Origin of the sequence: Bartonella sp. OT172YNZD (assembly GCF_042193725.1) — a bacterium.
GTDB lineage: Bacteria > Pseudomonadota > Alphaproteobacteria > Rhizobiales > Rhizobiaceae > Bartonella > Bartonella grahamii_A.
Genome location: NZ_JBHILZ010000014.1, coordinates 1 through 41963, shown reverse-complemented (window position 1 = coordinate 41963; position 41963 = coordinate 1). Strand labels below are relative to the sequence as shown.

At 37.7% G+C, this 41963-nt stretch carries 32 protein-coding genes and 2 pseudogenes; 9 read left to right on the top strand and 25 right to left on the bottom strand.

Going from position 1 to position 41963, the window contains the following annotated elements:
* Positions 1–379 precede the first annotated feature (379 nt).
* From pyrF to ACFIJS_RS07145, 4 genes are all read left to right on the top strand, one after another.
* Positions 380–1225 (top strand): orotidine-5'-phosphate decarboxylase, encoded by an 846-nt coding sequence (gene pyrF / locus ACFIJS_RS07160; protein ID WP_375650895.1) that lies wholly within the window; start codon positions 380–382, stop codon positions 1223–1225.
* A 496-nt stretch (positions 1226–1721) separates the two neighbouring features.
* Entirely contained in the window at positions 1722–3209 is a 1488-nt protein-coding gene (gene hisS, locus ACFIJS_RS07155) for a histidine--tRNA ligase (RefSeq protein WP_375650888.1), read from the top strand.
* 858 nt (positions 3210–4067) lie between these two features.
* Positions 4068–4331, top strand: coding sequence for a hypothetical protein (locus tag ACFIJS_RS07150; protein ID WP_375650887.1), 264 nt, complete (start codon positions 4068–4070; stop codon positions 4329–4331).
* A 435-nt stretch (positions 4332–4766) separates the two neighbouring features.
* Positions 4767–5117 (top strand): hypothetical protein, encoded by a 351-nt coding sequence (locus tag ACFIJS_RS07145; protein WP_375650886.1) that lies wholly within the window; start codon positions 4767–4769, stop codon positions 5115–5117.
* A 93-nt stretch (positions 5118–5210) separates the two neighbouring features.
* Here the strand turns inward: ACFIJS_RS07145 and ACFIJS_RS07140 are convergent, their stop codons facing one another.
* Positions 5211–5732 (bottom strand): peroxiredoxin, encoded by a 522-nt coding sequence (locus ACFIJS_RS07140; RefSeq protein WP_375650885.1) that lies wholly within the window; start codon positions 5730–5732, stop codon positions 5211–5213.
* A gap of 216 nt (positions 5733–5948) precedes the next feature.
* Between ACFIJS_RS07140 and ACFIJS_RS07135 the strand changes: the two genes are divergently transcribed.
* On the top strand, positions 5949–7577 hold the full coding sequence (locus tag ACFIJS_RS07135) for an alpha-D-glucose phosphate-specific phosphoglucomutase (RefSeq protein WP_375650883.1): 1629 nt from the start codon (positions 5949–5951) through the stop codon (positions 7575–7577).
* 632 nt (positions 7578–8209) lie between these two features.
* On the opposite strand, the gene ACFIJS_RS07130 is transcribed toward ACFIJS_RS07135, so the two are convergent.
* Positions 8210–8359, bottom strand: coding sequence for a hypothetical protein (locus ACFIJS_RS07130; protein WP_375650882.1), 150 nt, complete (start codon positions 8357–8359; stop codon positions 8210–8212).
* Positions 8360–8638: 279 nt separating this feature from the next.
* Here ACFIJS_RS07130 and ACFIJS_RS07125 point away from each other — a divergent pair, with 279 nt between their 5' ends.
* Positions 8639–8974, top strand: a complete 336-nt coding sequence (locus ACFIJS_RS07125) for a zinc ribbon domain-containing protein YjdM (protein WP_375650881.1) — start codon at positions 8639–8641, stop codon at positions 8972–8974.
* A 1156-nt stretch (positions 8975–10130) separates the two neighbouring features.
* Here the strand turns inward: ACFIJS_RS07125 and ACFIJS_RS07120 are convergent.
* The 4 genes from ACFIJS_RS07120 to murJ all read right to left on the bottom strand — a co-directional run bounded on the left by ACFIJS_RS07120 (position 10131) and on the right by murJ (position 14026).
* Positions 10131–10709 carry a NifU family protein gene (locus tag ACFIJS_RS07120; RefSeq protein WP_375650879.1) on the bottom strand — a complete coding sequence of 193 codons (579 nt, stop codon included), beginning with the start codon at positions 10707–10709 and terminating at the stop codon, positions 10131–10133.
* Positions 10710–10768: 59 nt separating this feature from the next.
* A complete protein-coding gene (locus tag ACFIJS_RS07115; protein ID WP_375650878.1) occupies positions 10769–11260 on the bottom strand; it encodes a universal stress protein in 492 nt (163 codons plus the stop codon).
* Between the two features lie 63 nt (positions 11261–11323).
* Entirely contained in the window at positions 11324–12394 is a 1071-nt protein-coding gene (gene trpS, locus ACFIJS_RS07110) for a tryptophan--tRNA ligase (RefSeq protein WP_375650877.1), read from the bottom strand.
* A 60-nt stretch (positions 12395–12454) separates the two neighbouring features.
* Positions 12455–14026 (bottom strand): murein biosynthesis integral membrane protein MurJ, encoded by a 1572-nt coding sequence (murJ, locus tag ACFIJS_RS07105; RefSeq protein ID WP_375650876.1) that lies wholly within the window; start codon positions 14024–14026, stop codon positions 12455–12457.
* Positions 14027–14304: 278 nt separating this feature from the next.
* Between murJ and ACFIJS_RS07100 the strand changes: the two are divergent.
* Positions 14305–14578, top strand: a pseudogene (locus ACFIJS_RS07100) (hypothetical protein); the annotation flags it as partial.
* A gap of 292 nt (positions 14579–14870) precedes the next feature.
* On the opposite strand, the gene ACFIJS_RS07095 reads toward ACFIJS_RS07100, so the two are convergent.
* The 18 genes from ACFIJS_RS07095 to ACFIJS_RS07010 all read right to left on the bottom strand — a co-directional run bounded on the left by ACFIJS_RS07095 (position 14871) and on the right by ACFIJS_RS07010 (position 39350).
* Positions 14871–18101, bottom strand: coding sequence for a BID domain-containing T4SS effector (locus ACFIJS_RS07095; RefSeq protein ID WP_375650874.1), 3231 nt, complete (start codon positions 18099–18101; stop codon positions 14871–14873).
* A gap of 334 nt (positions 18102–18435) precedes the next feature.
* Entirely contained in the window at positions 18436–20400 is a 1965-nt protein-coding gene (locus ACFIJS_RS07090; RefSeq protein WP_375650873.1) for a BID domain-containing T4SS effector, read from the bottom strand.
* Between the two features lie 209 nt (positions 20401–20609).
* Entirely contained in the window at positions 20610–21896 is a 1287-nt protein-coding gene (locus tag ACFIJS_RS07085) for a BID domain-containing T4SS effector (RefSeq protein WP_375650872.1), read from the bottom strand.
* Positions 21897–22232: 336 nt separating this feature from the next.
* Positions 22233–23408, bottom strand: coding sequence for a BID domain-containing T4SS effector (locus tag ACFIJS_RS07080; protein WP_375650870.1), 1176 nt, complete (start codon positions 23406–23408; stop codon positions 22233–22235).
* A 334-nt stretch (positions 23409–23742) separates the two neighbouring features.
* Positions 23743–25341 carry a BID domain-containing T4SS effector gene (locus ACFIJS_RS07075; RefSeq protein ID WP_375650894.1) on the bottom strand — a complete coding sequence of 533 codons (1599 nt, stop codon included), beginning with the start codon at positions 25339–25341 and terminating at the stop codon, positions 23743–23745.
* A gap of 1289 nt (positions 25342–26630) precedes the next feature.
* Positions 26631–28547 carry a Ti-type conjugative transfer system protein TraG gene (gene traG, locus ACFIJS_RS07070; RefSeq protein WP_375650869.1) on the bottom strand — a complete coding sequence of 639 codons (1917 nt, stop codon included), beginning with the start codon at positions 28545–28547 and terminating at the stop codon, positions 26631–26633.
* A 155-nt stretch (positions 28548–28702) separates the two neighbouring features.
* Complete coding sequence (locus tag ACFIJS_RS07065) at positions 28703–30337, bottom strand: BID domain-containing T4SS effector (protein ID WP_375650868.1); 1635 nt, start codon at positions 30335–30337, stop codon at positions 28703–28705.
* Positions 30338–30347: 10 nt separating this feature from the next.
* The gene (locus ACFIJS_RS07060) at positions 30348–30521 is read right to left on the bottom strand and encodes an antitoxin VbhA family protein (RefSeq protein WP_375650892.1); all 174 of its coding nucleotides are present in this window, start codon (positions 30519–30521) and stop codon (positions 30348–30350) included.
* A gap of 107 nt (positions 30522–30628) precedes the next feature.
* Positions 30629–31699 carry a P-type DNA transfer ATPase VirB11 gene (virB11, locus tag ACFIJS_RS07055; protein WP_375650866.1) on the bottom strand — a complete coding sequence of 357 codons (1071 nt, stop codon included), beginning with the start codon at positions 31697–31699 and terminating at the stop codon, positions 30629–30631.
* Entirely contained in the window at positions 31696–32856 is a 1161-nt protein-coding gene (virB10, locus tag ACFIJS_RS07050; protein WP_375650865.1) for a type IV secretion system protein VirB10, read from the bottom strand. The genes virB11 and virB10 overlap by 4 nt, the downstream gene beginning before the upstream one ends.
* On the bottom strand, positions 32849–33715 hold the full coding sequence (virB9, locus tag ACFIJS_RS07045; protein WP_375623883.1) for a P-type conjugative transfer protein VirB9: 867 nt from the start codon (positions 33713–33715) through the stop codon (positions 32849–32851). The genes virB10 and virB9 overlap by 8 nt, the downstream gene beginning before the upstream one ends.
* Entirely contained in the window at positions 33712–34416 is a 705-nt protein-coding gene (locus tag ACFIJS_RS07040) for a virB8 family protein (RefSeq protein WP_375650864.1), read from the bottom strand. The genes virB9 and ACFIJS_RS07040 overlap by 4 nt, the downstream gene beginning before the upstream one ends.
* Complete coding sequence (locus ACFIJS_RS07035; RefSeq protein ID WP_375650862.1) at positions 34370–34672, bottom strand: type IV secretion system protein VirB7; 303 nt, start codon at positions 34670–34672, stop codon at positions 34370–34372. The genes ACFIJS_RS07040 and ACFIJS_RS07035 overlap by 47 nt, the downstream gene beginning before the upstream one ends.
* A 210-nt stretch (positions 34673–34882) precedes the next feature.
* Positions 34883–35869: a type IV secretion system protein gene (locus tag ACFIJS_RS07030; RefSeq protein WP_375650891.1), complete on the bottom strand. Its 987-nt coding sequence runs from the start codon at positions 35867–35869 to the stop codon at positions 34883–34885.
* The gene (locus ACFIJS_RS07025; protein ID WP_375650861.1) at positions 35856–36341 is read right to left on the bottom strand and encodes a type IV secretion system protein VirB5; all 486 of its coding nucleotides are present in this window, start codon (positions 36339–36341) and stop codon (positions 35856–35858) included. The genes ACFIJS_RS07030 and ACFIJS_RS07025 overlap by 14 nt, the downstream gene beginning before the upstream one ends.
* Positions 36338–38692, bottom strand: coding sequence for a VirB4 family type IV secretion/conjugal transfer ATPase (locus tag ACFIJS_RS07020; protein ID WP_375650890.1), 2355 nt, complete (start codon positions 38690–38692; stop codon positions 36338–36340). Before ACFIJS_RS07020 ends, ACFIJS_RS07025 begins: the two co-directional genes overlap by 4 nt.
* 22 nt (positions 38693–38714) lie before the next feature.
* Entirely contained in the window at positions 38715–39023 is a 309-nt protein-coding gene (locus tag ACFIJS_RS07015) for a type IV secretion system protein VirB3 (RefSeq protein WP_375623875.1), read from the bottom strand.
* Entirely contained in the window at positions 39024–39350 is a 327-nt protein-coding gene (locus tag ACFIJS_RS07010; RefSeq protein WP_375650860.1) for a TrbC/VirB2 family protein, read from the bottom strand. It abuts the gene before it with no gap.
* 396 nt (positions 39351–39746) lie between these two features.
* Between ACFIJS_RS07010 and ACFIJS_RS07005 the strand changes: the two genes are divergently transcribed.
* Both ACFIJS_RS07005 and ACFIJS_RS07000 read left to right on the top strand, forming a co-directional pair.
* Entirely contained in the window at positions 39747–40472 is a 726-nt protein-coding gene (locus tag ACFIJS_RS07005; RefSeq protein ID WP_375650858.1) for a hypothetical protein, read from the top strand.
* Between the two features lie 1038 nt (positions 40473–41510).
* Positions 41511–41705 carry an EexN family lipoprotein gene (locus ACFIJS_RS07000; RefSeq protein ID WP_375650857.1) on the top strand — a complete coding sequence of 65 codons (195 nt, stop codon included), beginning with the start codon at positions 41511–41513 and terminating at the stop codon, positions 41703–41705.
* Positions 41706–41890: 185 nt separating this feature from the next.
* On the opposite strand, the pseudogene ACFIJS_RS06995 reads toward ACFIJS_RS07000, so the two are convergent.
* Positions 41891–41963 (bottom strand): annotated as a pseudogene (locus tag ACFIJS_RS06995) (DUF4102 domain-containing protein); the annotation flags it as partial.

Below are 41963 nucleotides of genomic sequence, written 5' to 3'. Positions count from 1 at the left end.
TGCTGGAGATAAAATGTCTTTTTACCAATTATGTTCCAAAAGGGGTAAAGAAACGCTAAAAAGAGATAGAAAATACTAAAGTTAAGATCGAGATCATCATGGTGGGGTATTTTCTTTTGAAATTTTTGTTTAAAGCACGTTCATAGAGAGTTTTTGTTTATATTCTTTCATAAATTTGATTTTTTATCTCATGACAATGTCTTGGTCGATAAACATGTGATAAGCGTTACGAATGGGAATATATTTATGTTTTATAAATAAAAGTATACTTTGTATAGAGAGCTCTTTCTTTGTGTTTTGAGTATTGTATTCTTTTGACAAATGTTGTTCTTTTTGATTGTATCGAAAAGTTTAAAGAGAGAACGTGTTAGGATATAAAATGTTTTGTTCAGCTTTTTTTAAAAATAGTGAAAAATATGGACCGCTTTGTATTGGTTTTGATCCTAGCCATAAAGTTTTGCAATTATGGAACTTAAGCTTTGATTATAAAGGCTTAAAAGAGTTTTGTGATATCCTCTTAACAGTGGTTCTCGGCAAAGTGGGTATTATAAAGCCGCAAGTTGCATTTTTTGAATTATATGGTGTGGAAGGTCTTCAAGCTCTTAAAGAACTCATTGAAAATGCACACGAACAAGGCTTATTGGTTCTAGCGGATGCAAAAAGGGGGGATATTGGCTCTACTGCTGAAGCTTATGGTAAAGCTTGGCTCGGTCCAAACAGTGTGTTTAAAGCTGATGCCATGACAGTCAATTCTTTTTTGGGTTTTGATGCTCTTATTCCTCTGATCAATATTGCAGAAGAAACAGGAGCAGGGGTTTTTGTGGTGGTTCAGTCCTCTAATCCAGAGGGAAAACAGATACGAAATGCGCGCATTGGTGATCAAACACTTTCTGTTCATTTGGCGCAACGTATTTGTGATTATAATTCTCAGTCCCCGGTTCTCCATCATAATATTGGCCCCATAGGTGCGGTTATAGGAGCGACATTGGGATCTGAATCAAAAGACACAATCGAGCAGTTAAAAAACAGCCTGTTTCTCGTTCCAGGTATTGGTGCTCAAGGGGGAACGATAACACAATTGACAAACCAGTTTCCTCAAAATTTGTGGCAGAATATCATTCCTTCAATTTCAAGGTCAATTACAGATGCTGGTCGCAATAGTATTGATTTAAAAACGCGTATCAATGATTTTGCACAGGAAGCTAAAAGCACTCTGATGTCTTGAGGATTTTTGCATATGTAATAAGGAAGTCCTTATAAAAGAGGGTGTTTCTTTTCAAGAAGATGATTTCAGCTTATCCAAAATCAACAGTTGCTTTAATGCCTCTCAAGAAGCATGTATGTGTTTTTTGATGTTGGGATAGCACATGAGAAGATGTTTGGAGGTAAGGGGAATGGAGAGGAGAGAGTGTAGGAAATGTGTTTCGGAGAGAATTGTTTAAGGTAGATCCTTAAGGGGCATTTATGGGGATAAGGTATTAGAAGTGTTGCGGGGAGCATTATTTTTAATCGAAAATTGGAAAAATATTAAGAGAGAGCTGACATTTTGAGATTGAAAGTGCAAGCGTTTTGATACTCTTAAAGGTGAGGAGCATCATCTTTGTAAAGCGAAAGATGGTGCTTGTTGCTAGTGGGCCTAAATTGATAAAGTTATTGCAGCGTTTGTTTCTATAAGATAGACACGAGTTATCTGTGAATAGATATTGTTGTTAGAGAAAAACATGTCATCAAAACAAGAAAAAACCAAAGCTCGGTTACCCCGTGGTTTTATTGATCGTACAAGTGCACAGTTGTATGCAATCGAGACCATGATTGCGCAGATTCGTGAAGTTTATGAACTTTACGGCTTTGAAGCACTGGAAACACCAATTTTTGAATATACCGATGTGCTGGGTAAGTTTTTACCTGATGAAGATCGTCCAAATGCAGGCGTTTTTTCGCTACAAGATGATGATGAGCAATGGATGTCTTTGCGCTATGACCTTACCGCGCCTCTTGCCCGTTATTTTTCTGAAAATTTTGAAACGTTACCAAAACCGTATCGCAGTTATCGGTTGGGGTTTGTTTTTCGCAATGAAAAGCCTGGGCCAGGGCGATTTCGGCAATTTATGCAATTTGATGCTGATATTGTTGGAACACCAACCGTTGCCGCTGATGCTGAAATTTGTATGATGGCAGCGGATAGTTTGGAAAAATTAGGCATTCACCAGCATGATTATGCCATTCGCTTGAATAACCGAAAAATTCTGGAAAGTGTTTTAGAGTTGATTGGTTTAGGTGAAAGGGAGCAGATTGAAAGGCGCTTAACTGTTCTTCGAGCAATGGATAAACTGGATAAATTTGGTCCTGAGGGCGTGCGTTTGCTTCTAGGCAAGGGGCGTTTGGATGAAAGTGGTGATTTTACAAAAGGGGCCGAGCTTAAGGATAAAGAGATTGAGTGTATTCTTTCCTTACTGACTGTAAACGCGAAAACCGCAGAAGAAATCCTTGATGCTCTCAGACAAGTCGTTGGTCAGAGTACTCAGGGGCTTGAAGGCGTTCACGAGCTTGAGGAAATGCAAGCAATCTTTGTCGCTAACGGTTATCACAATCGTATTAAAATTGACCCTTCGGTGGTTCGTGGATTGGAATATTATACGGGACCTGTTTTTGAGGCGGCATTGCTTTTTGATGTTCTCAATGATGATGGGCAAAAAGTTGTTTTTGGTTCTGTTGGTGGTGGGGGACGCTATGACGGATTGGTTGCGCGTTTTCGTGGGGAAAATATTCCGGCAACAGGTTTTTCAATGGGGATTTCACGTTTGATTGTTGCCTTGCAAAATCTGAGAAAATTGCCAGTAAAAAATACTCTTGGACCTGTTGTGGTGTTGATGATGGATAAAGAACCAGAAGTTGTTGCACGCTATCAAAAAATGGTGATGCAATTGCGAAATGCAGGAATTTGTGCGGAACTCTATTTAGGGTCATCGGGAATTAAAGCGCAGATGAAATATGCAGATCGGCGGAAAGCTCCTTGTGTGGTTATCCAAGGTTCACAAGAACGTGAGAGTGGAAAAATACAGATTAAAGATTTGATTGAAGGAGCGCGTTTGTCTCATGAAATTAAGGACAATCAAACATGGCGTGAAAGCCGTCCTGCGCAAGTGATGATTGATGAAGAGCAATTGGTTCAAACAGTACAAGATATTTTAGCTGCCCAAAAATGGTAATGGTAAAAGTTTTGTGAAAGCGATTGTTGGGAAAAGCTTGAATATTTCCTCTTCAATTTTCAGAATTTGTATTTTACTTGTTTAGATATTCTTAAAATCGCGTTATTTTTTTAAAGTTCTTGCGGCATAAAAGCAATTTTTAAAGATGAAAATGCTTCGTCTTTATTTATGAAATGAATGCTTTTGAGGGTAGGAGGTAAGCACCTTCGTGAAGCAAAATACTGGACACTGAAGCATTTGAGGTTCTTGACGCAACCCTGTTTAGAAAAATTGATGATCAATAACAGAAACACAATAGTTTATAGAAATATTAATCATTCGTATGGATTTAATTTTTGAATTCTCATTTTCTGGTATCATATTTTCTATTGTTTTATTGTCGACAGTCTACAATCTCACATCCATGAGAGATGAAAGAGATCTCAAGGTTTTTATTTTAGAAGATTTTTTTATTTTCAAAAACAACGAATAACTTAAATCAGACAATCTTTAAAAGGAAAATATGGGGGGTATTATAAGAGGTTATAATGACAACTATTTGAAATTATTAATTTATTATAATAAATCAATTTTTACGGAGAAATGAAAATGGTCTAATATGATTTTACAGTGTTATATGAAAGAAATCCCTTTATTTTGAAAAAACCTGAAGATATTGAAAAATCATTTAAACTTCCTCCTTCAAACTTCGGATGTGAAGATCTTTCGCAAATTACCTTTTCAGGCGCCTCGCCGTGTCGGCGTGTGATTTTTGGGCTATCATTTAGTGGTATGAAAGCATTTTTTGTGATGTTGTGGTAAGTAGGGAAAATGTTAGATGAGGGGGATGATGTGGATTTATAGTTTGATCAGATAACATTGGATCATGACATTTTTGAGGAATTTTTGACTTGCGATCTTTCAATTCAAGAACCAGAATATCTTAATTTTGAAAGTTTTAAAGAAGGTATCAAAGAATTAGAAAAGAATAAAATTGTAGCGAAGGGGACAAAAAAGATTGTTATTTCATTAATTCAGATATTTTTGGTCTTCCTAAATGTGATGAAGATTTTGAGCTTCGATGAAGAGGAAGAAATGAAAACACACTTTATAGAAGAATATCCCAATAAACGCCTTCTTTAACCGTTTCTCTCTTAGAGAAAAATAAAAGCTTAGAATAAATGGCTATGAGAACAGCAATGAGTTTGTTTATGGTATGTGAATTGGAATGTTTATGGGATCTGTGTTGATTTAATATTTTTCATGAACGATTATTTATGCAGAGGCCATATTTGCTTCTTTTTATGAGACATAAGTTAATTTGAACTGTCCGCTTTTTCAAACAAATGTTTGATCTGTATTTTCTTTCTCGATGCTTTTGTGAACCTTGTAGTAATGATGTTCATAGCTCTTGTATTTTAGAGCGTTTACGAGACGCCTTTTTACTCTTTTTAATCGGTTTTCATATTTCAATCTCACTTGCTAATGAGCAAGAAAATAGTTTTAAGGGATTCAATATAAGAAGGGATAAAATAAAACAATCTTATGATATTCAGCTCTTCTCATTTGAGATAAAAAATGATAAATTATCTTTATAAATCAAATTATTGTTCGATACAAAGTTTTTTTCAATATGAGAAATTTAGCATTGATCTTGCATATTTCATCGATAGGTTAGTCCTTGATGTTTCTGAGAGAGTTTTGCGTGAATTTGTGTATTTCGTAATTGTATCCCCATTTTTTGATAGCGTGCAACAGTTTTTAGCTTTTTATTCTTTTAGCACTATAATTGGTTTAGATTTTTTACTGGAAATTTTTCAAGTTTTTTCAAAGCAGCTAAAACGTGAAATACCTATTAAAAAATTATTGCTGGAATATTTTCTCACCAAAAACGCACAACCAACTTATAGTGTCTGCTTTGACAAATAAATGTTTCAAAAAATACAAATGACACAAATTTTCTTTACTAAGGAAATTTGTGTCGTAAAATTTTGTTTAAATCGACGATTTGGGGGGGTGGAATTAGTTTTTCAAAGCTTTTAAAACATTTTGTGGTGAAGAAACTTCATAAGGATCTGTTGCACAATTATCTGAAAAACCTGCTTCTTCAAACCATTGCTCAACTACACCATCATTAATAACGGCAGCATAGCGCCATGATCGCATGCCGAAACCAACATTGTCTTTTGCAACCAGCATACCCATTTTGCGTGTGAATTCACCAGAGCCATCAGGAATTAATTTCACGTTTTTGATATTTTGTGCTTTTCCCCAAGCATTCATGACAAAAGCATCATTGACGGAAAGGCAATAAATTTCATCAATACCCACTTGTTTAAATTCATCATAGAGTTTTTCAAAGTCAGGCAGCTGAAAAGTTGAGCAGGTAGGGGTAAAAGCTCCAGGAAGAGAAAAAAGAACAACACGCTTTCCTTTAAAGTAAGCATCGCTGTTAACTTCTTGCCACCGATAAGGATTATTTTCATCCATTTCATCGCGGACACGTGTATGGAATGTTACATTGGGAACAGTTTTTTTCATCATAATGATGCTCCTATATTTTTTACAAAAATTTCGTTTTAAAACAGCCTTCGTCTTTAAAAGCATATCGGAAAGAACGGTTTAAATAAAAGGGATTCTTTAAGAATTCTTATTTCTAACGAGTGTGCAAATATTTCACACTTCCGTCAAGTAGAATTAATGGTCGACTTTGGATACTCTTCACCTTAAAATTAAAGGAAATAATATGAAGGTATTTACATGACCATCAAGACAGTTTTGACAGCGGCGTTTGAGGGGCAAAAACCGGGAACGTCTGGTTTGCGCAAAAAAGTATCTGTTTTTCAACAACCCCATTATGTAGAAAACTTTATACAGTCTCTTTTTGATAACATTGGGCCTCTTGAAGGAAAAATGTTGATTCTTGGGGGAGATGGGCGCACTTTTAATCGTACTCTCCTTCAGATTGTGTTGAAGATGGCGGCGGCGCATGGTGTTTCTTGTGTTAAAATGGGAAGGAGCGGTATTCTTTCTACACCTGCTGTTTCGCATCTTATTCGTAAAACTCATGCCCATGGTGGACTTATTCTTTCTGCAAGCCATAATCCTGGTGGTCCAGAGGGAGATTGTGGTATTAAATACAATGTTTCCAATGGTGGACCCGCTCCTAATTCTTTATGTGATGCTATTTTTGCAACATCGCAACGTCTTTCCTTTTATAAAATTCTTGAAGCACAAGATATTGATTTAGATAGGCAAGGTACGATCTTTATGGGAGCCATGCGGATTGATATTATTGATCCTGTTGCTGATTATGTTGCTTTGATGCAGGAGCTTTTTGATTTTGACTGTATTGCCAAGGCCGTTGTTCGAGGTCTTACTTTACGGTTTGATGCTATGCATGCGGTAACAGGGCCTTATGCTCATGAAATTTTTGAAAAATGCTTAGGATTTTCTGAAGGGACGGTGGTTAATGGTATTCCTTTGCCAGATTTTGGAGGCGGTCATCCAGATCCCAATTTGGTTTATGGCAAGGCTCTTTATGATTTATTGATGTCAGAGCAAGGGCCAGATCTTGGCGCAGCCTCTGATGGTGATGGAGATCGTAACCTCATTATTGGTCGTCAACAATTTGTCTCACCTTCAGATTCTTTGGCTATTATGGCTGAACATGCATACCTCATTAAAGGATATCGAAAAGGTGTTGTGGGGATAGCGCGTTCTATGCCGACGGGGCGTGCTGCTGATCTGGTTGCAGGAAAAAAAGGATTAAACTTTTTTGAAACGCCAACGGGATGGAAGTTTTTTGGAACCCTTTTGGATGCGGGGAAAGTAACCTTTTGTGGTGAAGAAAGCTTTGGAACTGGCTCTTATCACATCCGCGAAAAAGATGGTTTATGGGCTGTCTTATTTTGGTTAAATCTTTTAGCAGTAACAGAAAAAACTGTCGCACAAATTGTTCAAGAGCATTGGTACACCTATGGACGTTTTTACACGTTACGGCATGATTATGAAGAAGTCGAAGCAGATAAAGCTTTGGAACTTATAGAGCAATTGCGTACGCACTTACCACATGCAGGAACTGAAATTGCTGGATTTTTTGTCAAAAAAGCAGATGATTTTACATATCATGATCCTGTTGATCAGAGCGTTAGCACGCAGCAAGGTATACGTATTTTTTTCGAGAATGGAGCACGGTTGGTAGTCCGTTTGTCGGGAACAGGGACGCGAGGTGCTACTTTACGGCTTTATTTTGAACAGTATGAAAGTGATCCACGCAAACACAATTTTAATCCGCAGAAAGTTCTCCAACCTTTGCAACAGGTGGCACTAAAACTGTTAAATATACAACAAGCATTGGGACGAGATCGCCCTGATATTATCACCTAAGATCATTGGAATGTTTTTTTGTAAAGGTAGGATGATTGGACACATGGGGTGTGATTTTAGGGGCGTGACTTTATTTGCCATTAAGGGAGATCCTCTATTTTTAAGCTCGCTTTGTTTTTTCCTCCTCTACATATCAATCGGATTCCTAAAATTGCGGGCTTCTTAAAACCGAATGCTTTAGGTAATTATAATCAGGCATAATCGGGGAATTTATGTCCAATGGTTTCTGATGGTTTGATAGCAATGTTTGTTTAATAGGGGGATGTTCCTCATGCAAAACAAAATACTATCATTGTTGCACATTTCATATGTTTGTCTTAAAGAAGCTTCTCTCTCAAGACACTAAAAACTCATCTTATGCGTGTTGCTTTTGAAAGGGATAATCGGCCATCCATTGAGCGCACCATTTTTACGCTTATAAGAGAGTAAGCCGGCACCATCATTCACTTTGCCCGCTTTCAATGTTGGCTCTTATATTTGAGAGTGTTTAGTATTTTGAATAATCGTTTTATACGGCTCTTCCTACTTGTAATATGTAAGCAAAAGGCTTTGGTTGATTCAAGGTAAAGGGATTGAGAGAGTCGCAGCTTATTTATCGGCTCTCATTCAATATACAAAACCATTAACTATGATCATAAATCAGTCTGTTCTCTAACATTATGACTGTTATCTTTACTTAAATAAAAGGTCAAGTTGAGGGCATCCTTTTCTTGTTTGTCAGTTTTTAGTTCTTTGAGAGCATTTATTAAGAGATGTTTCTTTTCTAATTGTTTTTTATCCATTCGTTAATTGCATGGGTGATGTACAAGAAAATGATTTTGATTAATTTATTAGAGAGAATGAAGTGAGTGAATTTATGATATGCGGGGGGCTCATTTAAGTTGTATAATCATCAATCGTTTTTATAAACTCATGTATGGTATGTGATGATAGCATTCATGAACACAGTTGACAGATGAGGGGTGAAACAAAGGGAAATGTTTTCCTAAAATAATGGACAATAAGCACTTCTTGTTTTATGACCAGTCATAATGAATGATTTTCTTTTAAAAGGGGAATTTATGATCCAATATCCTAAATGTCCTCATTGTGATTGTCTTTATACTTATGAAGATGGTGAAAATTTTGTGTGTCCTGAATGCGCACATGAATGGCCACAAAAAAGCGATGATACTGTTCTTTCCGATACTGTTTATGATGCCAATGGTCAAATTTTAACAAACGGAGATACCGTTATGGTGATAAAAGATCTGAAAGTAAAAGGCGCTTCATCTGTTTTAAAAGGTGGTACTAAGGTAAAGAATATTCGCTTGGTGGATGGGGATCATAATATTGATTGCAAAATTCCTGGGATTGGTCAGATGAGTTTAAAGTCGGAGTTTGTGAAAAAAGTTTAGGCATTTATCCTCTTGTAATTGTTTTTGCATTTCGTTGGTTTTCTATTTTTCATTCTTCTCTAATTGGACATATTTTTCTCGAATGGGCTTTTTCTCTTGTTTCATAGATTATACCTATCAGATAGAGGTAATATGTTTTCCTTTATTGCAAAGCCATATATCGCAGAGAAATAGTGATTCTGGCTTTTCTTTTAATGTGCAGTTATGGGTGAAGTTGGATGTTGACTTACATGCAACAGTACAAGTATGCGCTTTATGAGAAGAACAACGCCGTAAAGTAGATAAACTTATTTCTGCTGAATTGAAGAAATATTCTCATTTTTTTATCAGATAATTTCTCAAACAACCATAATAGATTTGGCTTCAATGTATTTATTTTTTACAGGTAGTTACACCTTTTGCGTCATATTTATGGAAATGAGATTGAAAATGATAGAGGGGGAATTCTTGATTTTAAGAATGGAAAAGGACGGTATGATCTTGATAAGATAGTACTGTCATGTATTTTCCAGTTCTTAGTGTTGCAACAGCTTCTTATAAAAGTGTACATAAGAGCTATTAAAAATAGTTTTTATTATTATCGAGTTTGTGCTGTGGAAGCGGATGATTTTGATTGATACAATAAAAACAGAATTGAAATAAGGAGGATGCCAGAATTCTCATTGTAAGTTGCAAAGTGTGATCTTTATCGATTGACTGCTACAAGAATATTTTTCTTGATTTTATCGTTGGGAGAACTGAGAAAAATGGAGCAAATGGGCACTCTATCTTACAATGTTTTCTTTTTTGGATTTCCTTTTTTGTAACGGGTCGTGTTTTCTTAGTTAAAATTGCATGACAAGGTTATGCAACAAAGTAAATTTAAAGTGCATGCTTATGTGTTATACTTCTGTGTACTTAATTATTGGTTTGTTGAAAAAACTTATGCTGCTTAAAGGAGGCTTTGAAATCTTTTTAAGGCATAATGTGGAGGTGAAAGGTGAGTGAAGGTATCATTATTGGACAGATTTTTTTTAACAGTACTGTATTTTTATGGTTGCATAGCTTACTTCTAAAATTTCAGGAATAGAAATGACGTAAGATTTTTGCACTCCATGTTTGAGTGCTGTTGAAGAGCGGCAATTGGTTTGGTTATTTTACCTATTGAGGTCAATATTTATTGTGGCATGGCTTCAACGCCTAAAACTTCAGGGATAAAATGGCGTAAAAGATTTTCAATACCATGTTTGAGGGTTGCCGTTGAAGAGGGACATCCAGCACAGGAGCCCCGCATATTGAGATAAACAATACCATTTTCAAATCCGCGAAAAGTAATGTCCCCACCATCATTGGCAACTGCTGGGCGAATGCGCGTTTCGAGCAGCTCTTTAATGGTTAAGACAATATCAGCATCGTTTTCATCATAAAATTCTTCGTTAAGGGCATGGGTTTGTGCTTGTGTTGTAGCGTTGGTGATGATCACTGGCTCATTGGATAGAAAATGTTCCATGATTGTGCCTAAAATGACGGGCTTGAGATGTTGCCATTCCCCTTCTTTTTTGCTTACGGTGATAAAATCATAGCCTAAAAAAACACCATTGATATTGGGAATATCAAACAGTTTAGCCGCCAAAGGTGAGTTTTTAGCTGCTTCTTCAGGGTTACGAAATTCTAATACGCCCTCAGAAAGAACCACGCGTCCTGGCAGGAATTTAAGTGTTGCAGGGTTTGGGGTGGTTTCAGTTTGAATAAACATAAACTCTCCTTTTATAATGAAGGATTAGGAAGATCTTACAGTGTAGAATATTATATTTTTTAGGCAATAGATCTAATATCTTCATCGGCAAGATTGCTAGGAATAACAATGACAGGGATTGAAAAAGCGGTCCCTTTATTCCCGATTAATTGAACAAGGGGGCCTGGTCCTTCTGTATGTCCACTGGCTGCTAAAACAATGAGTGCAATCCTTTTATCTTCATCGATCAGTTTGGAAATCTCATCAATTTTTTTTCCTTCACGCACCACTATTTCTGTTTCAAGCGCATGGGTAGCGCGGACTTCACTGGAAATGTCTCCTAATATTTTATGAGCACTTTGCGTTGATTCTGTGCGCATAACGTTGTTTACACCCAGAAAATGTTGAAATTCTGCACTATCAACGACACAAAGTAATACCAATGTTCTATTGGTATTTTGGGCATGCTGTGCGGCAAACGCAACGGCACGCTGACACTCTGGTGTTTCATCGATAATAACTAAATTCTTTTTCTTGGGTTCTTTTTTCGGATTTTTGGGTTTGGAAAACATGCACTTTCTCTAATTTTGTACAAACAATTTTTTTGCTCTCTACAGTTTTTAGTTTTATTATTTTTATGTATCGTGCAAAAATCCAATAATTTCACGAATTTTTTTCATATTTTCTTCTGCGAGCATACTAGCACGTTCTGCGCCATCATGCAAAACAGAGTCGATATAATCGCTTTCTTGATGAAGTCGACGTAATTCTTCTGTTATAGGGGCAAGCTTATGGACAGTAAGGTCGGCTAGAGCTGATTTAAAATGCGAAAATTGTTGACCAGAAAATTCTAAAAGAATCTTTTCTTTGCTAACTTTGGCAAAGGCGGCATAAATACCAAGCAGGTTATCCACTTCTGGTCGTTCTTTTAAAGCGGTAAGGGTATCGGGAAGAGGAGCCGAATCCGTTTTGGCTTTGCGTATTTTTTTTGCGATAAGATCAGCATCATCGGTCAAATTAATGCGTGAAAAATCTGAAGGATCTGATTTTGACATTTTTTTCGTTCCATCGCGCAAAGACATAACACGTGTGGCTGTTGTTCCAATAAGCGCCTCTGGGAGGGGAAAAAAGCCTTGTCTTTTTTCTTCATCCGTTTGTATAGAGATACCACAATTTAATTCGGCAATACGCTGTGCATAGTCGTTGTTAAATTTTTGTGCAATATCACGTGTGAGTTCAACATGCTGTTTTTGATCTTCGCCTACTGGAACATGCGTTGCACGATAGACTAAAATATCAGCAGCCATCAAAGTGGGATAAGCAAAAAGCCCGAGGGATGCTTTTTCACGATCTTTTCCTGCTTTATCTTTAAATTGTGTCATGCGTTGAAGCCAGCCGATACGGGCAACACAATTAAAAATCCAGGCGAGTTCAGCATGTTGAAAAACACGTGATTGGTTAAAAATAATGTGTTTTTGAGGATCAATACCGGAGGCTAAAAAAGCTGCTGTCACTGTTCTGGTGGATTCGCGTAAAGTAAGGGGATCTGGGTTGACTGTGAGTGCATGCATATCCACAACACAATAGAGGCAGTGATGAGAGTTTTGCAGTTCAACCCAATGCTGAATGGCTCCAAGATAATTGCCAAGATGTAAATGGCCACTCGGTTGTACGCCGGAAAAGACAAGTGGTGTGAAGGTATCCATAGGAGTGTTCTTTCTTCAATTAAGGTTATTTGTTTTATTGTTTTTGACAAAGTATAGATATTATGGGCGTTTTTTCAAATTTTTAAGTGTGTGAAAAAAGGAATGGGTGTTGAATAAAAAATAGGCACTAAAATAGATCAAGAATATGCCAATCATGACCCCAGCTAAGGTGCTGGCGCGCAAGAAAAAGGATGCTTGTGAGGATAAAGGAAAAGACAAAAAACCAAACACATTCAATCCGTAATGGAGGGCTAGTGCACTCAAAAGGGTTGCCATCATGAGACATAATATTCGCTTTATCAGTTGGAAGTCGTATTTCCAATAACCGCGTTTGATAAGGACACCCCAAAGCAACAGGGTGTTAACCCATCCAGAGGTAATTTCAGCAATAACAATGCCTCGTGCAGATAGAATAGGAAATAATGTTAAGGCGAGACTGATATTGATGAAAACGCAAATACCTGTAAAAATCATCGGTGTTTTGGTATCTTCATGGGCAAAAAAATTAGGAATAAAGACCTTAATGAGAACAAAGGCTGGAAGTCCTAGTCCATAAAGTTCCAGTAATTGTGCAACATGGTGTGTTGATTGATTGGTAAATTGTCCTCGTTCAAAGAGCAAACTGACAATGGGAGTGGAGAGCAGCAAAAAAGCGATGGATGCTGGGAGTGTTAACAATAGCGTTAATTCAATAGAGCGGTTTTGTAAATGGTGGGTTTCTTCATGCTTTTTGCTCCGCAAAGCACGTGTTAATTCTGGTAAAAGAACGGTTGCAATGGCAATGGCGATTACGCCTAGAGGCAATTGATAAAGACGATCAGCGTACATCAAAGAAGAGACAGCACCCGATTGACTAGAAGCAATGTTGGTATTAATGAGCAAATTGATTTGTGTGATACCACCCGTGATGGCTGCTGGGAATGCTAAAGTTAATAGCTTGCGAACATTAGGACTTAAATGGGGCTGGCGGAAGGAAATTTTCATTCCACTTTGACGCAAAGCAAGGGCAATTAAGGTGAGTTGGAGAAGCCCTGCTGCTAATACACCCCAAGAGAGATTTAAGCCGATATGCCAAGCGTCAAGTTTATAGATCCAAGCATAGGCAAGCACACCAATCAGAATAATGTTTAAAAAGAGTGGTGCAATGGCGGCAATAAAATAGCGTCGCAAAGCATTAAGCATGCCCCCCATCATGGCAGCAAGCGACATGCAGGTTAAATAGGGAAACATGATCGCAGTAAAGTGAATTGTAGCGTTAAATTTTGTTGCATCTTCGGTAAAACCTGGGGCAATAATGGTTCGTACCAAAAAAGGCATACTCAGTTCCATCGCAATCGTTAACAGTAAGAGCAGCGAAAAGAGAACGCCAAAGACTTCTTCTGCAAATTTACATGCCGTTTCTTGACCATCTTCAGTGATTTTTTTTGCAAAAAGAGGAATGAAAGCAGCGTTAAAGGCACCTTCAGCAAAAAAACGACGAAATGTGTTAGGAAAACGAAAAGCAGCGTTAAAGGCATCAGAAACAGGACCAGTCCCTAGGGCTGCTGCCATAAGCATTTCGCGTACGAAGCCAAAAATACGGCTCATGAGGGTTCCGGAAGCAACTGTTGCAATTTTTTTAATCAATGTCATAAAGATATATCGGGTTTGTTGTAAAAGAGAAGCGATGACAGGAGGAATAAACCGTTTTAAATCGTAAAAATGTGATCTGTATCCTAACCAAGGATACTTTTTGTAAGCGTTTTACGACGGTGTTTATCTTTCTGTCAAAAATGGTGCTTGAAGACTTTTTTATAATCCTTGTTTACTGTTGCATTACAATTTTTATTGTTGCCATAAAATAATTAAAATTTCTTTTTCAAACTGAAATATGGGAGCGATATCATAACAGTTTGAAGGGACATATAAGGATATATAATGATAATTTCTCTTTATGGTGTGATGTTGTGAATAGTGCAACCCAATACCGTTTTGTTTTACGTGAGGGGTATGACTCTATTAAAGAACAAAAATAAAACAAAAGCGTGAAGCAATGTGCACTCTCCATTATTCAAAAGATAGTACTTTAGATGTTTTTAAAAGTCGTAAGGCTGAGCTAAAATGATGGTAAAGCTCGTGATTGGTTTTTTACCTTTACGGCTTTATATTCTCCCCAAATTAGGCTGCCTTCCCGTTTTAGAGATTATATAAACAAGAGGATAGGAAGACATGATTTTTCAAAAGCATTTTGTCTATTTTTAGCACTACAGGTAATGAAAGTGATTAATTATCATTTTCAAAAATGATTGATCCTTTCATTTTTCCTGTTCAGGTTTCTTTTCACAGTTGATGAGGATAAAACTGAGGAAATAAGATAAATTTGCTCTCTCATGGTTTCTATTCCCGTTGAGGTGCGATTGATTTGCCGATGAAGGCAGGCGGGTAAAGGCTATCATTTTTACCAGAGAGGGCAAAAAAGTTAAAGTTTATGAACCCTTTAGATATTCATTGCCACTGCTTTTGTGTGCTCCGTTTTGTGAGGTTGAATATTTTCTTGTCTTTTAGGACTCTGATTGACGTTTTCTGTCATTGTTTGCATTTTAATTGCTTCTTTATCAAGAGTATTGGAACATTTTTTTTCATTGTTTTTCTTTATAGATTGATGCTGGATAGATTGATACTGGTTTGGTGCTAAGCGCTCATCGAATTTATGGTTATAAAAATACATGGGTTGTATATGCTGTTCTATCTCTTTTATTTGCTTGACTATTTCTATAATCTCTTTTGCTTTAACGGTTGATGTGCCAAGACTCTTCGCAAGTCTTTCAGGATTGTTTTCCTTTATAGCTTCATGCTCGCTTGAGGATAAGCGCTCATTGATTTTTTTGATATAAGTCCTTATCTCCCCCCTTAATTCAGGAGAGTTTGATAAAGTTTCTTGCTGTTGTGCTTTTGACAAGGAAAAGAGACTTTTCATCCAAGCCTCAGGAATTTCTACCGACTGTTCACACCGCCTTTGTTTTACATGATGGGTATGGAGAATGTCTTTTTCTGTTTGTTTAAAAATATTGATATAGTAATCAATGGCTCTACAGAGGGGCAAAATATTTGCTTCAGCATGGGTGCGCGCGTTGTTTTTTATGCCAAAGACATTGCTACCACAAAGCTTAGAAATAGATTGGGGAGAGGTGGCAATTTGATAGGTGAGCTGTTCTCCTTCAGTATGATTTTCATGGATCATCTCAATTTTTTCCCGCAAAATATGACGATTGCCATAAATGATTTGGCACAAAGTTTCGATTTCTTTTTTTCTTGCTTGAATGGATGCGTTGTTTTTTATCTTTGTGGCAATTTCATTGTTGGTAAGGGGGGCTATTGTTTCTGCGGGGATAAGCACGTCTTGCTGGTTTTGAACTTTTGGTGCTGTAAAGGAGAGGGCGTCACCGATTTTTAATGTCTGTATTTGCTCTGGGGTGAGATCTTTTTTATTTCCCAAGATGAAAATCCCGTTGGCATCAAGCATGAAGCCATTGGTCCCACTGCCTCTGTAGAAGCCTTTATAGGTATGACCTTCTTTCGCTGTTGTAATAAGATGATGATGAAGATTCTCAAGCCCAATCTGTTTCATATTGTTCATGAATTCTTTTAAAATAAGTATTTTTTCTGGGTTTGAGATATCCTCAAGCAGATGTTTCATCACTTCCTTATTGTTATGTTTTAGCGATGCAATGCTGGCAAGATTCATGCGTTTTTCTGTTACAAGAGAAAAGTCGAGTGGGTGGCCAGCAACTTGTCCAAGTTTTTCAAAAAACATTCGTTGTGTGCGTCCATTCCCTTCTCTGAAGGGATGCGTATAGTTGAGCTGTATCAACATCTCAGTGACATGTTCAACAAATGTTTCGCGGGTTAAGCCTTTTAAACTATTCGTTTCAGCAAGTATTTTATCTAAATTTTTTAGTCCCTCTTGTATCTGTTGTGCTGAGGCAAAAGAAATACCAGCTTTTTTCATTATTGGCATATAAGCAACGGTACCATCTTCAAATGTAAATGGTTTTTCGCGTGTTTGTCCGGCCCATTCAAAAGTATTTTTAAATAGGGTATGATGAATATATCGGAGATATGTAGAGGTTAGTTTTTGTGGTGGCGCTTCTTGGCGTAGATGAATGATTGCTTTTGTTGTATCATGGGCACATTGCACTTTTAATTTTTCATAGTTTTTGATTCCATATTTATTTTTTAAGGTGATACTATTGGGGTAAAAGAAATTACGGTATATTGTCTTATTTTCTTCGGTTTCAGGCGATGAGGATAATTTCTTCTGTAAGGTGAGAGGGACGGTGTCCGTTTTTTTTGTACCAGTGTCCCAGTATGCCATTGCTTTTTTTGGGGGCTGTTTTGTTCTTTCTTGATGATCAGGGCGTTTTTCCTTTGTTATTTGGACAGATATTGGATCATTTGTCGCTGTATTGTTGGTCTGTAAAATGTTTTTTTGGAATTTTTTTTGCATTTTCCTCATGGAGGAAGCAGATTGAGCAATTGGTTTGTTCATTTGTTCTTGTTCTTGCAAACTTTGGGGCATAACTTCAATGCTGTCATATAAAGCATGAGGGACAATCCATGGTGAAAAATGGGTTTTTTCTTTTTTCTTTGTTTGAATGGATACGTTGTCTTTGTTCTTTACAGTTATTTCATCGTTTGTGAGAACGGCTCTTTTTTTTTCTGGAAGCAATGTTTTTTGCTGGGTTTTTTGCGGGTTTTGAGTTTTTGGCGCTGTAAAGGAGAGGGCGTCACCGATTTTTAAGGTTTGTATTTGCTCTGGGGCGAGATCTTTTTTATTTCCCAAGATGAAAATTCCGTTGGCATCAAGCATGAAGCCATTGGGTCCACTGCCTCTATAGGTACCATGATAGGTTTCTCCTTCTTTTGCGACGACAGCGAGATAATAATTTTTTTCATCCAATCCAAGCTCTCTCATAGAGTTGGTGAATTCTTGTAAAATGAGCAATTTTTCTGGATGGGAGATATCCTCAAGTAGATGCTTCATAGGCTCTGGATCGCTATGTTCCATGGCAGCGGCGCGGACAAAGTCTTTACGTTTTTTGCTTACAAAAGAAAAGTCTAGCTTATGCCCTGCTGCTTGCCCGAGTTTTTCAACAAACAGTCTCTTTGTGCGCCTATTGCCCTCTCTGAAAGGATGCAAGTGGTGCAAAGCTATCATTATTCCAGCGGCTTGTTCAACGAATTCTTCGCGAGTTAAGCCTTGTAAATTATTCTTTTCAGCAAGCGTTTTATCTAACTCTTCTAGTCCCTCCTGTATTTTTCTGCCAATCGCAAAAGGTTTTGTAAATTCTTTTCTTTTCAAAATGGGCATAGAAGCAACAGTGCCATCTTCAAATGTAAAAGGCTCTTCGCGTGTTTGTCCGGCCCATTCAAATGTACGGGAAAAGAGGCGTTGATGAAGATATTTTAGATAGGAGGAATTAAACTGCTCCGGTAGAGGTTCTTGGCGCAGTTTTATCATTTCTTTTTTTACATCATCACAACATCGTTCCTTTAATATTTCTTTCTCTTTGATGCGGTATTTATTTTTAAGCACTTTGCTATTGGGATAAAAGAAATTCTGCGATGCTTTATTGATTTGCTTAGAAATGGCTGCACTAACTGCAAGGTGTTGTTCTTGCAATTCTTCCTGTGTGGAAGAGGCACAATGTTCTGTGTTTTCTTTCATGTATGTTTCCTTTCAATGTTAATATTATTTTTTGAAAGCTTTTTTACATTTTTTGCCTTTTATTATTTTCATAGCGTTTTCTTCAAAGAAGAATGCCCATTTGAATGATTGAAAAAAATTGACCTTCATTTGTATGGAACCAAGTTAATCATGGAACAAAGTTAAAGTTTGTAATTTTTATGAAGTATTATTGTGAAATTTTATCAATGAATTCTGTAAAATAATGGGGTGTCTTATTCAAAGTTTTCTGTATTTTATACATCGCCTTTGATGCAATCTTGGCAAGATAATTGCACCAAAGCTTTGTATGAAAAGCCAACAATTAGGAGATTTATCACGACAAAGCTATTGCTTTTGATGTTTCGGCTCTGCACGATCGAACATGCAGTTGGTCTTCTTGTCTAGAAGTTTCTGCAACCTCTTGATGCCGCTTTGCTGTTGAGCGTTCAGGTAACTTCGGGGGTTGCGATAAGTTTTGCTGCTTTTGCAATTTTTTATAGGGATCGTTAAGCGGTTGATGACGTTTTTGTTGTTCTGCCTGATGATTTTGCACAATAGTTTCTCTTAACTGTTTTACAGTTTCAGCATAATCCTTAAGGACGGTACACAGGGTAGGAAGATTTTCTTCAGCGGCTTTACGTGCTCCATTTTTTATGCCAAGGATTTGCCTACCAGCAAGCGGAGCAAAAGATCTAGAAGGGTTTTCAATTTGAAATAAAAGCTCTTCTCCTATCTCTGGAATTTTTTGCATATCTTCTATTCTATATTGCAAAATAAATGGATCATTATAAACAATTTGGCACCAATATTCGATCTCTCTTTGACCATATCGAACCGATGGATCTTGTTGAACTCTGCGGGTAATTTCCTGATTTGAGAGAGGCTTTATTTTCTTTTCTGAATTGAGCGGATTTTGTAAATGTTGATTTATTGGCTCTTCCTCTTGTGCTTGCCGCTGGTGTTGTTGTTCCGTGTGAGAACCTTGTGAAATCTTTTCACTTTTTATATATTTTGAAGTATACACATAACCGTTAATGGTAGCGCATAGGGTAGGAAGAGTTTCTTCAGCTTTTCGGCGCGTATGATTTTTTATGCCAAGAACTTTTCTACCAGCAAGCTTAGAAATAGACTTAGGCTGTTCTATAACATCCCATAAGAGCTGTTCTCCTATATCGGGGTTTTCTTTGATTGCTTCTATTCTTTCTTCTAAAATAAGCCTGTTGCCATAAACCTTTTCGCACAAAAATCGTATTTCTTCCTGATATGCTGCGAGCAATAGCTCTCTTTCCATTGTATTAATAGATTTTTTTTGTCCGTGAGACGGTTTTGGTTGTTCAATTGCTGTGTGTGGGGAGGCAGGTTTTGGGATGACAGCATCGCTTTGTTTTCTGTTTTCCATACGGTGCAGTTTTCGTGAAGGAGGTACTGCATATGTTCCACTATCTTGTGATGATGAACTGCTTTGTTGCCTAACTTTCATATGTGATGGTGTTTTGGGTCTAACACTTGGGTATTGTGCTTCAGGATTTTGAATTTTTTCACCGTTTTGCACTCTGTCTCTCATGCGTGGGGGCGTTTGCGGAGCAGGCGTTGCATAGAGACTTTCTTCCTCTTGAACTGTTTGTTTGTTTTGTTGTCTATCTTTTGCACGTGGAGGTCTTTGTGGAGCTTCTTTTGTGTGTGTGGAAGGTGCCTCTTGGTTTTTGGTGCTAGGAGGTATTGTGCTGGTTTGCTCTGGTTTTTTTATGCGTGGAGGAGGGGGCGAAGGCACTTTTTTTTGTAGGGAGGGGAACTCTTGAACTGTTTGTTTGTTTTGTTGCCTATCTTTTGCACGTGGAGGTCTTTGTGGAGCTTCTTTTGTGTGTGTGGAAGGCGCCTCTTGGTTTTTGGTGCTAGGAGGTATTGTGCTGGTTTGTTCTGGGTTTTTTATGCGTGGGGGCGTTTGCGGAGCAGGCGTTGCATAGAGACTTTCTTCCTCTTGAACTGTTTGTTTGTTTTGTTGTCTATCTTTTGCACGTGGAGGTCTTTGTGGAGCTTCTTTTGTGTGTGTGGAAGGTGCCTCTTGGTTTTTGGTGCTAGGAGGTATTGTGCTGGTTTGCTCTGGTTTTTTTATGCGTGGAGGAGGTGGTGGAGCAACTTTTGGGTAGTGTGATAAATTTTCTGGGCGTTGTTGTACAGTTGGTTTTGGCAAATTTTGAGAAACTTGAGGCTGGGGGGGGCTGGGCGGGGATTGTTCAGCCTGTTGTTGAAATTTTTTCATCATTTCGGTGATAAAAGGGGAGGGATTTCTTTTTTTCATATATGTTCCTTTCAAACTCTTCCAATATTATTTTTAAATACTATTTAGAAATATAGGTTGGTTTTCATTCTGTTTTATGCTTTTTCACTTGCTTTTATGAGAGAGGATATGAAACTGAATTGTTTTACAAAACTTGACCTTTTTGGTGAAAATGACTTTTGCCATATGTTGCGCCAAGACGTTAAATTCAATGTGAAAATTATGTCTGTTTAACTGGCAAAAGCCATCGCTTTTGGTATCGCGGTTTTGCGAGGACGAAAATCTGTGTCTCTTTGTTGAGTAGAGGTTATTGCTTCTTCATGGGTTACTGTTGAAAGCTCAGTGCGTTCAACAGCTTGTGGTAAGCGTTGTTGTTGATACAAATCTTGTGCCTGTTTAGATGATGGTTCATGGCATCTTTGTTTTGCCTGCTCGGTTTGTAAAATGCTCTCTCTTACTTGTGTTACAGCCGTTGCATAATTTTCAGCAGCGTCAATTAAGTGAGAAAGACCAGCTTCAGCATGTCTACGTGCTTGATTTTTAAAGCCACAAAGACTGATACCAGCGTACTTGTGAAAAGATTGAGGATTTCTGACAAGTTGCTGTGCGAGAGCTTCTATTGTTTCAGCGTTTTGGAAAAGTGTTTCCACTTGTGATTGCAAAATGTTTGCGTTACCAAAAACAATACCGCACCAATATTTGATCTGGGCATGGTGCCTTTTGACTTTTGAATGTTGTTGAATTTTGGTAGAAATTTCTGCCTCTGAAAGGGTTTGTTTTTCACGTTGATCTGGTTTTTTCAGCAGTTCAGTGACTGCTGCTTTTCCTATTAAGCGTTCATAGTTTTTGAGTTCTTGCTCTGGAGATTGTAAGAGACTCTCTCTTGCCTGTTTTACGGCTTCTGTATAACAATCAATGGTGATACTGAGAGCAGAAAAACTCTCTTTCGCTTGTTTACGCGCTCGATTTTTGAAGCCCAACATACTGGCACCGGAAAGTTTAGCGATACTTTCAGGATATGCTGCCATGCGCCATGAGAATTCCTCTCCAGCAGCAGGATTTTTTTGAATTTCCTGCATTTTTTTTTGCAAAATGTTTGGGTTGCCATAAGCACTGGCGGATAAATGTTGGATTTCTTCTTGATAGGCTCTAATCAATGAATGGTATGGAAGCAATTGAATGATTTCTTCCTCTGAGAGAACTCTTGTTGCCCTTTTTAGAGTAACTTGTGAAGTAACTGTTGAATGTATCGTTTCAGGTTTTTGCTGCTTTTTAGAGCCGCTTCCTGTTAGAAGCGTTGGTGGATTTGTTGACGCATGTACAGTTTCTTCTCTTAAAAGAGATTGTTTTTCCTCATCTTCTTCCGGTATAGATGACAGTCTTTTGCTTTTGCTTTGTGAAGGATCTTTTCTATAGAGGGTTTCTGGGAATGAGACTTCTGCTGCTGCTTTTTCATAGAGCGCTATAAGTTCTTGTATTGAAGGGGATGGAAAAGGGTGAGGGTGATCTTTTTTCATGCATGTTTCCTTTCAAGAATTGTTTTAGAAAACCTCTTTGGTGCACACTCTCGCCCTTTATGCTTTTATGTTTTTTATAAGAAGATATCAAAATTGAGTGGTCTCCAAAGATCTACGCTATTTATGACCAGCGTAATGGGGCTTTGTGTCTTTTATACAGTTTTTTTGTGAAATATTATCAATAAGTTATCAATAGTTATCGTAAATTACAGGCGCCATTTTTAGGACTACTTTTTGTAATATTCTAAAACAACTCTTGGCGCAATCGCGACGAAACGATTTGCGCCAAGAAACTCAATGAAAAATAAAAAATTATGTACTTTTACGGGGGTTCACTTACATGGCATAAGCCATTCCTTTTTCGCCATATCTTTGTCGTTGTGGGCTGTGCTCTGGACTATTTTGTTCTTGTCCTCTTGTGTGATGACGACGATGATGGTGGTGATGTCTGTGTTCTGGGTCTCTTTCTGGACTTTCGTGTTTTTGACCTCTTTCTCTTTCCTGTTCATGTGTAAACTGTTTATGGAGCTTTTGTGTAGTCTTTACATGTCGTTCAAGAGCTAAGCAAAGGGGAGCAAAACTCTCTTCAGCTTCTCTGCGGCTTGGAGATTTTACACCAAGTATTTTGTGACCTGCAAGCTTACCAGCGCTTTCAGGATTTTCTGCAAGGTCCCATAAGATTTGTTCTGCATTTTGAGGATCGTCAAGAATCTTAGCCAGTTGTTGATTCAAAGCATGCTCGTTACCATAAACAACTCTGCACCATTCTTGAGTTTCTCTTATACCATATTGAAAGTCTACGTTTTTTAAAAGTTTTGTTGTAACCACATCTTTTAGGGTTCTGGGAGGGGGTGTTGCTACTCTGCCAATACCTTGGTAGATAGGATTTTCTCGTTGTTGGGACTCTTGTCCACCCTGAGCACCTACGCCAACCGTTGCATAGATAGATTCTAGCGATCTTTGGAGAGAGCGGTCACCACTTTCGTAAAATTCAAGCTCTGCATAGAGATGTACTGGTTCATGGGAAGAATGCCTACCCTGTGCACTTCCACCAACTGTCTCGTAGGGGGACGTTTGCCAACCTTTCGCCTCTAGATCCGTTACTGCATAGGGATCTACGAGTTTGTCGGTACGTCGCCCATCACTTGGTCTCCCACCAAGCCTATCATAGGGATTTCCTAGTGGCTTTTGGGAAGCATAGATCGTTTGTGGTGGTTGTTGAAGTGTATATTGTTGTGGGTTGCGCTGTTCTTTAGATGGTTTATTAACCTTTGCGTAGAGGTTTTCTACATTAGAAGCTCCTAGATTTTGTTGTTCAAGTGGTTTTTGGGGAGCATAGATCGTTTGTGGTGGTTGTTGAAGTGTATATTGTTGTGGGTTGCGCTGTTCTTTGGGTGGTTTGTTAACCTTTGCGTAGAGGTCTTCTACATTGGAAGCTCCTAGATTTTGTTGTTTAAATTGTCGTCTTAGTTCCTCTACATTGGTAGAAGCGGTTGGGTGACTTTTTTTCATGGCTGTTTCCTTTCAATATTTTTAGAAAACCTCTTTGGCTTTGGCGCATTCCCCACTTTTTGATAACTTCAAGATATAAGGAAGATATCCAACTGAATGACCTCCAAAGATTTCGCGCTATTCATATTTATATATAGTGGACATTTATGTCTATATAGTGGACATTTATGTCGTTTATACAGTTTTTTATAAAATATTATCAATAAGTTACAGTAAATTACAGGATACATTTTTAGGACTATTTTTTTGTAACATTTTAAAACAATTGGTGGGTGCAATGGAGGTAAAATGATTTGCGCCAAGAGTCAGTTGGAAGGCAAAAGTTCATGCGTTTTTAGCCGGTAAGAGCAAGCGATGAAGAGCAATCAACTTTTAAGGCGGGAGCTTGACATTGTGCTTCTTTGGTGTTCCTTACAGTATCCGCAATTTCTTTTGCTCTGCTTTCCGATGTTCCAAGTAGGCAAGCTAGTCTGGTATAATCTTTTTCTTGTATGGCTTTACGATCTTCTGAGGATAGACGATTGTATAGTTGGCGCGAAAAGTAATGGAGTTCTTGTCGCAGTGAACGAGAATCCAATAAAGCTTCTCTTTGTTGTTCTCTTGGTAAGGAAAAAAGGTTTTGTAAATTTTTTCCAGGTGTTTCGACAGTGTGGCTCAGGCGTTTTTGTTCTTTTTTATGTTGCTCTAAAATTTCTTCTTTTGTTTGTTGTGTTACTGTGGCATAATTTTTAAGAGCTTGGCTGAGTTGTGGAGCAGTTTGTTCCGCTTGTCTGCGATTTGAACTTTTAATGCCAAATATTTTTCTGCCTGCAAGTTTAGAAATTGATCGAGGATTTTGTAAAATTTCATCGGCAAACTGATTTCCTAAGTTTGGATCTGCCGTTAAGATGTCCATTTTTGTCTTTAAGGCCTGTGCTTTACCATAAACCAGCTTTGATAAATTTTCGATTTCTTTTCGGCATGCTTCAACATAAGCGTCATTTGAAATCCTTGTGAATAACTCTTCATGTGTGAGAGGTGCTAATGTCTCTTTTGGGATCAGTGTTTCTTTTAAGCTTTGAACGTTGGTTTTTTGAAAGTAGAGGGGGGCACCGTTGAGTAATGTTTTGACGAGTTCTGGGGGGAGATCATCTTTGTGGCCGACGACGAAAGCACCTTCTACTTCCATGACAAAACCTTCTGCTGAAAAACCTCTAAAGATACCTTCATAGGGGATCCCTTCTTTTGCGGCAACAACAATACAATTATTAATTTCATCCAGTCCGGCATTTCTCATTTGGAAGATGAATTCTTTTAAAACAAGGGATTTTTGCGGATGCGTGATATCTTCAAAAAGATCTTTCATCGGTTGGGGATTGCTATATTGCATGGCTTCAATACAAGCTGCTGTCATGCGTCCTTTTGTGATGAAAGAAAAGTCAATGGTATGTCCTGCTGCTTGTCCAAGTTTTTCCATAAACATTCGATTTACGCGTCCATTCCCTTTTCTGAAAGGATGTGCGTGCTCGAGCACCATAAAAATTTCAGCGGCATTTTCAGCAAATTCTTGGCGTGATAAACCTCTTAAATTATTCTTCTCATTAAGTGTTTTTTCGAGTTGTTTTAGCTCTTTTTTTATCTGTGGACCAATAGCAAAAGGAACTTCATAACCTTTGGGACGCATCGCCGGCATATGGGCAGAGGTGCCATCTTCAAATGTAAAGGATGTATCGCGGGTTTTTCCAGCCCATTCAAAAGTTTTGTGGAAGAGGCTCCAGTGGATTAATTTTAAATAAGCGGAATCAAATTTTTGTGGAAGTGGTTCATAGCGAAAATTGATGGCTTCTCTGGCGGTATCATGGGCACAGCGTTCATACAGTTTTTTGGGGTCTTTTATGCTATATTTATTTTTGAGTGTTAGGGTACCTTTATATAGATAATTTTTCTCTAACATATAATCTCTCCTAGGTAGGTAGGGTTGGTGGTTGATAAGCGTCTGAAACGCTGCATGTGAAAAATTCCCCTTCGCGTATTCTTTTGAGATTTTTGGTGTTATGAGAGGGAGCGCTTTTCCCTTAAGTGTATGGATAGTTGTATCAACCGTTTTGTGATACTTTTGAAAGGTTTTTGGTGTGAGAAATGCCAAATGTTCTGTTGCGATTGTTTTCATGCATATTTTCTTTTTTCATTTATTTTTGGAAAGCTTCTTTGATGTTTCTTTTTGTTTATTATCCTGTGGTGCTGTAAAATACCAGCATTGAGGGAGCTGATATGAATCCTATGAGTGGTTAGAAAATGGATTTTCTAAAAATTGACTCGGGGTGAAACTTTCGTTCTTTGAAGAGTAACGAAGAGGTCAAAAAGAAAAATGTTGCTTAAAATTGTTGTTTTTTCCTTTAACAAAGTTGTTTGCAAGAGCGCTTTGATGAAGATCGTGGATATGGCGGGTGCGATCGCTTTTGGTTTGCGGATGGCGTTGGTACTTTTCATACACAGTACTTAGATTGGTGAATCTCTGGGTAAAAGCAGTCATCAAGAATTTTTCTCCATTATGTTTTTCTTATTGCTCCATATGAACAATCTTGCCATATGAACATCTTGTTTATGTTTTTTAAAACAAAATGTTTTTTATTTGTATTGTTGCCCTTGTTGTATTACGCTGCTTTAAGATCCATAAGAGAGGAAACCCTTTCTTTGGTTGGGGAGAAAAGCCCTTTTTCAGCGCTTTATCGTTAAAATAGAACACTTTATGATATCGTAAAGGGGGGGGAGCTTGTATAAGAATAATTTATTTATTTTGATGTATATCTAAAATGTTTTTTTGGAAAAAATTGATGTTCTTGAGTGTAGGTGTTTTGAGAGTTCTTGTCTCAAAGATCAATCTTTTGTTTTTTTGAGTCTTTATATTGGTGATTAGTTTTGTGAAATTTTTTTGGTTGTTTGTAGGGGATAAATTATACACAAAGAGCTTTGTAAGAATGTATTTGCAGACTTTCCCAAGTGGAGATGTTGATTTAGTTATAGGTGATTTGAGGAGGGTGGTATTTTTTATAAAGACGGTGGGCGTTGGTAGTAAAATGATACACAAAATATAAAAAGGAAAAAACACGGATTTTTTATCATGTTTTCCTTATGTGTGTGAGGAAGCGGTCAAAAACTTTTTGTTAACAGGCCTTTTAAAAACAGAAATGTATGTTTTTTCTGTGGTTGTTCTTTTCATAGTCAAGATCTCATAATAGGAGGTTAGTTTTTCTTTTGTGGGGAAAAGCGGTTTTTTGCAGCTGCGGCTAACATTTCTTTTCTTCTGAAATAGATGGCGCGACCACATCGCAAAGGAGGTTGTCCTTGCATAAGAATAATTTGTTCATCTTGACGCATTTCTTGAATAACCTCGTGGGGTAAAATCAGAGCTCTTTGTTGGTAATTGACGTTGTATGAACTCTTTCCTAAAGATAAGCCTCTTGATTTGCTTGTTCCGGTTACTTCAACGGTCATTTGGCCACAGCGTTCTGAAATGTCTTTGGCAGTTTGGAGGTCTTTAATGGCAGCATAGCTGACAAAGGAGCAGCTTTCAAACCATGAACGTGCTCCAGCTTCTCCAAAGTGATTGACCAACTGACCAGAGGATTGATAAAAAAGCATTAAGGATGTACCGTATTTACGTCCACGATCGCGCGCTTCTTCTAAAATATTCATATAGCCTAGAAGATCAACTTCATCTAAGACAAATAAAACACGCTTTTTATAGTTACCATCTGCTGTAACCATGGCATTGAGAAAGGCGCCAATAATCACACGTCCAATAGCTGGATAACTGTTTAAAATGCTTGCGGGGAGATTGAGAAAAACATCTGTATTGCCATTTGTAATATCTGAGGAAAAAAAATCATCTCCGCAGACAAGATCTGCGTAATTGGATAAAGAAAGCCATTGAGTATCTTTTGATGCGGTTGTATAGACTCCTGAAAAGGTTTGCTCTGCCATTTCTGTAAAAATACCAACCATTTCGCGAATAAAAGGAGAAGGTGTTGTTTCTTGAATCATACGTAGTTGATTGACAACAGCTGTTTCGGATTGAGAGAGAATTCCACGCAATGTTTTTAAATTGCGCTCGTTGTCTTTATATTCATCAGAAAATATAACATGAGCAAGAAGAGCTGTTAAAAGATTATGGGCTTGTGTCGAGAAATATTCCGCTGAAGAATTGTCTGATTTTTTATCTGTAAGAAGCAACTTAGAAAAGCTTACAATATTTGCTTCGCGTTGTGCGCGTGGTATGCTGTCGTCTAAAAGCCAATCAATGACATTAAAATTTTTTGTTAAAAATGAATTGGGATCAAGAACAATGACATTTCTATTCCCCATCTTTTGACGCGCAAATTTGACCATTGGGGCCACTTCTGTTGAAGGATCAAGACAAATAATAGACCCTGGATAGGTTAAACACGTGGGAACTACTGTACTTGTGGTTTTATAGCCACCAGAACCAGCAAAAAAGATCATATGCGTTGAACCAAAATCAAGATTAAAGGTTAGCAAAGGGGCTGTCCCACCCTTTCCCCATGTTGTTTTATTGCTAGGTGCAAAGGGAATTTTGCACACAATATCTTGATCAACACGGTATCTTTCACCCACAACAATTTGCCCATTGGCAGGAAAGATTTTTGCTGCCTCTCGTAAATTCATCCATGCGGATTCACCAAAAACACCTTTTTTTGCACGCTTGACCTTGTTTTTAGGTGGAGAGGTTGTTACGAATTGAATGATGGAAAAAAAAACACCAATGATGATGCCAAAGACAACCATGGGGTCCATGAATTGAAGCGCATAGTTCCACGTTATTCCTTGTTGGCCAACATAGGGACCTAAACGTTTTATTTCTCCACCAATATAGTAAAGAGCAGTGGTTCCAAAAAAGACAACGGAAACGAAAGTGATTCCTTTACGTAAGTGCAGTTTTTGCGAGAGACTATAAAACAATGAAACAGCAGCTGTTAGTGCTAGGACTAGTAAAGGTTCTGAACGAAGAGTCCAATAAATTTGATTGCTCTTTAGTCCATTTATTATAAACAACAAAAAATGAGGAACAAGGAATATCGTTAAAGCACCTAAAGCGATTGGTGTTAAAATGATTACCATTTGTGTTTTGGTATATTTCATTGTATTTTACTTTCAATTCTATCAGAATATGCTGCGAAAAGCTCTTTTTTCAGGTGTGTGATATTAAATTCTCTCTTTTTTGAAAAAGCGCAGATAACGCTAAACAGTTCTCGTTTATAAGCCCTTCTTATAAAGGAGGAAGCTTTTATCCATTTTTAGCAAGCCATAGCAAATGCTTTAGAACGATGCATTGTGCATATTTGTGCTTGCTGATGTAGTTCTTTGGCTTGCTTAATGGTTTGTGTAATGTGTTTGGCTTTATTTTCTGATACACCAATGCTTTGAGCCAGTGTTTCATACTCATTATTTTTGACAGCTTTATGTTCAGTTAGTGAGAGACGGGTATTGATGTTTTTTACAAAGTCGGTAAGCTCTTTTTGAAGTAAAGGATTTTTTGCTAAAGCTTCTTGCTGTAATTCTTTTGGCAAGGTGAAGAGGTCTTGTAAGCTTTTACTTGGCATTTCTACTATTTTTGCACGGCGACTTTGTTTTGTTGCATGTTCTTGAGTAATTTCCCTCTCCGCATGTTTTACAGCATGGGCGAAATTTACAACGGCAGTACAGAGCATCTCAAGATGATTTTTAGCGTCTGCACGTGCCTGATTTTGTAATCCACATAAACTGAAACCTGCAAGATGAGAAACAGAGTGCGGTGCTCTTTCAATCTGGTTGGCGAGCTGCTGGCCTAAGCTTGGATTTTTGATGATCTCTACCATCTGTTTGTCTAATATTTTTTTGTTCCCATAAACAATTTTTGCCAATTTCTGAACCTGTTTTAGGCTTGCGTGGACGCAAGAATCTTCTGCAACCATTTCGTTTTTTTCATTTTTTGTCAAAGAAGCTAATCTTTCTTCTGGGATGAGAATACTTTCAAGCTCTTTTGTTTTTGGAACTGTAAAGGTAAATTTGTCACCGGGTTTTAATGTTTTGAGTTGTTCTGGTGTGAGATGCTCTTTATTACCGATGATATAAGCTCCTTTCACATTGAATGCAAAGCTATCATAACCAGCCCCTCTATACATCCCTGTGTAGGTTTTACCTTCTTTTGCAACCATAACGGGGCGATCATTAACATTGCGCCCAAGTTTTTTCATGTTGCTCATGAATTCCTTTAAAAGAAGTATTTTATTGGGATTGGAGATATCCTCAAATAGATGTTGTATTGGTTCTAGATCACTATTTTCTGCTACAGCAACACTGGCGAGCATCATGCGTTCTTTTGTAACAAGTGAAAAATCAAGCTGATGGCCTGCTGCTTGAGCAAGCTTTTCAAAAAAGACCCGTTGTGTACGTCCGTTGCCTTCTCTAAAAGGATGGAGTTGGTTAAGGAAGTTAAATAAACTTATTGCTTCAGAGTTAAATTTCTCACGCGTTAAGCCTTGCAAATTATCTTTTTCGGCAAGTGTTTGATCTAATTTTTGTAAACCTTCAGTGATTTCATCACCGAGAGCAAAAGGATTTTCCCATCCTGTTCTTTTCATTTCGGGCATGGCGGCTATGGTACCATCTTCAAATGTAAAGGGAAGATGGCGAAGATGACCAGCCCATTCAAAGGTATTTTTAAACAACTGATAATGAATAGAGCATAGATAGGAGCTATCAAACTTTTCTGGTAAGGGGGCTTCACGCAGATTAACCATTGCTTCTGCTGTATCATGCGAGCATTTCTCCAGAAAGGATTTTAAGTCTTTTATTCCATATTTATTTTTGAGTGTTATGGTGTTCGCGTAGACATAATGATGCGGAGAAACTGTCTGTATATTTTTTGTTTTTTCTTTTGCTTTTGGCATTGTAGCTTCCTTATAATGTTACGTTGTCCATGAGAGTATTAAATTCCTTGAGTGAAATATTCCCCCTTGCATATTCTTCTAAAATTTTTAGCGTTTTGGAATGTAGCGCTATTCCCTCTATTGTATGGGTGCTGATGGCTGCTTCAACCGCTTCACGGCGTTGTTTTAATTCTTCCACTGTCATCGATAAAAGATTTTCTCTGTTTTCTGTTGCTTTGGTTTTCACGCATTTTTCCTTTTATGTGCAATCGTTGCTTTAAAAGAGCCTTTAGCAGCCGATGTGATCTTCTTTTAGTCTCCTCCAAAGATGTTTCGTTGTTTGAAAGGATCATAATAAATTTCTGTGACCTTAAATTTTCCTTCAACCCGTTTGCATTGGATGATGATATCAATCATTGAAATCAACAGTCCTCGAATATCATCACGCTCTAAATCACCTCCCCCGTCACTTTCTTTGACCAAAAGGGTCATTTGCTCAAAGGCAGCAAGGGCTGTTGAGGCATGAACCGTTGTAATGGAACCTGGATGACCTGAATTGACATTGCGGATATAATAAAAGGCTGTACCATCTCGAAGTTCTTGCAAAAGAATACGATCAGGACGCATCCGTAAAGATGATTCAAGCAATTCTTTGGGTCCAACAGAGGCTAAGCCTTGTCCATCTTTTGAATAGAACATCGAGACATGATTAGGGTGCGGTATCACCAATTCTTGTGTATCTTCAATGGTGATAATACGCTCTTCTTGAGGGATTTTGGCGATTAATGCTTTTGATAATGTTGTTTTGCCCGAACCAGTTTTTCCTGCAATTAAAATATTTTTCTGGCATTTTACAGCTTGATTTAAAAAGGAGACAAAATCTTTATTGCAGTAGGCATTAGCTAAGTTATGCTCGATGATTTTGAGTTCGTTAAAGCGAGACAGATAATCATTTAATGGCGTGAAAGATACCTGTTCACAGAGCGAAAACAGACCTTTATTTGCTAGCTCTTCGAGAGAAAAACTCTGCGATGATGGTTTGCGAATTGTCATACTAATCGTGTTTTTTTCAACAGCTGGCGGAATAACAACTTGAATGCGCTCATTACCTGGCAGAGTAGCCGATAATATTGGATTCTTGTCTGATATGTTTTGCTTGGAATAGGACGCGACAACTTTCGCAATCCCCATAAGCTCATTAAAAGAGAGAGCCGGTGCTTCTATTGTTTTCCATCCATCAATACCTTCCGTCATTACTTGATAGGGACGATTGATAACAATTTCAAAAAGACTTTCATCTTTCAAAAAAGCACTGATGGGTTCAAGTTTTGTGAGAACAATCGCGATGGTTTCATCGCTCATGGTATGTAAGTTTGAGTTCATTCTAAAGGTATCGCAGAATTTTTGTAAAAGTTTCTTGAAACAGCTCGATTGATAATTTGTTTTTTGTTTTCGATGACTTTCAATTTATAAACACTGGAAAAATCTAAATCGCGGGCAACAAAGATATTCACCATTTCCCCTTGGTTTTTGGATAATGTTGGAGGAATATTGGCGTAATTTTCGACGACAATATTTGCAATATTTTGTCCTGAAGAGATTGTTTCAGTTTCTTCTTTTTCTTGTTTTTTTGCTAAACGTTTATTGGTATAGTTTGTCGCATCTTTTATCAGGGAGACAAGAAGCGCAGATCCAATCCTCTCTAACCAATGGTTATCAATATCTCCATCCATACCAGAACGCCCTAAACTGTCTGTTGCAGGTGAAGCTAAGGATATAATGATACCATTAGGGGTTTTTGCTCTATTCCATAGCACAAAGAGACGTGTTTGGCCTTTTTTCAAGCCGGCGCGATATTCACCAACAATTTGGGTACCTTTATCGAGAAGGACAACACGACCATTGTCTGATAAGATATCTCTGGAGACGATACAACTGGCAAACCCTTGTTGATCACTGTTGATGGCTGTTTCTAAAATACAAGGGATAGAAGTTCCCATCGCTATGATGTAGTTTCGATTACCAAGGGTTGAAGCACGAATACCTTCAAGCACTGTGGGTTTGAGAAGATGATTAAAACGTTGTGTCGTTTCATCAGGTTTGCTTTCAAGTTGGTGAAACAAAGCACCATTATTTGTTTGTGAATCTATTTTGCCTTGTTGTGTATTTGCATAAGCTAATACAGGAGCACGTTGTGCTGCTTCCAGAAGTGAGTCATCAGAATTTAATTGATTGATGTTTGGTGTTGGTAGCTCGACTTTTGGCAATAGAGCGTTATTTCGTTTAGGCTGTTCAAGGGGGGGAGGGGTAGGCTTTGCAGGGCGAAAAAGCTCTGTTTGTTTTATAACTTTTCCTTCTTTTGAAGATTCAATTGGTTGTTTTTTGTCTGTAACAAGTGTTGAATAGGCTAAATAAAGACAGACACTGAAAAGAATAATAAGAGCAATAGCTTTCCCTACATTGTTCTGTTGATTGTTTCCTTGAGCATTTTTTATTGTATCACGATCATTAATGCTTTTTTCATCCACGGTGTTATTCATGGCTGCTTCCTAGGTTCACTTTACGTTGTACAGATGGTGATGTTGTACCTGTTTCAGGGTTAATTCCTTCTGGTACAAACCTTTTATTAAAGATGCACAAAACTTCATTCCCACGCCGTAGCGTGAATTGTGCAGCTGTTGCATGAACAATAACCTTGTTGCCTTTAATCGATTTAGGAATAAGCGCTTCTTGCCCATCAGGCGATACAATGTAAATGGCAGGGATTTCAATATTGCCTAAAAAAGTAAAGGTTGTTGTTTTCCCATTATCATAGACAGACGCAGGTTCAATGAGGGATGAGCCTTGGGCTTCATAAGCCCAATTGCGTGGTCCAAAATCTTCATGGATATTTAAAATATCATTGACAAAGTTTTCTTCACGTTGTTTTGCTTTTTCTGCTTCGGCTAATTTCTTACGCAAGGCTTCATCTTCTGGATAACGAAACTTTACCAAGAAATACGTCTCATTGCCGGCTGAAACATCGCCTTCACGGATTTGCAGCTCGAATTGATAAGATCGTTGTGTTCCATCTTGGCGGCTTGTGACAATTTGTAAATTGGTCACAGGTTGGACTTCACGCGGTTTGAGAAAAACAAAGTGACCAGCCGGTGCAACTTGCCAAGCAACGGAATTTCCAATTCCTACATAGGTTACTTCTTCATCATCGGCAAATTCCAACTGAACTGAAGAGCGAATGGAGCCAATGATTTGTACGACGTTGTAGGGGTCATAATTGACAAATCTGATGCGGTTATCTTTATGCGCACTGACAGGCGCTGTTTCTGCAAGTGAGAAGACTGTGTGAAAGCTGAGAGTGATCGTAAAAATTAAAAAGATTGTTTGTAAAAGTCTGATCATTTTATCACCTCTGGATCAGATCTATATTCCGATACTTGAAAACCAAGAGGGTTGATGAGACGATCAGACGTTGAAATGTGAGCGTTCACGTAGGAAAAATTTAAGATTGAAATCCAATGGGAAATATTTTCTTTTTCATTAAAGTCTCTGACCGTTTTATAGTAACGAACTTGGATAAGATCTTTGCTTATAAAAGAGATTGATTTGATTGTGACGATAGCAATCATATTATGATAAATATTTTGCGGACTTTCTGGATTATTGCCCGCGTACCATTTTGCAAAACGGTTTTGTTCTTTTGGAGAAGATAAAAGAGAAATTAAGCGAAAATTGTTTTCTGCTTCTGATGCTTGAAAACCTTCACGGGCACGAACATATTGGCTGGCAAAATAACGCGTTATCGCTTCATCATAGTGGTTAGGGGATTCTTTTAGAGCGCTTACAGTATCAATAATGCCTGTTGAATTATCAACGCGGATAACAAAAGGCTCTACCGTTTTCAAAGGCGTCAAAGCTGCGACAGCTAAAGCCAGCGCAATCGTCATCAATCCAAAAAGCACAGTTAAAGCCATGGAAATTTTCATTCGCACGCGCATGCTATGCATGCGATCAATATCAAATGAGCGCGCTTCTTTTATATATTCTTCAAGGGCATCACTTTTCACGCGTAATCTCCACAGTTTTATCAGATCGTGCTTCATGAATAACCGGCTTTAATAAAGCTGAATTGGCTGTTGCTTTTTCACTTTCCAAAGTATTGAGAATGATGGGAGTGGTAACGGGCTTTACGCTCTTTTCTGGGTGGACAACGTTTTTATTGCCCCAATTCCACTTATCTTTATTTAAAGCACGTGTATGTTTGCCATTACAGCGTGGTGGTTTTTTGGGGCCACTCAAAGATGCACAACCAGTAAGAGCGATTGTTAGGACCATAATAAAAGTTATTTTTCGTTTCATTTTTTGAACTCACAAATATCTTGGAATACAATGCATGAGAGCCTTTATTCTGGACACTTTTACAAGTCTATGTAATGCAAGACTTTGATTGATTTTGTTGTAAGACCTAAGATGTTAGGTCTTACATGGAACAGGATCATGGCGCGTGTGCCAAAGGGCGCACGCAAGGCAAAAACAAAAATGCTTATTCTTGTAAAGAGGTGCTTTATCTTAAAACCGACCACGACTGCCTCCAGATCTACCTGCTTTTGCTGCCATGCCTGCCGCACTTCTAGCAGCGTTACCGGCAGCACCTGAGATTTGTAAAGCGGCATTTTTTACTGTATTACCACTCGCTCTTGCACCATTGGCAAGCATTGTGAAAACCTGTCCTCCTGAAGAGACACCAGTGCTAAAGTATGGTCCGCCAGAGGCTAGCGCTGTTGCAATACCGGGAAGTGCACGGAAGATAATAACCCCTATGATCGAAATGACGATGACAGGGGGGAAAAGAACATAGATTGATTCATATGAAACTTTGAGAACCTGTAGGATAACTTGACATATAATTGTTCCAAGCATGATCACGAGAACTTGTAAAATGGTAAAATTGATCAAAGTTGTAATCCATGCATCGGTGTATTTTCGCGTTGCATTGAACAAATACAAACTAATGAATAGAGGCCCGAGACCTATAATCATTACGAGTGCAACTTGTGCAAACATTTGCACAATAAAACCACCTATACAAAAAAGAATAACGGCTAAAAGCATGATAGAACCAAGAAGCCCCACAACGATCTTTTCAAAAAACCAAGCATTGTATAAGACTTCTTGATAGCGAGCATTTGCCTTTAACAAAATATAATCAAAAACATTGGAGCTTGCAGGATTGCTGTTAAGCGCATTCCCAATAGCGTTGGATAAATCATTGAAGAAAATATCCTTGACATAAGTATTAAATGTATCCGCATTCGTTGCCATTGTTGTCACAACAACGATTTTAACAACATTATTGAGAAGATTATGCATGGAAAGCGCAACGCGACCTGTCATAACATTATAGCCATAAAGAAAGATAAAAATGATTGCGGCGAGATTTAAGGGTGCTGAAATAGCAGAAGATAACCCACTCACCGTTGTGTCCATCACATTATCGAGAGGTTTTAAAATATAACCAGAAACGCTTTCAAATGGAGAAAAACTAAAGTCTGACATTTGTATTCGTACTTTCAAGTTTTTCTTTTAATTGTTTTTCTTTTTCTTTTAATTGTGCCTCAAGATATTTATGCTTTTGTTGTTCCTTTTCTTCACGCATTTCGTCTTTTGTTTTCGTATCTCTTGCTTGAATCATATCAAGAGACTGAAGTTTTAAAGAAGCTACTTGAAGATCAGCTTGAAGAAGAGAAAGTTTTACTTGCAAATCTTGTCGAAGGGTTTGCAATTCTTCGGGTTTTGTGTCTGGTTTTGATTTAATATTTTCAAGTTGATGACTTATTTCTTTTATTTTTTTTGCAGTTTCAGTTGCAGTTTTATAAATGGTTTCAGCTGTTTCTGATTTTGCAGCATCTAATTTTTGTGTGTTCTCGAGTGCTTGTTTATAATATTCATCCGCATCGAGTGTTGTTTGTGATATTGCATGAGAAATAAAAGAAAAAGATAACAGTGTAACTAAGCCATATTTTTTCATTGATTTTTTCTCCTTTGATAAAATATGGGCAGCCATTTGTCAGGGTCAGCTCCATATTCGTTGATAATTTCATTCATGAGTTCAATGTTTTTTGTTGTGCCGCTTAAAACAGCGATCTCATCATTCATTCCACGTAAATTAAGTTCTGCAACGACGGAACTTTGTCCTTGTTTGACAAGAAAACGACGAGATTCTCTGCTTAATTCTGACTGTATCAGTTCAAATTCACGCTCAGTAAGTTTGAAAGCTTCGACATAATCATTGTAATTTGCTTTTTGATTTGGAAAAAATATTTGAGTGGGGCATTGCTCAATAATTGTGTGCGCAATTGTGGAATTTAAAGCATCTTTAGGGCTTTGTGTTGCAAAGAGCATCATGCCATTTTGTTTACGGATTGTTTTTAGCCGATCTTGCGCAAAAGCTTTGAATGAATCATCTTCCAAAGCTTTCCAGAACTCGTCAACGACAATAATGATACGCCGCCCATCAATCAAATCAAGAATGCGGTGAAAGAGATACATCATTAAGGGGCGCCGAATTTCTTCATTATCTAAGAAATCGGTCATGTCATATCCAATGAACTGTGCATTTAAATTGAGATCATCTTGATCATTATCAAAAACCCATCCTAAATCATTGCCTCTAATCCAGCGTTGTAGTCGTATGGCGATACCTTCTTTTGATGTGTTGTCAAAAAACAGCTGAAGTGCACCAAGAGAGCGTTGTGTCGGGGGTAAGTTTTCCAAAGAATCGATGGCTTTGGTAATATCTTGTCGCTCTTCTTCTGTTACGATTTGTCCTTCAGCGGTCACCAGCTTTAAGATCCAATTACGGAGAAAGATTTTATTTTTTTCAGTGTATTCCATGCCCTTTAAGGGAGAAATCCCTGTGGGCTGCCCATTTTTTAGAGGTTTATATTTCCCTCCTCCAGCTCGTACAAAGATCTCTGCTCCTTGATCTTTATCAAAGAAAACCATGGTTGGATTGTGTTTTTGTAATTGTGCGAGAAGAAAATTAACAATCACTGTTTTACCAGATCCTGATGGACCACAAACAAACGTGTTTCCAAGATCGCCATAATGAAAATTAAAATAGTAAGGTGAACCAGCCTGTGTTTTTAGCAATGCGACAGCAGCTCCCCAAACATTATCATTCAGTTTGCCAACGGGGAAAGAATGGAAGGCCGATAAAGCGGCAAAATTTCTGCTGGTAATGGCGCCTGAACGCGTACGATAGCTAAAGTTTCCAGGAAGTTGTGCCCACCATGCCGCTTCCAATCCTAAATCTTCTCTGGCAATTACGGCTCCTCCATTGGTTAAATGGGCTCGTGCTTTTGATAAGTTCTCAGTCAATATTTTGGGGTGATCAGCAAAAACAGCTAAAGAAATGTGGTGTTCGCCCAAAACAAAACGGTTTGATTCTAAATCATCTAGTGCTTCATCTAGTGCATCAATTTGTGAGCTAGCACGGTCAGCCGCATTGATCATTTGATTTTGCTTGCGGCTCATAATCGCGCTAGCAGCCGCCTTACTTTTAAAGACAAAGGATTGTGTTAAAATGAATTCAAATGGTACCGTAAGCAAACCATCGGTCATACCAGGGCGTGTTTTAGAAGGGTATTCTTTCCATCCAAACATGCCAACAAATCGTTCATTGCTTTCATGGCGAATTTCGATAATTTCTTTCCCAAAAATAATACGATCCGAGTAAATTGTTGAAGCAATAGTTCCAAATGTGAGAGGAATACGCTCACGTCTTCCCCCCACCAGCTGGTGGAGAAATTCACTTTGTTCAGAAAATAAAATACCTTCATGTTCATAGATTGATAGCAGACGGACTTTATACTCTTCCAAACCTTGCATAAGATCTTGACTTAACTCTTCGAGTTTACGAATCGCTTCCTCATCGGGTTCAGATTGTGTTTTCTTCGCTTTGCTTAAGCGCTGAAAAAATGAAACGAGTTGTTCTGTTTTATCTATTGCGGGATTCCAAAGTAGTGAAATAAACAGATCATTTCTATACAGTTCTTGCGAAACCATTTTCTTTTTATATTTTTCATCTAATGTTGTTGCAAAAGATGAAAGAAAATGACCTTCTGGGTAAATAGTTTCACGGCGGCGGATGATGTGAGAATATAAAGCAACCCGTTCATCTGCGATATTTTTTAAAAGGGTGTTTAATTGGTTGTGTAAAGAATTTAATTGATCAATATCCACAGTGTCAAAATTTACACCCTCAACAGCCATCACAATCATTAAACAGCGTGAATTCAAAGCAACGACATGTTGGTTGATATAGCGTATATAGGGAATATATTCTTCAGGCAAAGTTTCCCGTTTCATTATTGACATCTGTTTCACCGGCTTGGCTCCTTCAGCTTAGTTCCTTATAAGTGCGGATAAGGCGCAAGGGGGAGGTAGAACTTCCTCCCCATCGGTTGAGGTTTTTTTGTTTTCCTCGGGTATTGAGCCAAGCAAATAATACGCGAAATTGGTTGTGATCATGCTTTGTCACTTCACGCAAAATAAAGTGCATCCCAATACCAAGACCAATCACGGTAAAACCACTCGTCAAAATAAAAAGAATGGACGTCGCCATGACATTGAGCGCCATCGCTTCTATTGTGACACCGGCAAACATGGCCGGTCGTGTACAGGCAAGGAAAAGAGTATCTTCGTTCATTTATACTGTGCTCGCTAATTTACTGACAAGAGCGGGGGCACCAAAAACAATAGCAATACCAAGAACACAGTAAGCTGTTTTGCGTAAATCAATAAAGCCGTACATCCAGCCAATACCCACAGCAGCAACACATATAATTGCAATAAGCTTTGCCGTTGGACCCGTCATCATTGCGACAATGTTGCCTAAAACACCATCAAGATTCCCGAAACCACCTCCAGTAGCAGCAGGAGCAGCATAAGAAGGATCTGATACAAGGAATGTTGTAAAAAACAACATGGTCATGATAACGATAAAAACGATGTTCTGGGATCTATTATCTGTCATTTTACCTCTCTTTAACAAATAATATTTGTTCATATGTCGACATTCCATTGCCTCTAAAAACTGAAGAGTATTGTCATTTGATGACAGTTAAATTCTCCTCGTTTGTTTGTTTTAAAAGCCTTGATAGTGGGTCTGTTCACTCTCAAACTCTTTTCTTAAAGAGACAGAAGTCTTTTCAAATTGAGATTGTGTTATATGAAAATGGCAATTTTAAGTTGCATGCATTGGTAAAGACAACAATATTAAAACAATGCAAGAAGGAATATTATTCTTTACAAAATGTAGTTAATATGCAACACAGATATTTGGATTTTTTCTTTAAAAACAAGGGGATTGCTGATAAATAATGTGAAGGGATAGAAAAACAATGAATTTTTTGAGCGAGCGTGTTAAGAAATGCTATTTAAATTGATTGTTATTATTTACATTATGGGTTCCATAGTGTGGGGATTAAGCCAATATAAAGATAAAACAGATTTCAGCATTCTTAAAATATTTGAGATGCAAGATATCCAAGATATTGTCAATCTTTATCGAGAAGAAGAAAAGTTGGTTAAATCTATCACCAAACAGCAATTAGAAAAAAATGAATCAGCTCTCGATTTGCAGAAGAGTGTTTCATTAAACGATGTTGCAAATAATGTTGTTTTTTTTCATGGTAAGTCCTCTGTTACAAGTGGGGTTACATTTAAATTACTGACGCCTGCTGCACAATCTTGGCGCTCATATATTACCCGTGATATTCATCTTTATGGTGTAGACACATGTGCACCACGCCAAAAAGCACGATTAAATGATCAGGAATGGCCGTGTGGTGCAGTTACAACGGCTTGGCTTGTCACCAAAACACTTGGGCAGGATTTATCTTGTAAACAGGCGTTGATGCACAATGGTGTTTATTATGCGCAATGTTTTGTTCAAGGGGTTGATTTAGCTGAGGTAGGTCTTACAGAAGGTATGTTGGTGCTCTCAAAAGAAGGGAAAAATCCTATTCCAACCCAGTACCACTATGCAGAAGAAAAAGCACGCAACAACAAGATTGGTCTTTGGTCAAGTGATTTCACTGAACCTTTAAAATGGCGGCGAGATAATGGATCTTACAACCCCTTTGCAAATCCGTGATTGGTTTTAACAAACATATTTACTTAAATTTTTATAGAGAAAACTTTATCAATAAAATTGCACCAGACCATAGGGCAAATTTGAATAAATCGTGAGATTATTTTCGTTTGTGAAGTAAATGGATGATACTTCCCTTTTCAAGGTAGGTTTGCTCTCAAAATCGTTTCTCTGTTTTTACTTATGTGTTTTATAAAAGCAGGAAAATTTCATTGTTGGTGGCAAAGCGTTTTTGAGCATTTGTGTTTGAAGGAGAAAGTGAAACGATAAAAAACGCTCAAGAAACGGGTTTCTAGAGTGGAGTTGATAAAAGTGAAAAATGAACAGACCTCAAAATGGGATAACGTTTGATATAACTGATAGAATATTGTAAAATGCTTTAAAAGAATTCATAGAAAAATTTTTTTCATCAGAATTTTGTCTTCAGGATTGGATCACGTTTTTTGACTTCTTTAAAAGTGATCAATCTATTGCATTCCTTAGAAAGCTTTCATAATTATCTGCTTCTAAATTCAGACTTCTAAAAGATGGATTTCAAAGAAGACTCTACACGAAGAAATCTTCGTAAAAATGATTTGCATTGTTGATTGTTTTCTCTATATCATAGGACGTTTTTATTTAAACATTCGATGGGGGAAAAATAATCAACATACAAATAGGTAAAAAGAGCTCATACTTTTTTGTAGTGGCTTTGTAGTCCATTGATAGTGATACTAAGCATTATAATGCTCATAGGCGTTCTATAGGGCTAGGGGCAATTTATATCGCAATGTCACTATTTGAAATCAGTTGGAAAAAAAACATTAGTTTGTCTTTTGATTTCGTCATTTTTACTCAGTTTCAGCTTTTTCCTTCTCATTGTATTTTATGACAAACTCCTACGATGGCTGTCCTGAGCTCTTCTTGCGTTATTTTACGCAGAGTGTTCACTTTGAAAGCAAGTAAGTGGTAGTAAGGCTGTATTCTCGTACAGTATGAAAATTTAAAACTCATTTGGAGGTAATGTTAACAGATAAGGTGTTTAAAGAGGGGTAATTCGTTGTGGGGTGTGAAAAAAACTATAGCGTAGAAGATTTTAAGAAAAATGCAAAATTAAGGGAAGAACGGGAAAACAAGTGTTTTCTTTCAGGACAAGCTGTTAAGGAATCTAAAAATTGTCAAAATGTCTTACAAGAAGATACTGAAATGTTTTTCTCGCCAAAGCTTGATTCTACAGATCGTGGTCATGCGTTTTAATGTCATGCATCTCAACAGTAAAGTGTGCTATAAATATTCTATAATAAAGAAGTTACGGTTCAACGAATGCTCGCTTCTTTAATTGTTATAGGCGAAAATTATTATAGCGAAACTTTTTGTCATTTTTCATCTTTGTTAGATTGAGGATTATGATCATGAAAAAATTGGATAGTATTATCTTAAAAAACATTTCTTAAGGCACCCAATCCCATTTCACTGCGGTGACCGTGAATGGTATAACGGTAAATCCATTGAGCA

Excerpts from the sequence above, each read along its gene's own strand:
- ACFIJS_RS07120 (WP_375650879.1), bottom strand. The coding sequence starts at position 10,709 with ATGTTTATTCAAACTGAAACCACCCCAAACCCTGCAACACTTAAATTC.
- ACFIJS_RS07005 (WP_375650858.1), top strand. The coding sequence starts at position 39,747 with ATGCTATTTAAATTGATTGTTATTATTTACATTATGGGTTCCATAGTG.
- hisS (WP_375650888.1), top strand. The coding sequence starts at position 1,722 with ATGTCATCAAAACAAGAAAAAACCAAAGCTCGGTTACCCCGTGGTTTT.
- virB10 (WP_375650865.1), bottom strand. The coding sequence starts at position 32,856 with ATGAATAACACCGTGGATGAAAAAAGCATTAATGATCGTGATACAATA.
- ACFIJS_RS07125 (WP_375650881.1), top strand. The coding sequence starts at position 8,639 with ATGATCCAATATCCTAAATGTCCTCATTGTGATTGTCTTTATACTTAT.
- ACFIJS_RS07010 (WP_375650860.1), bottom strand. The coding sequence starts at position 39,350 with ATGACAGATAATAGATCCCAGAACATCGTTTTTATCGTTATCATGACC.
- ACFIJS_RS07075 (WP_375650894.1), bottom strand. The coding sequence starts at position 25,341 with ATGTTAGAGAAAAATTATCTATATAAAGGTACCCTAACACTCAAAAAT.
- ACFIJS_RS07135 (WP_375650883.1), top strand. The coding sequence starts at position 5,949 with ATGACCATCAAGACAGTTTTGACAGCGGCGTTTGAGGGGCAAAAACCG.
- ACFIJS_RS07015 (WP_375623875.1), bottom strand. The coding sequence starts at position 39,023 with ATGAACGAAGATACTCTTTTCCTTGCCTGTACACGACCGGCCATGTTT.
- ACFIJS_RS07145 (WP_375650886.1), top strand. The coding sequence starts at position 4,767 with ATGATAAATTATCTTTATAAATCAAATTATTGTTCGATACAAAGTTTT.
- ACFIJS_RS07020 (WP_375650890.1), bottom strand. The coding sequence starts at position 38,692 with ATGTCAATAATGAAACGGGAAACTTTGCCTGAAGAATATATTCCCTAT.
- ACFIJS_RS07090 (WP_375650873.1), bottom strand. The coding sequence starts at position 20,400 with ATGAAAAAAAGAAATCCCTCCCCTTTTATCACCGAAATGATGAAAAAA.
- ACFIJS_RS07040 (WP_375650864.1), bottom strand. The coding sequence starts at position 34,416 with ATGAAGCACGATCTGATAAAACTGTGGAGATTACGCGTGAAAAGTGAT.
- trpS (WP_375650877.1), bottom strand. The coding sequence starts at position 12,394 with ATGGATACCTTCACACCACTTGTCTTTTCCGGCGTACAACCGAGTGGC.
- ACFIJS_RS07060 (WP_375650892.1), bottom strand. The coding sequence starts at position 30,521 with ATGACAGTGGAAGAATTAAAACAACGCCGTGAAGCGGTTGAAGCAGCC.
- ACFIJS_RS07035 (WP_375650862.1), bottom strand. The coding sequence starts at position 34,672 with ATGAAACGAAAAATAACTTTTATTATGGTCCTAACAATCGCTCTTACT.
- ACFIJS_RS07080 (WP_375650870.1), bottom strand. The coding sequence starts at position 23,408 with ATGAAAAAAAGTCACCCAACCGCTTCTACCAATGTAGAGGAACTAAGA.
- ACFIJS_RS07115 (WP_375650878.1), bottom strand. The coding sequence starts at position 11,260 with ATGTTTTCCAAACCCAAAAATCCGAAAAAAGAACCCAAGAAAAAGAAT.
- ACFIJS_RS07095 (WP_375650874.1), bottom strand. The coding sequence starts at position 18,101 with ATGAAAGAAAACACAGAACATTGTGCCTCTTCCACACAGGAAGAATTG.
- murJ (WP_375650876.1), bottom strand. The coding sequence starts at position 14,026 with ATGACATTGATTAAAAAAATTGCAACAGTTGCTTCCGGAACCCTCATG.
- pyrF (WP_375650895.1), top strand. The coding sequence starts at position 380 with ATGTTTTGTTCAGCTTTTTTTAAAAATAGTGAAAAATATGGACCGCTT.
- ACFIJS_RS07140 (WP_375650885.1), bottom strand. The coding sequence starts at position 5,732 with ATGATGAAAAAAACTGTTCCCAATGTAACATTCCATACACGTGTCCGC.
- ACFIJS_RS07085 (WP_375650872.1), bottom strand. The coding sequence starts at position 21,896 with ATGAAAAAAGATCACCCTCACCCTTTTCCATCCCCTTCAATACAAGAA.
- ACFIJS_RS07030 (WP_375650891.1), bottom strand. The coding sequence starts at position 35,869 with ATGTCAGACTTTAGTTTTTCTCCATTTGAAAGCGTTTCTGGTTATATT.
- traG (WP_375650869.1), bottom strand. The coding sequence starts at position 28,547 with ATGAAATATACCAAAACACAAATGGTAATCATTTTAACACCAATCGCT.
- ACFIJS_RS07065 (WP_375650868.1), bottom strand. The coding sequence starts at position 30,337 with ATGCCAAAAGCAAAAGAAAAAACAAAAAATATACAGACAGTTTCTCCG.
- virB9 (WP_375623883.1), bottom strand. The coding sequence starts at position 33,715 with ATGATCAGACTTTTACAAACAATCTTTTTAATTTTTACGATCACTCTC.
- ACFIJS_RS07130 (WP_375650882.1), bottom strand. The coding sequence starts at position 8,359 with ATGGATAAAAAACAATTAGAAAAGAAACATCTCTTAATAAATGCTCTC.
- ACFIJS_RS07025 (WP_375650861.1), bottom strand. The coding sequence starts at position 36,341 with ATGAAAAAATATGGCTTAGTTACACTGTTATCTTTTTCTTTTATTTCT.
- virB11 (WP_375650866.1), bottom strand. The coding sequence starts at position 31,699 with ATGAACTCAAACTTACATACCATGAGCGATGAAACCATCGCGATTGTT.